Below are 57232 nucleotides of genomic sequence, written 5' to 3' on the forward strand. Positions count from 1 at the left end.
GTTCCCGAAGAACTTCGGCGCCCACCGGTTCAGCGCGGGATTCTCGTCGTTGATGAAGAAGCCGCGGTATTTCACCGCGGGCGTGCCTTGCGTGTGCCGGCCCGGCTTGATGTACAGCGCGCGCCGGTGCTCGGACGGGACGTCGTCCCAGAAGTACCAGGGCGAGACGCCGATGTTCTTCGAGACGTCGTACGCGCCGTAGATCGTTCCGCGCTGGTCGCTGCCGGCGATCACGAACGCGCGGCGGACGCCCGGCAGCGGGTGGTCCACCACCTGCTCGAGCGTCGTCTCCCACTTGCCCGCGATGCCCGTGACGTCGAGCTTGCCGGACGAGACGAGGCGGTTGATCAGCGGGCTCCTGCCGATCGTGCCGACGATGACGACGTCCCGTCCGGACGGCGTCTCGTCCTGGGTGACCTCGGGTCTCACGCCGGTCACCCGCTCGACGTCGGACCGCAGGTCGCCGACGACGCGCACGACGCCGGGGAAGTCGGCGCCGCTGACCACCAGCGGCGCGGCCGTGCCGTGCGCGACGAGGGGGAAGTACCCGCGCCCGTCGTGGAACGAGATGTAGGACTCCGGATCGGCGTGCCCGTGCCCTCCGCGGCCTGCGGGTCCGGCGGCCCTCGCGGCGGAGGGCACGGCGGTGAAGGCGAGGACGGTCGGGACCAGGGCCAGCAGGACTTTCCACGTCCGCGGGGAACTGCCCATCGGCGGTCTCCTCAGAGGGGGGAGCTGTCTCGAAACTTTTCGATAACTTTTCGAGAGCAAACAGGAAAATAGTCCCAAGCGCCCCTAGCGTCAACCACTTTCACGGGCTTTCAAAGGTCAGCCCGGTCGCGGGAGTCGCACCGACCATGATCATCTCTTCGAAATCTTTCGATGAAGTGATCATCATGGCCGGCCGCGGGCGCCTGCCCCGCCGCGGCCCCGGGGCGCCGCTCCTCGCGCACCGCGCAAGGCCCGCTCCGCCGCGGCCTTTGTAGGCCATTTCCGCTGCACATCGCAGGAAGCGGAAATACGATCCCTGCATCGGCCGCGAACTCTTCGCGGTGATGGTCGGCGTACGCGCGGAAGAGAGAGGCCGAAAACAGGTGACGAGTGATGAAAGAGCTCCCGTCGACCTCAAGGTGGAAGTAGCGCATCCGGCCCGGATGTACGACTACTACCTGGGCGGCAAGGACAATTACGAGGCCGACCGGATCGCCGCCGAGGCGGCGCTCGCCGCGGCCCCCGAGCTGAGAGCCATCGCCCGCGAGAACCGCGCCTTCCTGCGCCGCGTCGTCCGGCACCTAGTGGACTCCGGCATCCGGCAGTTCCTCGACATCGGCGCCGGGCTGCCGACCCAGCGGAACGTGCACGAGGTCGCGCAGGAGATCGCGCCCGAGACCCGCGTCGTCTACGTCGACAACGACCCGATCGTCCTGGTGCACGCGCGGGCCCTGCTCACCACCCACCCGCTCGGCCGCACCGCCGTCGTGCAGGCCGACGTCCGCGACCCGGAGCGCATCCTCGGCGACGAGCAGGTCCGCGATCTGCTCGACTTCGAGCAGCCGCTCGCGGTCATGCTCGTGTCGGTGCTCCAGTTCGTCCCCGACCGGGAGCCGCGGGACATCGTCGCCCCGCTGCGCGACGCCATGCCGCGCGGCGGATACCTGGCCGTCTCCCACCCCACGCAGGACTTCCGCTCCAGCCAGGTCGGCCAGGTCGCCAACACCTACAACCGCGCCAAGGCCCCCGCCGTGGCGCGCCGCAAAGAAGAGATCGAGCGCGTCTTCGACGGCTTCGAGCTGCTGGAGCCCGGAATCGTCCAGACGCCGCTGTGGCGCCCGGACGGCCGGGTCACCAGGGACCTCGAGCGCATCTGGATGTACGGCGCCGTCGGCCGCAAGGTCTGACCCATCCACTCCCCCCGGAAGGTGACATGGACGTCATCGAGGCCATGAAGACAACGGGCACCTGCCGCTACTTCCGCGACGACCCGGTACCGGACGAGGTGCTGCTGCCGGCGTTCGAGGCCGCCCGGTTCGCCCCCCAGGGCGGCAACCGGCAGCCCGTCCGCTGGGTGGTCGTCCGCGACAAGGACCGCAAGCGGCAGCTCGCCGAGTGGTACCTCGGGCCGTGGAAGGCGTACCTGGCGGGCATCGGGGCCGGGGAGATCGGCGTGGGCGCCCTGCCGAAGGCCGTCACCGACGCCGACCACTTCGCCGAGCACCTGCACGAGGTGCCGGCCGTCGTCGTCCTGTGCGCCGAACTCGACGGCCTGCACCCGACCGACCTGGAACTCGACCGCCTCAGCGTCGTCGGCGGCGGCTCGATCTACCCGACCGCGCAGAACTTCTGCCTCGCGCTGCGCGACCAGGGCGTCGCCACCGCCCTGACCACCCTGCTCGTCCACTCCGAGCCGCGGGTCAAGGAGCTCCTCGGCATCCCGGACGGCGTCATCACCGCCGCCCACATCGCCGTCGGCTACCCCGAGCGCGGTTTCCCCGCCAAGCTGAGCCGCATCCCGGTCGACGAGATCGTCTTCGACGAGACCTACGGGAATCCCCTGGCCTCCGGCTGACCGGCGCCAGCCGGCCGCACAGGCGAGATCTCACGGCAAGGCCCCTGGAACACGGTTCCGGGGGCCTTCCTCGTTCCGCGGCCCTCGGTTTGACGTATTTACGTAATTACGTAGTATCGGAGGCGTGGCTGAGGAGAACCTGTCGGAGCGGGTCGCGCGCCTGGAGGAGCGGGTGGCCCGGTTGGAGGAGCCGTCCGCGGCCGTGCGCCGTCCCGACGCGGACGACGCCTTCTGGGCCCTGCACGGCCTGAAGGACCGCGCCGACGACCCCGGCGCGGTGCTGTTCACCGGCTCGGTGACGCTGCCGGCCGGGGAGCACTACGAATGGCAGCAGGGCCACACGGTGGACGACCTGCTGGCGGACGACTGGTCGCAGGCCGCCGAGACGCTGAGCGCGCTGGCGCACCCGGTGCGGCTGCTGCTGCTCCGCGAGATCCTCCAGGGCTCCCGCACCACCGCCGAGCTGGCCGCGCACGAGCGCCTCGGCACGACCGGCCAGCTCTACCACCACCTGCGCCAGCTGGTCGCCGCCGGCTGGCTGCGCACCACCGCGCGCGGGCAGTACAGCGTCCCGGGCGAACGGGTGGTGCCCGTACTGACCGTGCTCGCCGCGGCCCGCCGCTGAGCGGCCGCCCCGGCGGACCGATCGGAGGAGAGATGCTCAGAACGACAGCCCGCTTCAGGACGGTGTTCCTCCTGCTCGGAATACTGCTGTCCCTCACCGAACGCCTGCACGGGGTCGATGCGGTCTGGTGGGCCGGCCTGGTCCTGATCGCCGCCGGGATCGTGCTGTTCTTCGTGCCCGGCGGCGGCTCGGAGCGCGACCCGGTCACGGTGCGCGGCCCGGTGCGGGGGCGCTGGGTGCCGGTCAACAGCCCCGCCGACAAGGTCCCCAGCCACGGGACCCACGAGCTGGGGCAGACGTACGCGATCGACCTCGTCCACGTCCCCGACGGGACCGGCCCGTGGCGCCCGCTCCGCCGGTGGCCGCTCGCGGCGCCACCCGGCTCGTTCCCGGCGTTCGGGCAGGACGTCCTCGCGCCCGCCGACGGAGTCGTGGTGCAGGCGAGCGGATGGCAGCGCGACCACTGGAGCCGCAACTCCTGGCCCGCCCTCGTCTACCTGCTGGTCGAGGGCATGGTGTTCCGCCAGGTGCTGTCGCTGCTGACCCTGTCCGCGGGACGGTTCGTCGTCGGGAACTCCGTCACCCTCGACCTGGGCGACGGCGTGTACGCGGTCTTCGCGCACCTGCGCCGCGGTTCCCTGCGCGTGGCGAAGGGCGACCGCGTCCGCGCGGGCGACGTGCTCGGCGAGGTCGGCAACTCCGGGAACACGTCCGAGCCGCACCTGCACTTCCACCTGATGGACCGCCCCCGCCCGCTGGCCGCCGCCGGCGTCCCGTTCGCCTTCCCCTACGAATCCGGCGGCCGGACCGAGACCGGCGTCCCCGGCGCCCGCGCCCCGTTCACCGTCCCGGCCCCGGAGGTGCTCGCGCCCCGCGCCGCTGTTGACTAACCGGTCGGTCAATAAGAGCATGGGGCAGTGCGGACCAGGGACCCGGCGGGCAAGAAGGCGGCGCTGATCGACGCGGGCCTGGCGCTCGCCGAGGAGGCGGGGCTCGGCCGGCTGAGCGTCGACAAGATCGTATCCGCGGCCGGGGTGGCGAAGGGGAGCTTCTTCCACCACTTCGGCACCCGGGCGGGGTTCCTGACCGAACTGCACCGAGCCTTCCACGACCGCATCGCCGAGCGCATCGACGACGCGATCGCCGGTCTTCCCCCGGGACGCGACCGGCTGCTCACCGCCACCCGGGCCTATCTGGACGGGTGCCGCGCCGACCGCGCCGTCCGCGCCCTCCTGGTCGAGGCGCGCGCCGAGCGGGAGATCCTCGCCGAGGTCACCCGGCGCAGCGACCAGTTCGCGCGGCTGGCCGCCCCCGACTTCGCGGCCCTGGGCCGGGCGCGGCCGGCGGCGGCCGCGAGGCTGTGGATCACGATGGCCCGCGACGTGGCGGTCGCCGAATCCGGAGCGGACGCCGTCCTTCCGGAACTGCGCACCGCACTCGCGGAGTACCTGGACGGCCCCGGGTGACCGCCGCGGCGGCACCGGCCGCCGGCCCGCACGTGGACGGGGCCGTGCTCGCCGAGCCGGCCGCACGACCTGATCAAGAGGAAGCCTGAGCCGTGGCGTCCGCACCCTCCCGAAAGCGGCACTGGGCGGTGTTCGCCGTGGCTGCGGCGCTCTCCCTCCTCCTTTCACCCATCACGGCGATCTACGCCGGGGTGATCGGTGCCCTCGGGTTCATGACCAGCCTGGCCGCCGGACGGGTCATCGCCGGACGGGCCATGACCCGTCCGGCGATGGCGTTCGCCGGCATCACCGCCGGCGGCCTTCCCTACATCATCGCCGGGCTCGCCATCTGAGGCCGTCCGGTACGCGGGCTGAACGCGGGCTGATCGCCGACCTCGCCGGCACCTGACGTGTGCCGCCGGCCGGCGCGGCACCATCTCCTGGCCGCGGACGAGGTCCGCGGGCAACCGCCTGGCCAGTTCGCCGGCACCCCGAGCGTAGAGCGGGTCCACGGCCGCGACCCGGGCGCCGCCCGCACCCGCCACGGCGGCGAAACCGGACGCCCCGCCCGCGCAGTCGAGCGTGACGCCGGCCAGGTCGCGGTCGGTGAGAGCGAACATCGCCCGGTATTCGGCATGGGAACGGGACGTGACGAGCATGCGCCCTATGCCTCGGCCTTCTGTGCGCCGTGCAGGCCGAGGACGCCCTCCACCGCGCGGACGGTCAGCTCCTGATCGTGCGGTGCGTGCCCGGCGAGCGCGATGGCGACGCCCTCCAGGACGCCCATGTACGCCAGCGCGACCTTCCTCGCGGGAGGGCCGGGCGGGATCGTCCCGTCCCTGCGTCCCGCTCTCACCAGCCGGGTGACGCGTTCGACGCCCGTCTCCCAGGTCCGCTCGATCTCCCGGCCGACCGGGTGGTCCTGCTCGCTGAACTCGATCCGGAGCGCCATGATCACGCGGGCGATGTCCCGCCGGCAGAAGACGGCGTGCCCGCGCGCCAGCGCGAGCAGCTCCGCCACCGGTGCGGTTTCCCGCCTGGCCGGCTCGCCGACTTCGCTGAGCCAGTTCTCGTGGACCCACTCCACCACCGCGAGGGCCAGGTCCTGCTTGTCCTTGAACTGGTGGTAGAGGGCACCGCGGGTGTATCCGGCGTCCCGGGCGACGTCGGCGAGCACGATGTTCCCGTAGCCGTAGCGGGACAGCCCCCTGGCCGCCGATTCGAGCAGGGCGGACCGGCTGCGGGCGCTCCGCTCCGCCTGCGTCGCGCGCCGGGCCGTCCCCGGGGCATCCGAGCTACGTACGTTCATGTTCGTACGTTACTTGCTGAGCCGGGTCTCCCCGTGGTCATCCGTACCGGCGAAGCCGTTCGGGCAGGTCCACGGCGCCCGCGCCGGCGACGGCGACATAGGTCGCGTGCCCGATCACGACGGTGCCGCCGTCCTGTTCCCGGCGCATCGTGAACGACATCGACAGAGAGGTGCGTCCGATGCGCGTCGGCGCGACCTCCATCACCAATATGTCGTCCAGGCGTGCGCTGCCTCGGTAGTCGCATCCGTTCGCGCGGATGACCAGGTCGACGCCGTCCGCGCGCACCGCCCCGTAGCCGCCGGCGAAGCGGTCCAGCCATTCCAGGAAGCCGTCTTCGAAGAACTCGTAGTACCGGATCGCGTGCACCATTCCCTGCGCGTCGCACTGCCTGGGCTTGACCCGTACCCGGCACACCGCGACGGCCGGCTCTGCCTCCATGAGCTTCCTCCCCAACGGCACGTTCCCCGGAAGCTCTCAGGATCGCGTGTCCCGAGCCCGGGGGGATCGCCGGAACCGGTCGCGGCCCCGGTGGTGCGGCGACCCGGATCACCCGGCGCTCCGCCGGGTGATCCGCGTCGCGTTCCCGGCCCGGTTCTGGCGGGTCGCCGCCCTCCAAGTTAACATGCATGCACGCATGTATGTATATGAAGGGCGATGCGATGAGTTATCTGAGGTACGTCGCGGTGGGGGACAGCCAGACCGAAGGGCTCAACGACGGCGACGAGGAGACCGGCTACCGGGGCTGGGCGGACAGGCTGGCCCGCATGCTGGCCGAGCGCGAGCCCCGGCTGCGCTATGCCAACCTCGCCGTCCGGGGCAGGCTGGCCGGGCAGATCCGGGCCGAGCAGACCGCCGCGGCCCTCGCGCTGGAGCCGGACCTCGTGACGGTCATGGCGGGCATGAACGACCTGATGCGGCCCGGATTCGACGCGGCCGCCGTCGCGGAGGAGCTGGACGCCATGCTGGCCGCCTTCACCGGCTGCGGCGCACGCGTGGTCACGTTCACCTACCCCGACATCGCGCGGCTCGCCCCTCTCGCCCGGTACGCCCGGCCCCGGGTGCTGGACTTCAACGCGCGGATCCGGGCCTCCGCCGCACGCCACGGCGCCCTCCTGGTGGACACCTTCGGCTACCCGGTGACCACCGATCCGCGGATGTTCAGCGCCGACCGCTACCACCTCGCCCCGGCCGGGCACGCGCGCCTCGCCGCGGCCGTCGCCGAGGCGCTCGGCCTGCCCGGCAGCGACGGGTCCTGGGCCGAGCCGTTCCCGCCGGCGCCGCCCGCGCCGCTGTGGCGCCGCGCCTGCACCGAACTCGCGTGGGCCTCCGGCTTCGCCGGCCCCTGGATCGTCCGCCGGCTGCGCGGCCGCTCGTCCGGCGACGGCCGCAGCGCCAAACGCCCCCGGCTGGAGCCGGTGGTGTGACGCGCGCGGGCGGCGGCTCAGGTGCGGGGCGCCTGCGGGTGAGCGCGGGCGAGGAAGGGCAGGACCGCGGTGAGGAAGGCTTCCGGGTCCTCCGCGAAAGGGGCGTGGCCCGTCGGCAGGGGGTGCCAGGTCGCGCGGGGCATCGCGCGGCGCGCGGATCCGCCGTCCCGGCCGAGGAGCGGGTCGCGGGTGCCCCAGACCAGCAGGGTCGGGGCGGTGATCCGTGCCGCGCGCTCGCGCAGGTCGTGGTCCGCGTCGGTGAAGCTGCGCCAGATCGCCGCCTCCACCGCGACACTGGCCCCGTCGCTCCGCCGGGCGGCGTCGCGGGCGAGCATCTCCCGCACGACCGGGGTGCGCCCGCGCAGGTAGAGCCGGGAGAGTCGGCCGGCCAGCGACCGCGTCGCGGTCTCGGTTCCCTTCAGGCGGATGACCGCGCGGATGAGGGCGGTCTGGCGGGTGAAGCCGCCGCTGTTGACCAGCACCAGGGCCGAGACCGCGTCCGGATCGGTGATCGCGAGCCGGGCGGCCGCGTAGCCGCCCACGCTGTTGCCGATGAGCGCGGCCCGCCGCAGCCCCAGCCCGGCCAGGATGTCCGGCAGGATTCCCGCGAAGGCCATGGCGGTGGCGGCCGCGGGCTCCGGTGGAGCGGGGGAGCCCCCGTAACCGGGCCAGTCCACCGTGTAGGTCCGGAACCGGCCCGCCAGCGCCGGCACGACGGCGGCGTAGTCGCGCCCGTCGCCCGGGTTGGCGTGCAGCAGCACCACGGGCGCCCCCTCGCCGCGCATCGCCACCCTGACCGGCCCCAAGGCGGTCGCGATCACCGAGCACGCACCGGAAACGTCGGTCAAGATCATCACCCGCTCGCGGGGTCGGCAGGTGCGGCGGACCGCGTCCGCTCCGCACCGGCAGGCATGGGACGCACGCTACTAACAACCGACCGGTCGGTCAATAAGAGGCCGAGGGCATGGTGACCCGCCAGGTGCTGTCGCGCGGCCCTCGCCCGACCTCGGCTCAGGGGCCTTTCTGCTCTTGCGGGGGCGGGAACAGGGCCGTCTGGACGAGCCGCCTCCCGGCGCTCGGGTCGACGAGCACCCCCCGGCCCGGGGGGAGCGGCCGGGCGTCGAGGCCGAACAGGTTCCCCTCGTCCCTCCGCCCGGACATGACGAGCACGGGGGAGGCCGCGTCGTCGAGGCTCCTGATCAGCGGGTCGTACATGGCCCGGCCGGCTCCCACCATCGAGCGCGCCAGGATCAGGTGGAAGCCGATGTCCCGGGCCTGCGGCAGCAGCTCGATGATCTGCTCCAGCGGGTTGCCCGACGGCGTAGCGACCAGGTTGTAGTCGTCCACGACGAGGAACAGTTCCGCGCCCGACCACCATGACCGGTCGCGGAGCTGCTCGGGGGTCACGCCGACGGGCGGGAACCGGGCAGAGAGCGCGCTGTGCACCTCCCCCAGGACCTGCTGCGTCGCGACCTTGGAGGCCCCGTAGCCGATGTGGTGCTCGGTGTCGGCGGAGTCCAGCAGCGAGCGGCGGTAGTCCACGATGATGATGCGTGCCTGCTCCGCCGTGTACCGGCTCTCGATGCCGTGGATCAGCAACCGCAGCAGGTTCGACTTCCCGCATTCGGTGTCGCCGAAGACGGCGAAGTGCGGGTTCTTGACGAAGTCCAGGAAGACCGGCGACAGCGCCTCTTCTTCTATGCCGATGGGGATGCCGCGGTCGGAGTCCGCGGGGAGGGCGTCGAAGGGGAGCAGCGCGGGAAGCATCCGGACGGGCGGCGCCGGCGGCCCGCTCCACGCCTCCTTCACCGCCTGGACCATGGAACGCATCCCCTGTGCCAGGTCGTCCGCGGAGGCATTGCCGTCGATGCGGGGCAACGCGGAGAGGAACTGCGCTCCGTCGGGCACGATCCCCCGCCCCGGGCGCCCCTCCGGCACGAGAGCCGCCGCTTCGGGGTCGATCTGGGATTCCGAAGGGTCCGGCAGGCGCAGTTCGAGGCAGTGGCGGAAGAGCTCCCTGATCCCGGGTTTGAACTCTGACCAGGACCCGGCCGTGACGATCAGGTGGAGCCCGGCCCCGAAACCGGCGCCGGCGAGGTCGGCGACGAGGTCTTCGACCCCTTCCTCGACGTCCCGGAGCGCGCCCCAGTTGTCGATCACGAGGAACACGTCGCCGTACTCGTCGGGGGCCAGTGCGGGCGTCCTCCGCAGTTCCTGCCAGGTCGCCGCGGTCCTGACTCCCGTGTCCTCGACCTTCCGGCGGCGGTGCTCGGCGAGCGCGGTGAGTTCGGCGATGGTGCGGTGCACCAGTTCCGGCTGCCGGCGGGACGCGATGGACCCGACGTGGGGAAGCTCGCCGAGGCCGCCGACCGCACCCGGGCCCGCACCGAAGTCCAGGCAGTAGAACTGGGCCTCCGCAGGGGTGTGGGTGAGCGCGATCGACGCGACGAGGGTCGCCACCAGGGTCGACTTCCCGGTGCGCGGCCCGCCGACGATGGCGAGATGCCCGGTGGCCATGCTGACCCCCAGCCACCTGAGGCTCTGCTCGCTGGGCACGTCCACGACTCCGGCGATGGAGGTCAGATCAGATACATGCCGCCGCTCATCGGCGGCGGTGAGGCCGCTGCCGGGCGTCCGCCGGAGCGGAGGCAGCAGCTGATCCAGCGTGTGCGACTCGTTCAGCGGCGGCTGCCAGATCCGGTGAGCGGCCGGCCCCTGCCCTTCGAGCCTGCTCAGGATCAGTTCGAGCGGGGACCCGCCGCCGGGCGCGGACGAACTCTTCACGTACGCCGCCCTCCCGGCACGAGTGCCGCCTGGAAGCCGATCATCGTGTCGGCGCCGAACTTCAGATAGCCCCTGCCCGGCTGGTTCGGCAGGGTGTAGGCGTCCGGCACGCCGAGCATCATCCGCGACTCCTCGGCCGAGTAGGTGCGCATGCCGATGCGGTAGGTCATGTGGGCCCCCAGGCGCCGGGACGTCGCCTCGTCGAAGCGCTGCGAGGACAGCAGCAGATGGACGCCCAGCGACCGGCCCCTGCGGCAGATGTCCTCCAGGCCGTCGGCGAACGGCGGCCAGAGCGACGGCAGCTCGGCGAACTCGTCGATCACGATGAGCAGTGCGGGCAGCGGCTCCAGTTCGGCGCCCTGCGCCCGGGCCTCCTCGTAGGCCCGCTGCGTCCCGTGGTCGCGGGACTGCAGCAGCTTCCGCCGCCGGGCCAGCTCGGCGGCCAGCACGGCGCGCAGACGCTCGATGAGCGCGAGCTCGTCCTGCAGGCCGGTGACGACCGCCGACACATGCGGAAGACGCTCGAAGCCCCCGAACGTGCCGCTCCCCTTCCCGTCGATGAGCAGGAAATTGAGCACCTCCGACGAATGGGTGACGGCCAGGCTGAGGACGAGCGTGCGCAGCAGCTCCGACTTGCCGGACCCGGTCGCTCCGACGAGCAGCCCGTGCGGGCCCACCCCGCCCTCCGCGGGCTCCTTCAAGTCCAGTTCGACGGGCCGCCCGAGGAGGTCCACGCCGATGACGGGGCGCAGCAGCTTGTCGCGCGTGCGCCGCGACCACGCGCCGGACGTGTCGAACGTGGACGGGTCCGGCACGCCGATGAGTTCCAGCAGGCCGGGCGACCGCATGGCGGGGCCGTCCTGGCCGTCCAGCGCGGGGACCCGCGGCCCCCGCCACGCCGCCGCGATCCGGCCGACCAGCTCGTCGACCGCCGCCGAGTCGTCCTCCGGCGTCCCGTCCGGGCCCTCCGACGCCGCCGGCACCGCGATGCGCACGTAGCGGCCGCCGCGGGACAGCCCGAATCCGGGGCCGCTCGGCGGCAGCGCGCCCGCGAGCTGCGCGTCGATGCGCGACTCCTGCGGGTCGGCGAGGGCCAGCTCGATCCAGTTGCTCAGGTGGGGGAGCAGCTCGTCCGGGATGTCGCGCCAGCGGTCGGACGAGACGGCGAGGTGCATCCCGTAGTAGGCGCCGAGCTGGGCGATGCGCAGGCACAGGCGGGCGAACTCGGGGTAGCGGTCCGCGAAGTCCGGCCAGGAGTCGATGAGCAGGAAGACCTCGCCGACCTCGTCGCCCGGGATCTCGCCCCGCAGCCTCCTGGAGCGGAACAGCCGCGGCGAGCGGATCCGCAGCATGCCGCACACCTGCTCCCGGCGGCTCAGCAGGGCCGCCGCGCCCTCCACGATCTCCCGGACGGCGTCCCGCTCCGAATAGTCGGCGATCTTGCCGACGTGCGGCAGCCCGGCCAGCCGCGCCAGCCCGTCCGGCTCCCCGTGCAGCGCGTAGATCTGGGCCTCCGCGGGGGAGTGGGTGAGCGCCAGCGAGCACGCCAGCGTGCGCAGCACCGACGTCTTTCCGCTCCACATGCCGCCGACGATCCCGACGTGCGCGGCGCCGCCGGAGAGGTCGAGCGTGAGCGTCTCGCGCAGCCCGTGCTCGGGGTCGTACATGCGGCCGAGCGGCACGGCGAAGGTGCCGTTGCGCGGCCAGCCCGGGGCGCACAGGCCCCGGTCCTCGGTCGGCACCAGCGCCGGCAGCAGCTCGGTGAGCGGCAGGCTCTCCTCCCCGAACGGGTCGGCCCGCGCGTCGGCGTCCCGGTGCCAGAGCGCCGCCTTGGCGATCGGGATGTTGCCCTGCACCCCGGACGTGAACTCGGTGGGCGTCTGCGGGACGCCCGACCGGCGCACATGGTCCTGGATGTGCACGAACAGCTCGTGGGCGGTGATGACGCCGTCGTTGTCGGCGTCCGCGCGTCCCGTGCCGAGCCCGTCGATGATCGCCTCGGTGAAGACCGAGCGGAACGGGCCCGACCGGTGCTTCATGGTCTCGCCCTCGTAGGCGAACTCCAGGACGTCCGAGGCCGCCATCACGTACGTGCCCTTGCCCGCGGCCTGCGCGCTCAGCTCCCCGCCGTCCGCCGCCGCGAACGGCTCCATGCCCTGCACGAACGCGCCGCCGTAGCAGCAGTCGAGCAGCAGGATCTTCCCGGCGGCGCGGCACCGGCTCATCTGCTCCTCGACGAACCGCGCGGACACCGACGTCGACTCGGGGAGGTCCCGCCGCGTCCGGACGGTGGTGAAGAACAGCCGCCCGTGCTTGTCGCGGATGCCGTGGCACGACATGTAGAGCATGACGGTGTCCGCCGGGTCGCGCCGGCCGAACAGCTCCTCGATGTGCTCCTCGATCGCCGACTTCGGCTCGTTGGCCAGGACGAGCACCCGGTCGAAGTAGCCGATCGAGTCGTCCTCCAGCAGCGCGGCGAGGCGCCGGGCGTCCTGCGCGGGCGAGCGCAGCAGCCGCAGGCCCGGGTCGACGTACTCGGTCGTGGCGACCAGCAGGGCGATCCTGCTCATGCCGGGCTTCGGGACCCCGTCCTCATCCGTCCCCCTCGCGGCGCCGCAGCCACCGGTCGATCAGCTCGCGCTGCTCCTTGGCCGACAGCCCCTCCACCGCCAGGGAATCGTCGCCCTCGACCAGTTCGACTTTCCGCGCCTCGGTCCGCTTGCGCCATTCCGCGACGAGGCCGACCAGCGCGCGCAATGCCGCCCGGGAGAAGACGCCGCTGACGATGAGCGTCCCGATCGCGGCCACGGTGGCGCTTTTGGCGCCCTCCGGCGATTCCTCCTCGGGGCGCTCGACCTCCGTCACGGAATCGAGCAGAAGAAGCTCTTCCTCCAGACTGCGGGTCAGCTCGTCGAGTTCCTGGAGATCGTCGCCCTCGATGATCACTGAGATACGGGTCGCCCGCACGATCCTCACCCCGTCTGCTCGCCCCTCGGCCGCGCCTGCTCCGGCAGATTATCCACCCCGTTGAGAAACCTGCCACCGCTTCCGGACATGGGACGAGAGCCGCCCCCGGGCCTAGGGCGGCTCTCGCCGTTTTGGGTGTCAGGGAGCCCAGGGAGAGGTGACGGCCCAGGTGACGTCGGCCGCCCAGTTCGCGGACGCGTCGAAGTCGTGGGAGCCGCCGTTGCTCGCGATGTAGACGGTGTCGTTGTAATGCCGGATGAACCGGTCGGGGTAGTTGTAGGAGGCGAAGGACGTCCCGCTGCCGCTCTTTCCGGGCTGCGGGCAGAACGTGGCGTCGGCGCGGAAGATCGCGGACCCGTCCATCGGCTGCCGGTAGAGCTGGTAGTTGAAGTGCCGCAGGAAGTCACCCGGGTAGTTGCGGGACTCGAACGACACGCAGGAGTCGTCCGCCAGCCCACGGCGCACGATCCACGATCCGTCGTTCTTGTCGAGCGACGAACTGCCGGACGAGATCACCGAGGTCACGGCGTTGTCGTTCTGGTGGCGGATGTACCGCGTGGTGCAGCAGGCCGTCGTCGCGCGCAGCGAGATCGTCGAGCCCGGCGTCAGGCTGCCCGCCGGGACGGGACTCGGCGCCCCGTATCCGACCGACACGATGTTGGCCTGGACGGCGTTCTCCGCCGCGTCGCTGGGCAGCCCCGAGGTCATCACGCCCTCGAAGAAGTTGCCGACGGCGCTGTTGCTGTTGTCGCCGCCGATGCCGAGGATGATCGCGCCCTCCTTGTGCATCGGCGAATACCCCGGCCGCGACGTCGGCAGCGGCCCCGAATAGCGCGTGGACAGCCCGCCCGACTGGGCGTTGCCGTCCTTGATGGCGAAGAAGTTCGTCCCGTTGTTCTTCAGCGTCGCCGTCACGAACGGGTTCCGGCTGCCGGTGTTGCCGGTGTTCTCACTGCCGCCGTTGGCCGACTGGAACAGGCCGTTCTCCAGGTCGGCCATCACCCATGGACCCGAGCCGTGGCACGGCGAGAACCAGCACAGGGTGCCGAAGTAGATGGCGTCCATGTGGCCGTTGCCGTTGTCCAGGTTGTTGGTCTCGGCGTTGCCGTAGTCGAAGCAGCAGCCGCTGTTGAAATGCGTCGCGGAGGTGACCATGTACATCCCCTCCGGCTGGCTGCCGGTCGCCACGCCCGACGTCGAGTTGTCGCGGTAGCCCATGCGCCCGGAGAACGACGCGCCGTACACCGTGCGGCCGCCCGCGGTGACCGGCAGCGCGTCCGCCGGCACGGGGTCGTCCTGGCCGCCGACGCCTCCCGGAGGCGCGGGGGTCAGATCGTTGTGGCGGGACGTCTGGTCGTAGATGACCGAGATGACGCAGGTGGTGCCGGCGCAGAACGAGTCCTGCGCCCCGGCGTCGGCGTACCCGCCGGCCGAGAGGACGCCGATGTCGCGCGTCCGCCCGTCCGACGCCCGGCGCACCTGGTACAGGCGGCCGCCGTACGAGCCGAACAGCGCCCGCGTCGTACTGTGCGCCGCGACGCACGGCGTCCCGGCGGAGCCGTAGATGTCGCACGGCAGCGGCCCCGCCGCCAGCGACCGCCCCGGCATGCCGGCCACGAGGCCGAGCGCGGCGATCACCGCGGCGAACAGCGCCGTCCTTTTCCATTGCGCGAGCCGTAACCGAACCGCCATGGGAGCTGTCCTTTCTGCTGCCGACTCCTATTACGGGCGGGGGACGGCACAAGTTAGCGCTCACAAGTCGACCAAGAGCCGTCACATGCGACCCTCGCGACCTGCGATGTCTTTCCGAAGCCTAGAATGTTATCGCTAACATGAACCGGCCGAGGCAGCCCTCCCTCATAGGGTCGTGGTTTCAGGGCGGTGCTGCGAGCACATAACATTCCGCGGACGCTGTCAAGCCCCAATTGCAAGGGCCCGCGGAGGACTACCTCACCCGGGCGACCGCGCAGTACGTGTAAGCCTCCGCCGGAGTGGGCCGCGGCTGGACCTCGTCCTCGGCCCGCCATTCGGCCACCGACACGATCCCGGGCTCGACCAGCTCCATGCCCTCGAAGAACCGCGTGAACTCCGCCTCGCTGCGCCCGAAGAACGGCCCGTACCGCCCCGCGGCGATCGCGGCCGCCTCCTCCTCGGTCAGGAAGTCGTTGGTGGCGTGCGACATGACGAGATAGCTGCCCGCCGGCAGCGCATCGACCAGCCGGGCGACGATCCCGTACGGGTCGTACTCGTCCGACACGAAATGCAGCACCGCGGTGAGGACGAGCGCTATGGGCCGGGAGAAGTCGAGCGTCCGCAGGAGCTCCGGATGATCCAGTATCTTCCCGGGTTCGCGCACGTCGGCGTCGATGTAGGCGGTGACGGAGTCGGGGCCGCTGGTGAGCAGGGCACGCGCGTGCACGAGCACGATCGGGTCGTTGTCGACGTACACCACGCGCACCTCGGGCACGGCCTCCTGCGCGATCTCGTGCACGTTGGGGCTGGTGGGAATGCCCGTGCCGATGTCGAGGAACTGGTCGATCCCCACCTCATTCGCCAGGTAGGACACCGCCCGGCGCATGAACCGCCGGTTCTCGATGACCGCCGTCCGCACGGTGGGGAACGCGGCGGCGATCGCGTCCCCCGACTCCCGGTCGGCCGCGAAGTTGTCCTTCCCGCCGAGCCAGTAGTTCTGCCGCCGCGCCGGATGCGCCACCGTCGTATCGATCCGCGCCGACAGTTCAGCGCTCTCGTCCAGCTCGCTCACCAAGACACCTCCACCCTCCGACCACCCCCGAAGTGCCTACCCAATGGTAGACCTCGGCCCCTTCCCCCCGACGCCGATCGCCCCAGGACCGCGTGAGCCAGAGAATCCCCCGGGCCGGCCCAGCACGATGCGTCGCCACGACCAATGCCTGGACGCTGGATCAAAGACGGTGCAAGCCCGACCCACCGCAGCCCCGCCTTAATTAGCGGGCTTTCGTGAGCTGCCCGGACGGGCCTGGCCGAACGGTGGCGCGGCTGAACGGCGGTCGCAGTTCCAGCTAACCCACTGAGGCTGGACTCCCAAGAAGCCCCCGAGGCCCAGCAGGAAGTGGCGCCCCTTGGGGGGCCTGGGGGGAGCCCCCCAGATCGGGGGGCATGGGGGGTCGCCCCCCAAAAGAAATAAGGCCCCCGGGAAGTAACCCCGAAGGGGCTACGAACATAGGAGGCCCGAGTGCGCCGTCAGGGACTTGAACCCCGAACCCGCGGATTAAGAGTCCGCTGCTCTGCCAATTGAGCTAACGGCGCGTGTCTGGCGGGCCTTGGCCTTGGCCGGGGCCCTCGCGACAGGAAGAACAGTACCAGGGGCTGCGGAGCAGTGCGAATCGGTTTAGTCCTGGGCGGGGAGGACGCTGACCATGCCGCGCCAGAGGGCGATGGCGGTGGCGCGGGAGCTGACGCCGAGCTTTGCGTAGATGCGGTTGACGTGGTTCTTGACGGTCTTCTCGGACAGGAAGAGCTGGCGGGCGATCTCGCCGTTGGAGCGTCCGGTGGCGATGAGGTCCATGACCTCGGATTCGCGGGCGGACAGGCCGAGGGTGGTGCGGGAGGCGGCGCGGACGCCGCGGATGAGGTCGGGGGCGGTGAAGGCGCCGGGGACGAGGTGGCCGCAGGCGCCGGCGCGCAGCGCGGTCTCGACGGCGGGCTGGTCGCCGGAGTGGAGGAAGACGCGGGAGGCGGCGCTGAGGGCGGCCGCGTGGGCGGCGGAGGCCGCGTCGAGCAGGACGATGTCGGGCCGCAGGCGCTCCGCGAGGGTGCGGGCGGCTTGGGGGTCGGGGGTGTCGGCGACGACCTGGAGTTCGTCGCTGGCGTTCAGGAGGGAGATCACGTCCGCGCGGACCTGGGGGTCGGCGTCCACGACGAGGACGCGCAGCGGGGCCGTCTCATCGACACTCATCCGTTGCCCTTGGCGTGTCGTTGACATTTATAGGGACGGAGCATAACGGGACGATCTTCAAGAGTCGATGGACCGCGCCGCACACGGCGAAGGCCCCGGCTGGACGGCCGGGGCCTCGGAGCTGGGGTGAGTGAGGGGACTTGAACCCCCGACATCTTGGACCACAACCAAGTGCTCTGCCAGCTGAGCTACACCCACCGTGGCCGGGAGCGCGTCCCGGCTCCAAGTAGTGTAGCGGCTCCGGGAGGGTGGGTCAGCCGGAGGAGACCTTGGCGGCGATGGAGCGCGCCGTCTCGGAGTCGGGGCCGGGCTGCGGGACGAACACGGCGGCGCGGTAGTAGCGGAGCTCCTGGATGCTCTCGGTGATGTCGGCGAGGGCGCGGTGGCCGCCCTTCTTCTCCGGGCTGGCGAAGTACACGCGCGGGTACCAGCGGCGGGCCAGTTCCTTGATGGAGGAGACGTCCACCATGCGGTAGTGGAGGTGGGCGTCGAGGGCCGGCATGTCGCGTGCCAGGAAGGACCGGTCTGTGGCGATGGAGTTGCCGCACAGCGGCGCCTTCTTGGCGTCCTTCACATGGGAACGGACGTAGCCGAGGACGGTGTCCTCGGCCTCGGCGAGGGTGACGCCGCTCGGGAGGGCCTCCAGTAGCCCGGAGGTCGTGTGCATGTCCCGGACGACTTTGGTCATGCGGGTCACGGTCTCCGGGGGCGGCTTGATGACGACGTCCACGCCCTCGTCGAGGATGTTGAGTTCGCTGTCGGTGACCAGGGCGGCTATCTCGATCAGCGCGTCATTCCGCAGGTCGAGTCCTGTCATCTCGCAGTCGATCCAGACCAGCCGCTCGTTCATGGCATTCACCCTACGGCCATGAACGACTGCGCGGGGCGTCGAGCCCGCGGAATTAGGAGGTCACGCGCTGGGCGATATGTCCCGGAATGGGAATGCCGGGGCGGAGTTGCGGGTCGGGGGACGGCTCGCCGAACGTCTGGGCGACGGGGAGGACGCCGGCCCAGGTGTCCGTGGCGTAGTCCTCTTCCTCGTCCGACGGAGGGGCCTGGCGGATCTTGACCGACGCCTCGTCCAGGGAGAGGGCGATCACGGAGGTCGCGGCGAGTTCCTTCCGGTTGGGCTTGCGCGTCGCGTCCCACTGGCCGCGGACGAGGTGCTCGACGATGGCGCGGAGGCCGGTCTGCTTCTCGTCCGGGTCGGTGAGGAGCCGGGGCGTCCCGTAGATGACGGCGCTGCGGTAGTTGACCGAGTGGTGGAACACGGACCGGGCGAGGACGAGGCCGTCCAGGTGGGTGACGGTGACGCAGATGTCCTGGGACGGGGCCGCCATGAGGCTGCTCGCGCCGGTGGAGCCGTGCACGTAGAGGGTGTCGTCCAGGCGGCCGTAGCAGGTCGGCAGGACGCGCGGCGAGCCGTTCACGACGACGCCGAGGTGGCAGATCATGCCGGCGTCCAGGACCTCGTAGAGGGCGGCCCGGTCCGTGCCGCCGCGTTCCGGATGCCTGGTGAGCCGGGTGCGGGAGGTCGATGAGAGTGCGTTCATGTCCGTTTACGCTAGGAGGCGAGTGGCCTGGTCGGTATGGCCACTTGGCGCGCAAAGCCGGAGACCACTTTGTCGATCGATCTGCCTCTCGTCGTTGACCGGGACGCCGGGGAGCCGATGAGCGCTCAGCTCGTCGGCCAGCTCCGCGACGCGATGACGGAGGGACGCCTCGCCGCGGGAGAGCGGCTCCCCTCCAGCAGGGCGCTGGGCAAGCTGCTGGGCGTCAGCCGCACGGTGGTGACGGAGGCTTACGAGCAGCTCTACGCGGAGGGCTGGCTGGAAGGGCGCCACGGTTCCGGGACGTATGTGACCGAAGGCGTGGCCGCCGCGCCTGTGCCCAGGCCGCAAGAACCGACCACGAGACCGGCGCCGAGGGCGACCCAAAATGAGATCGACCTGAGGGCGGGTGCCGCCTGGACCGGGGCCCTCGACACACCGGCTTGGCGCCGAGCATGGCGTCTTGCCGCGGGCAGGCCGCCTCAGCAGCGCCAAGACCCGCACGGCCTGCCGGGCTTGCGCGAGGCACTCGCCGACTACCTCAGGCGTAGCCGCGGCGTGCGCTGCCCTGTGGACGGGCTGCTCGTCACACGGGGTGCGACGAACGGGCTCGATCTGCTTGCCGCGACCGTACTTCGCCCCGGCGACCGCGTCGGGGTGGAGGACCCGGGCTATGGGAAGGCGCGCATCGTCCTAGAGGGACGTGGTGCGGAGCTCGTGCCGTGCCCTGTGGACGAGCACGGCCTCATCGTCGACGGCCTGCCCGACGATCTGCGCCTCGTCTACACGACGCCGTCGCACCAGTACCCGATGGGCGGCGTGCTGCCCGTCCCGCGCCGGCGGGCCCTGCTGGCCTGGGCGAGGCGCAACGGGGCGCTCATCGCCGAGGACGACTACGACGGCGAGTTCCGGTTCGACGTCGCGCCCCTGCCCGCCCTGTACGGGCTCGACCCGGACGTGGTGGTCTACCTCGGCACCACGGCGAAGATCCTCACCACGGACATGGGCGTCGGCTGGCTGGCGGGCCGTCCCGACCTGGTGGAGAAGGTGGCGGCGCGCCGGATGGAGCTGAACGACCGCACGGCCATCGTCCCGCAGGACGCGCTGCGCATCCTCCTGGAACGGGGTGATCTCGACCGGTATGTCCGCAGGATGCGCGCCGAGTACGCGCGGCGCCGCGAGGTGGTCGTCCGCGCGCTGGACGGCCTCGCGCTGCGCGGCGACACCGCGGGGCTGCATCTGGTGGTGGACGTCCCGCAAGGCGAGGCGCGCCGCGTCGCGGCCGAAGCCGCCGAACGGGGCGTCCTGGTGGAGACCCTGGAGCGCTACTGCACGGAACCGGGGCGGGCCTCCGGGCTGTTGATCGGCTACGGCTCCGCCGCGACCGCGAGCGAGCTGCGCAAGGGATGCGAGATCATCCGGGCGCTGAGCGGCAGGCCCTGAACTCAGTTCGACATGGCGGACTGGCCGACCGGCACGGGCTCCGAGGCGGGGCGCAGCGGCGGGTCGCCCTGCGGCGGCCGGACGGGGTCGGGCGTGCGCGGCCGCGGCGGCAGCAGCCGGCTCCCGCCCGGCGCGCTGGGCGCGCGCGGCTTCGGGATGGGCGTCACCGGGGTGTCCGGCCCGGTGATCCGCCGGATGTCGATGCCGCCCGGATCGGGCCGGTCGAGCGTCGGCACCTGCGAGGCGCCGTAGTGCCCGCCGCGCGCCCACTCCTTGCGGCTGCGGCTCGCGTGGTACGACTGCGGCGACGGCAGCGGGGGGCCGGCGGGCCAGCGGCGCGCGACGCCCCACGCGTCCAGCCACTGGACGAGCGCGTCGAGGCCGGTGAGCAGCGATGCGGTGAACGGGGTCCGGGACTGGCCGACCACCATGATCTGCGCGCAGACGCGGCCCTCCCGGCCGACGCGGTCGCCGAGGAGCAGGGCCGCGCGGGTGATCGGGAGGAGCTGGACGATCTCGCCGGTGCCGGGATGCCACACCAGGTGCGCCGGCCGGCCCTCCTTGACGAGGTCGGCGGCCACCGAGCGCGCGGAGACGATGCGCGGATCGTGCTCGCCGGCGCACCAGACGGCGCGGGGAGCACCTCCCCGCAACGCTCCGCCGTCGTGTCGTGCCGGCATGCGTCCGGCTCCCGGCAGCCATGCGTCTGCCACGGTGCGTCCCCCCCAATCGGGCGGTCTAGTCCCGAATGGTCTAGTCCTCTTCTCTTAGCCCAGCGGGACTCATAAGTCCAGCCTGCCGTCTCATGGGCCGGGATGACGGCGGTCGACATCCGTACCTGGGGGAGGCCCCGCGCGCTCGGGTGTCGTCGCTGAGGCGTACCCCCGGTGTCCAAAGATTCCACCTTGAGGCACCTTTTTCTCCAGAGACTCTCGGTGAAATACCCGTCCAGGGACGGAAGCCGCACCGTTCGGCCAGGTCAGCCGGGATGCTGAAGGCCAGGTGAAGCCTTCCTGCAAGTCGGCCGGAAGTGGCCGACAACGGATCGCGCGTATACGCGTCGTCGCGCGCGTGGCGGCGCCCGGGTACCGGGGTGGGGTTCACAGTCCGGACCGAGCAGCGTTCTAATAGGTCGTCATGACCGTTGACGCAGAACTGCCGGCCGGGGTCCCCGGCATCGACGTCCCCCGCCTCGCGGCCTGGCTGTCCCGCGAGGTGCCCGGTGCGGGGCGGATCACCGCGATCGACCTGATCGCGGGCGGGCGTTCGAACCTGACGTACGGGATCACCCTGGACGGCGGCCGCCGCGTCGTGCTGCGCCGGCCCCCGCTCGGGCACGTCCTCCCGACGGCCCACGACATGGGGCGCGAGTACCGGGTGCTGTCCGCCCTCGGCGGCGGGACGGACGTGCCGGTGCCGAAGACGCTGGCGTTCTGCGACGACGAGGACGTCATCGGCGCCCGCTTCTACGTCATGGACTTCGTCGACGGCCGCGTCCTGCGCACCCGGGAGGACGCCGAGGACATGACGCCCGAGCAGGCCCGCGGCCTGTCCGCGGCGCTCGTGGAGGCGCTCGCGGCGATCCACACCGTCGACGTGGACGCCGTCGGGCTGGCGGACTTCGGGCGGCCCAACGGCTACATGGAGCGGCAGCTCAAGCGCTGGGGCAAGCAGTGGGACAGCTCGCAGGAGGCGATCCGGGCCACCGGGACGGCCCGCGACCTCCCCGAGTACGACCGGCTCGCCGCCCGGCTCGCCGAGCGCCTGCCGGCGGACGCCCCCGCCCGGCTCGTCCACGGCGACTTCCGGCTCGACAACGCCCTCGTCCGGCTGGAGCCGCGCCCCGAGATCGCGGCCGTCGTCGACTGGGAGATGTCGACGCTGGGCGACCCGTTCTCCGACCTCGGCCTGACCCTGGTGTACTGGGCCGAGGCCGCCGACGCCGAGGAACTGCCCGTCGGCGCGACGATCACCTCGGCGCCCGGCTTCTACACGCGCCGCGAGTTCACCGACCGGTACGCGTCCCTGACCGGGTTCGACCTCGCCGACCTCGACTTCTACGTCGCGTTCGCCTGCTTCAAGCTGGCGGTCATCCTGGAGGGCATCCACGCCCGCTTCCTGCAGAACGCGACCGTCGGCGAGGGCTTCGACCAGATCGGCGGCGGCGTCCCCATCCTCCTGGAGCGCGCCCACCGCACCCTGGACACCGGCTCCATCTCCTGACGCGCCGCGGCCGCGCCGGGCGGGCGCGCGCCCGCCGGGCGCAGCCGCGGCCCCGTCAGCAGTAGAAGACGCGGGCGGATCCGCCGGGCGCGACCGACACCGATCCGCTTCTGCGCCCGAAGCAGATGACGTTCGTCCGGGACACGGTCACGCGCGCCGTCTCGCCGGAGGACAGGTGGCCGTTTCCGCTCGCGCTCAGCTCGCCGGACGTCCCGGTCACGCGCCAGTTCACCGCCCCGCCGACGGCGGTGATGGTGATGGTGCACGACGCGTCGTTGCCCATGCTGCATCCCTGCACGGACAGCCTGCCCGCCTTCGGCGGCTCCGGAGCCTTCGTCGTCGGCGGGGCCGGGGCCTTGGTCGTCGGCGTCTTCGACGGGGTCTTGGACGGCGACGGCGACTTCGACGGCGACTCCGACTCGGTCGGGGACGGCGAGGTGACCGTGGGGGACGGGTCGGTCGGCGTCGCCTCGGGCGCCCCGGAGTCGCCCGGCGAGCCGCTGTCGCCGGGCACCGCCGGGCCGGTCGCCGCGGCGTCCGTCCCCCCGTTCCCGCTGTGCAGCCAGGACCAGGCGCCGACGCACAGGACCGCCATCCCGACGGCCACGGCGACGGCCGCGAGGACCGGGCCGCGCCGCCGGGGCGACCGGTCGCGGGCGCGCGGCGCGGCCGGCTGGTAGGGCAGCGGCCAGCCGTACTCGTCGAACGGCTCGGTCCACGCGGCGATGGCGCGGCGGTTCCCGGCCCGGTCCTCGGCGGTGGCGGCGGTCAGCACGTCCAGCCGCAGCTCGGCGGGGATCGCCGCGATCGGCAGGACGGACAGCAGCCGGTCCGGCGGCAGCGCCGGCGTCTCCCGCTCCTCGCACACCGGGCAGCTCGCCACGTGCCGGACGAGCGAGGCCGCGGTCTGCGGCGTCAGCGGCCACGACTCGGTCAGCGCCGCGACGCTCGGGCAGTCCTTCCAGTGGTTCTGCGCGATGAGTGCGGCGCGCAGCGCGGCGGCGAGGTCCTCGCGGGCCTTCTGGACCAGCGCGAGCGTCTCCTCCAGCGGGATCCCGAAGACCCCGCACACGTCGACCTCGTCCAGCTCGTGCCGGACCGACAGGTCGATCGCCTCCCGCTGCCGGCCGTTGAGCGCGGCGAGCGCGCTGTGCGCGAGCAGCCGGCGCTCCTCCCGGCGGGCGAGCTGCTCGGGGGTCAGGTCGTCGTCGGCCTCCGGCGCCTCCTGCCCGATGTGCCGGTTCGGGCTGTCGCGGCGCCGCATGCACTCCTTGCGGGCGATCGCGTAGAGCCAGCCGCGCAGCCGGTCCGGCTCGGTCAGCCGGTGCACGTGCTCGCGGGCCGCGATGATGACGTTGCGGAGCGCGCCGGCCGCCTCCACCCGGTCGCGGAGCAGGCCGTGGCAGTAGTCGTAGAGGAACGGCGCGTACGTGTCGTACACCTCGGTCAGGGCGATGACGTCCCCGGCTCGCAGCGAGTCCGCCAGCCTCTGGTCGTCGTTCCGCCCGGGCCCTGGCTCACCGGCCACGGGAACCCTCCCAGTCCAAGTCGGTGGTGTTGTGGATCGTGCCCCCGGCGAGCCCCGACGCCTGTCGGTCGACTCTGGGTGCCTGATCTTGCCACCAAGTTGCTGGGATTTCTCCCTTATGAACGGATTCTGTGACGGCTTCGGTACGCCATGTGGCCATCTGTCCTAGTCGAAGGCCACCCGGTCATGTAAATGTGATCTAGCTCACGTTGAGGGTCAGCCGCCGCCGTTACCGCCGTCCCCGCCGCCTCCGGGCCCGCCGTCCGTCGGGCAGGACAGCGTCACGCCGCCGGTATTGCCGGTGGAGAAGCTGACCGTCCCGGTGCCGCCGGGCGGGGTGCAGGTGCCGCTCACCCGGACGAACGCGGTCTGCCCGCTGCGGAGCGTGCCGCCGCCGGTGGCCTGGAGGCCGTCGGACGCGCCCGTCACGGACCAGGTCACCGTCCCTCCCACGGCTCGCACCAGGATGGTGCAGGAGCCCGGCCCGGCGCCCCTGATCGTGCAGGAACCCACCGACAGGGTTCCGGTGGAGGGCTTCTGCGTGGTCGGGCGGGGCTGGGAGGAGCGGGTGGACGGCTTGCGGGTCGGGGTCGGCGTGGGAGTCGCGGACGTCGTCGTGGGGGTGGGCGTCGGGGTCTCGCTCAGCGTGGGCGTGGGCGAGTCCAGCGGGTCCTCGGACTCCGGCGGCGACGACGGGTCGAGCACCGACGCCGTCGCCCCGCCCGACGGGCCCTGCGCGCTCGTCCCGCCGCTGGGCGACCCCGACATCACGTAGAAGGCCCCCGCCACGATCACGACGACCGCCGCCGCGGCGGCGAGCGCCGGCCACAGCGCGCGTGGGCTGCGCCGTTCGGAGACGTCCTGCACGGACCCCCGGTCGGCCACGACGGGCCAGCCCCACTCGTCCAGCGGCTCGGCCCGGTGCGCGATGTGCGCGAGGTCCGCGGCGAGCGCGGCGTCGGTGGCGGTGGCCATGACGTGCCCGCGCAGGTCGTTCGGCATCATCGCGACCGGCAGCACCTGCAGGAGCCGCGCCGCGGGCACCTCGCGGTCGCGCCGCGACCCGCAGGCGGGGCACGAGGCGACGTGCTGGACGAGCCTGCGCACGACCGGCGGCGGCGCCGGCCAGCCGCCCTCGTCCGCGATGGCGGCGATCTCGGGGCAGTCGCGGCGCCCGGTGCGGGCGATGTGGCAGGCCGCGATCGCCTCGTGCAGCCGGGCCTGCGCCGCGCGGGTCAGGTCGTCGGCCTCCTGCGCGCCGAGGCCGAGGACGCCGCCGACCTCGAAGGTGTCCAGGCCGTGCCGGAGCATGAGGTCGAGCGCCTCGCGCTCGCGCCCGCGCAGCGCCGACAGGCCGCTGTGCACGAGCCGGCGGGTCTCCTGCCGGCGGGCGAGCTCCGCGTCGTCCAGGAAGCCGTCCTCGACCTCGGGCGCCTCGTGCCGCTCGGCCGGCCGGTCGGGGTCGCGCAGCCGCCGCGTGCACTCGTTGCGCACGAGCGCGTACAGCCAGCCGCGGAACCGGTCGGGCTCGCGCAGGACGGGCACGTGCGCGTAGGCGGCGATCAGGGCGTCGTGCAGCGCGCCGGCCGCCTGGTCCTGGTCGCGCAGCAGCGCGTGGCAGTAGTCGTACAGGCGGGCCGCGTAGCGGTCCATGACCTGGATGAGCGCGCTCGGATCGCCTGCGGCCAGGGATCGGGCCAGGCGTTCGTCGTCGGCGCGGTCGTAACTGGGCCAACCGGACACGAGGTCCTCCCGCGGGCAGTGTTCGTCTTCCGCGTCCGCGGCACTGGGGACCGTCCGGAAGATCCAAGAGGGGAGCGGTGCACTCGTCCGCCGCCGGTTCGCCCGGCGGTCGCATCCCCGTCTCGGGCTGGGGGAAAGTTGAGTCGGAGGCCCGACGGCCCCGCTCCCCGTCGGGCCTCCACACGTTTGACGATCGGCTGCTGCGCCCGGTTGACACCGAACCGCAGGAAAAAACAAGAACTACCTGACGCGTCCGTAAGATCACCGACTGCTGATCACTGGATCCGGCGGGACAGCATCTTGAGGAAGATCTTGGAGATCTCCTGCGGGGTCTGGGCGACCTGGACGTTGCCGTTGGTGGCCGCCGCGATCTGCTCCAGCTCGTTGCGGTCCACGCCCTTGCCGAACCCGATCATGTTGACCTGGATCGGCTTGTTCGGGTCCTGCATGGCCTTGAGCTGCTTCAGCGTCTCCTTCAGCGTGGGGCCGCCGTCGTCGTCGTTCTTGCCGTCCGTGAGCAGCAGGATCGAGTTGCCGAACTCCGGCTTGTAGGTCTCGTTCATCTTCTTGTACGCGGCCAGCATCGTCCGGTACAGCCCGGTGTCGCCGTTCGGCTTCGGCTTCATCGAGTTGAGCGTGGAGAGGACGAGGCCGCGCCGGGTGTTGGACCCGATCCGCTCGCCGAGCGGGCCGATCGGCACCGTGACCTTGTAGGGCAGGTCGCCGTTCATGTTCGTGGAGAACAGCCACTGGCCGAGCTCGGTGTCGTTGGACATCATGCTCAGCCCGCCCTGCGACACCTGCGCGATGGCCTGCAGCCGGTTGGTGTTCGGGCCGACCTTCTCCAGCATCGAGCCGGACACGTCGATCAGCGTCAGCATGCGCAGGCCGAGCGTCAGCTTCGACCACGCCTGCATGATCTTCGCGACGTCCTGGCTCTTCGGCGTGGGCAGCTGCCGCGGCTTGGCCGGGCTGACCCCGGCCGCCTGGTTGAAGCCGGACGGCGCCTTGCTGTCCGGGGTGCGGAAGCCGAGCGCGAGGACGTCCTTGCGGGTCGCCTCGGTGCTCATCGCCTTCTCCAGCAGCCTGGCCGCCTTCTGCTTGGCGGCGTCCTTGCTGGTGACGGTGAACGGGTAGTCCAGCGACAGCGTGCCCTCGATCGGGTACAGCGCCACCGCGGGCTCCGCCGGCTTCGTCTGGTTGTACTGGTACAGCGCCTGCTCGGACGACAGCGAGATCGGCTTCTTGCCGCCCTTGTCCTTGCGGAACGCCGCGAACTCCGCCTCCGTCGTGGGGACGGTGCTCTCCCGGACCGTCCGGACGATGCCGGTGAAGATCGAGTCGCGGTTGGGGTCGTTCGCCAGCAGCATGCTCGTCACCATGAGCGAGCCCATGCCGGCCGCGTTCTTCATCGGGTCGGGCACGACCAGCCGCACCGAGCCCGCCGGGATCATCTGGTTCTTCGTCACCGCGCCGCCCGCGGTGCCGCCGGCGGCCTTCAGCAGGTTGTCCCACGAGGGGCTCGCGGTGATGCCCTGCTTCTTCAGCTGGACGGCGAGCGACTGCGGCAGCCCCACGACGATCGGGCTCTTCGCGAGCGTCGTCTTGGTGGAGATGACGCCGCCCTTGTCATCGCCCTTGGCGCCGGCCTGGGCCAGCGAGATCCACAGGGACGAGTCGGGGATCCACACGTCAGGGCGCTCGTTGGACCCGCTCGCCAGGGCCTGCCCGGACAGCATGGGGGTCACCGACGCCGGCTCGACCTTCTTCACCGTCGCCTTGACGCACTTGCCGTCGACCTTCTCCTTGCCGTCGTTGAAGCGCCCGGCGGCCTTCTCCACGACCGGCGCGATGTCCGGCGCCGCCGCGACCGACAGGTTCAGCGCGTCGTCGCCGGAGCAGCCGCCGCCGCTCTCGGCGAACGCGTAGACGCCGACGCCGAGCAGCAGCGCGAGGCCCACGGCCCCGGCCATCGGCCCGATCAGCGCGGTCGCGCTGCGCTTGCGCTTGCGGCGCCCGTACTCGTAGCCGCTGGAGCCGCTGTCGTAGCCGCCGGACCCGCTGTCGTAGCCGCCCGATCCGCCGCCGTAGCCGCCGGAACCGCCCGAACCTCCCGAGCCGCCGGAACCTCCCGAGCCGCCGGACCCGCCGAAGAACCCCGACGGGCCGCCGTCGGAACGGCTGATCGAGTCGTACTCGCTGTACCCGGTGCCGGCGAGCGGCGAGGACTCCGGCGGCGGGCCCTGCGGGGACGACTGGCGCGGCTCGCCCTGCGGGTACCCGCCGGACCGCCCGAGCCCGTAGCCGCCCGCGTCGGACGCACCGCCGAACCCGCCGGAGCCGTAGACCCGCTCCTCGGACGACTGCCGCGGGGTGAACCACTCCGGCGTCTCGCCGGACGCGCCGGGCGGCGCGCCCTGCGGTCCCGCCGGGGGCTGGTTGAGCGGGCGGGACTGCCCGTCCCGCGCCCCGAACCAGTCCGACGACCCGTCGTTGGCCGGACCGAAGACGGGCCTGGACGGGTCGTAGCCGCCGTCCATCCCTTCGGGGAAGTCATTGCGATGACGTCCGCTCATGGCCTGCCCTCGATTCACCAGAAACCCGCCGATGTTCCCCGGCACTGTAGTAGTACGAACCAGAGGTTACAAAGAACTCAAAACTGATAATGACGCAGGTCATCACCGTATGTCCCGACGAACCTGGCATTGCCCCTGGCCGTCACGGACTGTCGCCAACGCGGTACGGATCGGCGCGATCGCCGGTTCAAGACCGGCCGAATCCGGCCGCGGCGGGCGGCAGACTTGGGGACATGGCCCACCTCGTCCCCGTCTCGGACCCTGCCGACCCGCGCATCACAGACTACGTGCGCCTGCGGGATGTGAACCTCCGCAAGAGCCTGGAGGCCGAGCACGGCCTGTTCATCGCCGAGGGCGAGAAGGTGATCCGCCGCGCCGTCGCCGCAGGTCACCCCGTCCGCTCCCTCCTCATGGCGCGCCGCTGGGCCGACCCCCTCGCCGACGTCCTGTCCGGCGTGGAGGCGCCGGTCTACGTCGCGGACGACGCCACCATGGAGTCGATCACCGGCTTCCAGGTGCACCGCGGCGCCCTGGCGTCCCTCGAACGCCTCCCCCTGCCGGCCATCGAGGACCTCCTGGGCGGGGCCTTCCGCGCTGCGCCCGGCGCGGACGGGGCCGCGCGGCGGACGCCGCCGAGCCGCGTCCTCGTCCTGGAAGACCTGGTGGACCACGCGAACGTCGGTTCCATCTTCAGGTGCGCAGCCGCGCTGGGCATCGACGCGATCATCCTGTCCCCGCGGTGCGCCGACCCCCTCTACCGCCGCGCGGTGAAGGTCTCGATGGGCGCGGTGTTCGCGATCCCGTACGCCCGGATGGCCAACTGGCACGATGACCTGGCCGAACTGCGCTCCGCGGGCTTCACCCTCCTGGCGCTGACCCCCGACCGGAAGGCCGCGCCCCTCGACGAGGTGCCGATGGGCGCCCGCACCGCCCTCATGCTGGGCTCCGAGGGCGACGGCCTCTCGTCCCACTGGCTGGACGAGGCCGATCAGGCGGTCCGCATCCCGATGAGCGAGGACGCGATGGCCGCCGGCGTCGACTCACTCAACGTCACCGCGGCCGCCGCCATCGCCTGCCACACCCTCCTCCGGCGATAGCGGGCGGCGGCCGGAATGGCGCTGAGGACGGAGTGTTCGGAGGCGGGATGACCGGCGGGATGATGAATCGAGTCGTGCACGACTCGGCGGCGGTCGAATTGAGCCGCATCGGGCGGCTGCCGAAGATTTCGCGGCAAGACCCGGCGGCAACATATTCGGTATATGGTGTTGCGTTCCTGGGTGCAGGCGTTCATTGTCGGTGATGCCCGCCGGGATGGGGCGAGGGTGCGGATTCGAGGAATTGCCCCCGTTCTTTGGGTCTGGACATACTGGCGTCCAGGTCGTGGGGTGGCCTTCTCCTGCGGGGGACGTGGACACGGTGTTGAAAGGCTTGAAAATAGGGATTGCGAACTCTCGCTGTGCGCGTTCGAGTTCCCAGTGCGGGCTATGCCGGTGCCACGGTGTGCCGTCGGTGGTTTGTTCCTATGCGGTTGGCGCCGGGGCGTTATACAAAAGGCGCGGCGGCTGTGCCGCACAATCCGGGTGCTCGGCTTCTGACTGGCCTCTTACACGGGCGCGCAGCATTCGGAAGGGGTCGTGCCGCCGCGTACCGGTCACTTGCCGAACATGCCGCGGCGGGTGCGGCGGTGGGATCCCTTCGCGCGTTTCACGGCCCCGGCGGGCATGCGCCGCCGTCCGAGCCGCAATTGTGTGAGCAGCAGGGAGAACGCCACGAGAAGGGCGGCAAGCCACGCGATCTGCGTGCTCGCCATTCGCTCGAAAGTGACGTCCTGCGCGACGGGCGCCTTGTTCCCCTGCAGCCGGCTCTGCGGCGTCCCGGACCCGGGCACCGGGCTCGGCGCGACCGACGGGCTGGGCGCCTGGATGGGCGGCAGCGCGACCTGCGGGTCCTTGGGGTCGAACGACGAGTTCGGCGACGGCGGCACGATTCCGCCCGCGCCCGTCCCGCTGGACGACGACCCGCCGGACGAACTCGACCCGCCGGACGAACTCGACCCGCCGCCGCTCCCGCCGGAACCGCCGCCGCCGGACCCCGACGACTTCGTGGGAGTGGGCGAAGGCTTGGACGGCTTCCGCGACGGCGACTTGGACGGCGACTTCGACGGCGACTTGGACGGCGACTTCGACGGGGTCGGCGTGCTCGTCGTGGGCGTCGGCGAAGGCGAAGACTCGGGCACGACGTACGTGATGGTCATGGACGCCTTGACGGGGTCGAGGCCGGCCGCCTTGACGGTCACGGTGACCTTGTAGTCCGTAGTGCTGTCGGGACCGTCCGCCGGGATGTTCAGCGTCGACTTGACGGTGCCGCTCTTCTCGTCGGCCAGGTCTCCGACTCCGCACTCCTCGGCGGTGAACGGCGAGCCGCAGACACCGGTGACCGTCGTTCCATCGAGGGTCGCCGCGACGTCCGTGACCTTGGCGTCCGCCACCTCGCCGCCGACGGCCGTGATGGTCGTCGTGATGTCGAAGGAGTCCTTCGGGTCGACTTTCGCGGCGACCGGGGTGACGTGCACGTCCAGTTTCCCGGCGGCGGGGGCCGTGGTGCCCGGTGCGGATGGGCTCGGTGTGTCCGCGGCAAGGGCGGACGCGCCGCCGGCGGCCAGGACCGCGGCCGTGCCGAGACCGATGAACATCGGTTTGACTGCCGATCGGCAGATCACCGCCGCAGCACCTCCGTCGCGTCGCCGTTGAGCGCCCGTGCCCGTCACGCAATACCCGAGGGATCGCCTCGGGTATCAAGCGAACACGGATACCCGGGCCAAATCAACCCCGCCGGACGTCAGATCATCTCCTCCCGGACGTCCTCGATCTCGGTCGCGGGAGCCCACGCCTGCCAGACGCCCAGGTCGATGCGGTCGAGGCCCAGGTTTTCGGCGACCGGGGCCCGGCCGCCCGTGTACTCGACGCGCAGCCAGCTTTCATGCTCGCCCACGATGACGAAGCGCTCGCCGCGCCAGCGGCACGTCGTCCGGACGTAGCGGAGGTCCTCCACCTCGGACGCGGGGACGATCCGGCGGTACCGTCCGGGACGGAGCTCCTCGAACCCGTCCGTCGGGCCGGGCGCGTAGAGCCTGACCTCGCCGTCGGCGCCGGGCGCGGCCTCGAAATCGCGTCCGAGCCAGCGCGCGACGTACCCGTCCCGGATCATTGCGCCTCCCGTCCGTTCGTCTCCGGCCGGAGCCAGGCGAGCCGGTCCGGGTCGTACATCGCCACGAACCGCTCGGACCGGTCACGGCCGAGGTAGTACATCTCTGCCCCATACGGGAGCCGGACGCTGTCGACCTTGTACTCGCGGATGGACCCGGTGCTCCCCGGCGCGAACCCGCCGCCCAGGAAAGGCGGCCGCTCGACTACCCAGCCGGCGTCGCCCCAGGCGGCCATCTCCGCCTCGTCCCGTCCGCCGAAGGGAATGCGGTACAGGTCGGGGCAGTAGGCGGGCCACCGGATGACGTACACGCCCTCGTCGGCGGGCGAGAACGGGGAGCCGTCGTACAGCAGCCCCAGCGCTTCGTACAGCTGGCCGGGCGTCTGCAGGTCGGCGACGTCGCTCGTCGAGTGCACGAACCCGCCGACGCGGTCGTAGCCCTGCTCCAAGTACCAGGCGACGTGCCCGTGCGGGACGACCTTCTGCATGATCGTCGGGGAGGAGACGGGGTCGTCCAGGTCGGTCGGCAGCTGTGCCGGCACCGCCTCGGGCCGCGCCGGCACCGCCTCGGGCCGCGGCGGCGGCGGGACCTCGTGCCGCGCCGGGACGAGCCCGACCCGCACCGCCCACTCGCTGAGCGCCCGCACCTGGTCGCCCTGGAGCGACGCCCCGATCCGCGTCCCGGGGTTGACCAGCATCGCCCAGTCGTCCCGCGGCCACGCGCCGATCAGCTCCCGGAAGTCCGCGTACACGAACCGCGACTCGGGCAGCACCTCGCGCAGCCGGACCAGCGACGTGAACACCTGCACGGCCGACTCGCCCCGCAGCGCGGCGTCCCAGCGGAACTCGCGCTGCACGGGCGTCACCTCAAGCGGCGCCGCCTCCGGAATCGGCACGAGAACGTTCGCGTTGAGCAGCACCCGCAAGAACGCGTCCGAGTCCGCGCCCAACGCGGCCTCGTAAAGCTCCTGGTCGATGCGGTTCCCCGGCTCGAACTGCGGCTCCACGGCCCGCAACGCCGGCCCGGCCCCGGCTGCCCCGGGCGGCCCCGCACCAGGCCGACCGGAGACCCCTTCGCCCGCCGGGACACCCGCCGTCCCGATGCCCGGCACGTCGGACGCGCCCGTACCGCCGCCGTGCGGCGAACCGGCGTGCTCGGCCCCGAAGGCCATACCGCCTGCGTGGCCGGCGTCCTGTGCGCCGCCAGCTCCAGCCGCACCGGGGGGCGCGCCAGGCGGCATCGCACCCTCGGCTTCGACCGCGCTCGGTCGCCCGTGTCCAGCGCCCGCCCCTGCCGCGTCATGGGGGACGCCGGGCATGTTGGACGTGCTCGCGCTGCCCGGGCTGCTCTCGTATGGCGAACCGGCATGCCGACCGGGCTCGTCTGCGCCCGGTATGCCGGTCTGGCCCGTGCTCTGACCGCCGCCCAGCCCGGCCGCATCGCGGGGTGGACCAGTCATGCCGGACGTGCCTGCATCGCTTCCCAGCGGGGAGCCGGCCTGCGGACCGGCGTCGGCGCTGGACGTCGTGCCGGGCATGTCGGACGTGCCCGCGTCGCCGGGGCCGCCCTCATATGGCGAACCGACATGCCGACCGGACTCGTTCGTGCCGGGTGCGGTGCCTGCTCCGGCCGCACCGGAGGGTGCGCCAGGCGGCATCGGACCCGCGTTGCCCGGACCGCCGGTTTGACCCGCGAAGCCGACGCCCGCCCCGGCCGCGTCGTGGGGGACGCCGGGCACGTTGGACGCGCCCGCACCGCCGTCGTACGGCGGGCCAGCGTGCTCGGCCCCGCCCGCAATATTGCCTGCGTGGCGTGCGCCCTGGGGGCCGCCCGTTCCGGGCGCACCGCTCGGCGTGCCAGGCGGCATCATGGCCGCACCGGTCTCGTGTGGCGAACCGGCGTGTGGACTGGCCTCAGCACCGGGCCGTTCAGCCGTACCGGAGGCTGCGCCGGGCGGCATCGGGTCCGTGTTACTTCCCTGTGGGGAGGTGAGGTGTGGATCGGGCGCTGCGCCGGGTTGTCCGGGTGCGTGTCCGGCGGCTGTGCTTGCCGCTTCGTGTGGGATGCCGGGTGTGTTGGCTGTGCCCGGGTTGCCCAGGTCGCCTTCGTAGGGCGGTCCGGCGTGGCGGCTGGGCTCGTTCGTGCCGGGTGCGCCCGCTCCGGCCGCACTGGAGGGTGCGCCGGGCGCCAGCGGGTCCCTGTTACTTCCCTGTGGGGAGGTGAGGTGTGGATCGGGCGCTGCGCCGGGTTGTCCGGGTCCGTGTCCGATGGCTGTGCTTGCCGCTTCGTGTGGGATGCCGGGTGTGTTGGCTGTGCCCGGGTTGCCCAGGTCGCCTTCGTAGGGCGGTCCGGCGTGGCGGCTGGGCTCGTTCGTGCCGGGTGCAGTGTTCGCTCCGGCCGCACCGGAAGGTGTGCCGGGCGGCAGCGGGCCCGTGTTGCTTCCTTGCGGGGTGGTGACGTTCGGATCGGCCGCAGCGCCGGGTGCGCCTGGTTGCCCGTGTCCAGCGCTCGTCCCGATCACATCGTGGGGCGTGCCGGGCATGGCGGTCGGGCCGGTGCTCCCTGCACCGCCGTCGTACGGCGGACCCGCGTGGCGGCCGGGCGCGGTGCCCGGTTCAGCCGTACCGGAGGGTGTGCCGGGCGGCAGCGGGCCCGTGTTGCTTCCTTGCGGGGTGGTGACGTTCGGATCGGCCGCAGCGCCGGGTGCGCCCGGTTGCCCGTGTCCGGCGCCCGTCCCGGCCGCGTTGCGAGGGACGCCGGGTGTGTTGGACGTGCTCGCGCTGCCCGGGCTGCCCTCGTACGGCGAACCGGCATGCTGACCAGACTCGCCTGTGCCGGGCGGCATCGTGCCCGCATCGCTTCCCTGCGGGGAGCCGGGGTCCGCACCAGCCCCAGGCGCTCCGCCGGAGATGTCGGACGCGCGGGCATCCTGGTGAGGCGTTTCCCCAGGGTGCGCGGGTGGACCGCCCACTCCCGGCTGACCCGGCATATCGGACGTACTCGGGGTTCCTGTGTTGCCCTCGGGGGGCGAGCCGGCGGCGTGGCCGGGCTGCGCTTCCCCGGGATGCGCGGCATCACGTCCGGCTCCCGGCCTAGCGGCCGGAACTGCGGGGACGCCCGGCATGCCGGACGCGGCCTGCGGGCGGGGTTCTGTGCCGGGCGCGCCTGGCCCGGTGTCGGCCAGGTTGGATGCCCCCGCGTTGCCGGCGTGCCGTCCGGGCGCGGCCGTGTTCGCTTCGGCGGGTACGGAGGCCGGGCCGGAGCTCCCCGCGGCGCCCTCAGGTGGAGGGCCTGCGTGGCGGCCGGGTTCGGCGTTGGGGGGTTGTCCCGCGTCGCGTTCACCGGCGATCCCGGACGCGCTGTGCGGCGCCTCCTCCGGGTGCGCGGGTCCACGTCCCGGGCTCGGCCGGCCGGGTGCCCCCTCGGGTGTGGGGGCGCCGTGGGCGGTGAGGGCCTGGTCTGCGCGCGGCGCGGCGGCGCCCTCCTGCGGGTGGCTCGACTGGTCCGGCGGGACGGCCGGGCCCACGGGGACCGCGGGGTTCTCGGGGGGCGGGGGCGTGGAGGCCGACGGCGGGCTCGCCGGGCCGCGGAGGGTGCGGAGCTGCTCGGCCGTCATCGATGCGTCGATGGGCGTGCCCGGGTTGAGGACGAGCGTCCAGTCGGTGTCGGGCCAGGCGGCGACCATCTCCTGGAGGCTCGGCATGATGAAGCGGGATGAGCCGATGGCCTCGTTCATCCACTTCAGGGACGTGAACACCTGGATGGACGTCCGGCCGTGGATGGGGACGGGCCGCCACGGGAAGTCGGGGTCGCCCGGCACGATCCCCCAAGGGGTGTCCGCCTCGGCGGGGACCAGGACCTGGGCGCCGAGGAGGGTCTTGGAGAAGGCGTCGGTGTCGCCGCGGCGGGCCACGTCGAAGAGGCGCTGCTCGACGTCGTTCTGCGGTTCGAAGTGGTCCGTCATGCGCTGGGCGGCGCGCTGGTCGGCCCAGGTGGCGAGGCCGGGGAGCTGCTGGGCCAGGACGGTGCCGCCGGCCGGGGAGCCCGAGTTGATGGCGAGCGGCCAGTCGTGGTTCGGCCAGTAGCGCAGGACGACGGTGAACGGCAGCTTGATGTACTCGGTGCCGGGGGCGGACGCCTCGTGGAGGCGTTCCGGGGACGTGAAGACGGGCACGACCGTGGACCCGTCCACCTCGCGGGTCTGCCAGGGGAAGCCGGGGCGGCCGGGGCGGAGCGCGAAGTCCATGTCGCCGGGGACGGGCAGCAGGACGTCGGTGTCCGCGAGGGTCTGCAGGAACAGGTCGTGGTCGTTGTTCGCGGCGGCGCGCAGCAGTTCTCGCTCGACGTCGTTCGCCGGCTGGAACTCGGGGCGGGGCGACTGCCGGGGCAGCTCGCGGTGCTGGTCGCGGAGCTCCTCCCACGGGGCGGGAGCGCGGCCGACCTGCGGCGGGCGGCCGTCGCCCTCGGCGACCTGGCGGACGAACCAGGCCGGCATCCGCGCCTCGATGGGCAGGACGGTGCCGACGCCGTGGGCGGGCGCGTCGATGGCGAGCCACCAGCGGGAGTCAGGCCACGTCTCGGCGATGTCGCCGAACCGGACGGTCATGAAGTGCTGGTAGGACGGCCCCAGGCAGGCGCGCATCGCCGACGCGGAGGTGTAGACGAGGACGTGGACGCGGCCGTCCTCCTCCTGCGTCGGCCACGACGGCTGGGTCTCGTTGGCGAGCACGCCGTCCACCAGCTCGGGCGGGACGGGGACGACGAGTTCGCTGTCCGCGAGGAGGCGGAAGTAGCTCTCCTGGTCCCCGGCCCGTACGGTCTCCTGCAGTCGGTGCTCCAGCTCCGACGTGGGTCGCCACGCGTCGGCCACGGTCGCCACCCCCTGTTTTCCTCCGTGCTCGTCCCCGCGCGACTGCCTACGCTACATGGGCGAACAGGACCAAAGAGCATAATCATCTGACCGCGCGCGGGGACGCGCAGGTCAGCGCTCGGTCAGCCCGGCGAGGGCCGTGAGCAGCCGGTCCACGTGCTCCTCGGTCGTCCCCAGGCCGAGGCTGGCGCGGACGGCGGTGCCGCCGCCCGCCAGGTGCCGGACGAAGGGGTGCGCGCAGAACCGCCCGTCCCGGACCCCGATGCCGTGCTCCTCCGACAGCGTAAGCGCCACGTCGCGGGCGTTCCAGCCGTCCACGGTGAACGACACGATGCCGACGCGCGGCGCCTGGCCGCCCCACAGTGACAGTTCTCTCACCCGCGGCAGGGCGGAGAGCCCGGCCCGCAGCCGCCCGGTCAGGGCCTGCTCGTGGGCGGCGATCTCGTCCCAGCGGGAGGACAGGGCCGTGCAGGCGGCGGCCAGCGCGATCGCGCCGAGGACGTTCGGCGAGCCCGCCTCGTGGCGCTGCTCCGCGGCAGGCGCCCACCGGGTCGTGGCGCCGACCGACGCGCTCGCCCCGCCGCCCTTCAGGTACGGGTCGGCGGCGCGCAGCCAGTCGGCGCGGCCGGCGAGGACGCCGGCGCCGAACGGCGCGTACAGCTTGTGGCCGGAGAACGCGGCGTAGTCCAGGCCGAGCGCGGTCATGTCGAGCGGGCGGTGCGGGACGAGCTGCGCCGCGTCCACCGCGATGCGGGCGCCGTTGCGGTGCGCCGCCCGCGCGAGTTCCGCGACGGGCCACAGCTCGCCGGTGACGTTGGACGCGGCGGTGACGACGAGCAGCCGCGGCCCGACCGGGCAGGAGCGGAGCGCGCGGTCGGCGGCGGACACCGCCTCGGCCGGGGTGGCGGGCGCGGGGAGCCGCACGGCGCGCCGCCACGGCAGGAGCGAGGCGTGGTGCTCGGTCTCGAAGACGACGACGCTCGTCCCGGCGGGGACGGCGTGCGCCAGCAGGTTCATCGAGTCGGTCGTGTTGCGGGTGAACACGACCGCCGAACGCCGCCACGCCCCGAGGAACGCGCGGACGGTCTCGCGGGCCTCCTCGTACGCGGCCGTCGTGACCTGCGAGGCGTAGCCCGCGCCGCGATGGACGCTGCTGTAGTACGGCAGCGCGCGGGCGACGGCCTCGTGCACCGCCTCCAGGCAGGGCGCGCTCGCGGCGTAGTCGAGGTTGGCGTAGGGGATGCGGCCGCCGTCCCGCAGCGGCACCGGGGCGTCCGCCCCCACGACGCGCGGAATCCGGCGAACCCGGACCCCCTCGGGGCGCGTCACAGCAGGCGTGATGGGGGAGAGAAGCGTGGGCATACCGGGACCTTCCGGGTCAGGGACCCCGGACGTCGGCTCGGGATCCGCGCTTGCCGGAACGCGGTGCCGCGTCCGGCCAGGTCCTCACCCGGGGCACCCCATCGCGGACGAAGGGTTGCCGGCCAGCAAGCCGGGGCTTGACGCTGGCGCTCATGACCTAGTGCGGAATTATATGCGGGTCCGGTCGGGGATCAAGGGGACTGAGCAGGAGGAAGCGATGCGGTACGGGGTGGTTCGGGCGCTGGCCGGGGGCGTGGTGGCGCTCGGCGCCCTGAACGGGTGCGGGGTGCTCGGCGGCAACACCGGCCAGGTGTGCGCCGACACGAAAGAGGCGTTCCAGCAGTACGTCACCAAGATCAAGAGCATTCCGGCGGGGGAGCCCGCGCAGTGGCGGGCCCCGACCGAGCAGCTCGCGGGGCGCCTGGACGGGCTCGCGAAGAAGGCCGACGACGGCGACCTGAAGAAGGCGCTGAAGGCGGAGGCGGACAAGCTGCGCGCCGCCGCCCCCGCCGTCGGCACCGGCGACGTCTCCCAGCTCAACGCCGTGATGAAGGAGACGCCCGCCAGGATCGGCAAAGCCTGCGACTAACAGAGCCTGCGACTAACAGAGCCTGCGGCTGGCAGGGCCTGCGACTGGCAGGGCCTGCGACTGGGCGGTTGCCGAGCCCGGGGCGCGAGGTCAGCCGCTCGAGCCCGAGCGGCCGCCGCCGTCGCCGCCTCCGCCGCCGGTGCCCCCGCCGCCGCCTCCGCCATCGCCTCCGCCGCCGGTGTCACCGCCGCCGCTTCCGCCGCCTCCGCCGTCCGGCGGCCGGACGGTGGTGGGCGGGCCGGCCGGCGGCGTCGGGATCTCCGGCTCCTCCGTGGTCGGCGGAGGCCCGGACGGCTCGATGGTGCGCGGCGGCTCCGTCCGCCCCGGCGTGCTCGGGCCCGTCGGCCGGTCGTAGCCGCCGCCCGGCCGCATCGACGGCGACCCGAACGACTTGGGCGGGTAGTCCTTGATGGCGACGGCGTCCGTCATGTAGGCGCGCCAGATCTGCGCGGGAAGCTGCCCGCCGTACGCGCCGTACCCGGGGATGTTCAGCGGCTTGTTGTCGCCGCGGAACATCGCGACGGACGTCGCCATCTGCGGGATGAACCCGTTGAACCAGATCGCCTTGCCCTCGTCGGTCGTGCCGGTCTTGCCCGCGACGTCGCGCCCGTCGGGAAGCTGGGCGTTCGTCCCGGTGCCGCCCTGCACGACCTTCTGCATCGCGTACGTCGCGTCCCGCGCGTTCTGCGCGCTGAGCGCCCGGTTCCCCTTCTCGGTGAACGTCCGCTTGTGGTTCTCGTTGTCGGTGACGGACTTCACCACGAACGGCGTCCGGTGCACGCCCTCCGAGGCGAACGTCGCGTACACGCCCGCCTGCTGGACGGGGTGCAGCGACACGATGCCGAGCGGGAACGTGGCGGCGTTCCGCTGCTCCTCGGTCATCTGCGACGCGGGGATGCCCATCTTCTCCGCCATCTCGGCGATCTTCTCGTTGCCGATGTCCCGGCCGAGGTTGACGTAGGCGGTGTTGATGGAGTGCTGGGTGGCGGTGACGAGGTTCACCGTCCCGAAGCTCTCGTTGCTGTCGTTGTGGATGGCATGCCCGGCGAACGTCTGCGGGGAGCTGCCGTCGTAGGTGGTGCCGAGCGACCGCCCGTCCTGCAGCGCGGCGGCGAGCGCGATCGGCTTGAACCCGGACCCGGCCTGCGCCCAGTCGCCGAAGGCGCTGCTCAGCGCCTCCTCCAGGTAGCCGCGGCCGCCGTAGAAGGCGAGCACCTGCCCGGTGGCCGGGTCGACCGACACGGCCCCGGTGCGGATCTTCTTGCTCATCCCGTCCGGGGTGTTGCGCACCACGGCCTGCTTCATCGCGTCCATCAGCCGCTTGTCGAACGTCGTGGTGATCTTCAGCCCGCTGCGGTTGATCTCGTCCTCGCTGTAGCCGCGGCGCTCGGTGAGCTCCTTCTTGGCCACGTTGACCATGTAGCCCTTCTGGCCCTTGAGGACGTCGGTGATCTTCTGCTTGACCGGTACCGGGAACTCCATCGCGGCCGCGTCGGCGGACGTCAGGTAGCCGTCCTGCACCATGTTGCCGACCACGGAGCGCCACCGCTGCTCGGCGGCGGCGCGCTGGTGGCCGGTCGGGTCGGCGAAGTTGCTCGGCTGCTGGATCGCCGCCGCGAGGTAGGCGCCCTCGGCCGGGGTCAGGTCGGAGACGTCCTTGTCGTAGTAGGCGTGCGCGGCGGCCTGCACCCCGTAGGCGTTGCGCCCGAAGTAGATCGTGTTGAGGTACTGCTCCAGGATCCAGTCCTTGGACTTCTCCCGGTCGACCTTCAGCGCGACCATGATCTCCTTGAGCTTGCGGGTGACCGACCGCTCCTTGCCGATGCCGCCGTAGTAGTTGCGGACCATCTGCTGCGTGATCGTGGACCCGCCCTGCAGTTGCTTGCCGGTCACCGTGGACCAGAACGCCCGGGTGGTGCCCTCCACGGACACGCCGGGGTCGTCGTAGAAGCTGTCGTTCTCCGCCGCGATGACCGCGTTGCGGGTGCTCTCGGGGACGCGGTCGAGGTCGACGGCGTCCCGGTTGATGCCGGTCTTCGCGATCTGCGTCTTGCCGTCGGAGTAGTAGAACGTCGGCCCCTGCGCGATCGCCTTCTCCTGCGGGGACGGCACCGGGGTGAACAGGTAGGCGACGGCGAACGCCGCGATGCAGAACCCGATGAACCCGAGCAGCAGGAACAGCGTCCGGCGCAGCAGCCGCGATCTGCGGCTCCGCGGCTTCCCGGGGCCCTTGCCCCCGCCGCCTCCGCCGCCGCGGCCGCCGGGCGGCGGCCCGCCGCGCCGGGGCCGGCCGTGGCCGGACGAGCCGGGCTGTGGCGAGCCGGGCTGTGACGAGGCGGGCATGGTCTTGGTATCACCGGTGACCGGTGCCTCAACACCATCGGACGCCGGTTCCCCGGAGTCCGCACGGGACTCACCTGCCGCCTTGCCGGGTTCCTCCGCCTCGCCCGCATCATCCGATTCGGCGGCGGCCGTTCCGGTAGCAGGCGATTCGACGGCATCGGCGGCGGAGTCGGGTGCTTCGCCGTTCTTATCGCCGTTCTGTGATTTGTTTTGCACGTCCGAGAATTCGGTGTCTTCGATGGATTCTTCGGTGTCCGCGGTCAGCGTGCCGGTCGCCGGTCCGTCCGTGCCGGCCGGTGCCGCTGCCTCGGTGTCCTGCCGGTCCACCTCGGCCGGCCCGGTGGGCGCCTCGCCCTCCGGGGCCTTTTCGCTGTCGCTCACAAGCCCCCCGTGATTAATGCGTTACCGACGATACCTGAGGGGACGCGTGCGCCGGCCGCCCAATGCGCAACCCATGGCCTCCCGATAAGAGGACGGGCAATCCGGTCCGCCGGTTGTCGTGACGCACGCCGCAATGACGACTTTCCGCGAACGCCGAGCGGCGGGGCACCGATCGGTGCCCCGCCGCTCGCACATCGTTTCCGGGCGGCGCCCTCAGGCGCTCCCGCCCGCGCGCGGCCCCGCCGCGCCCGTCCTCACTTCTGGATCTTCGCGAGGACGTCCACGACGAACACCAGGGTGTCGTCGCCCTTGATCTTGGGCGGGTTGCCGTCCTTGCCGTAGCCCTCCTCGGGCGGCAGCACGAGCAGGACGCGGCTGCCGACCTTCGCGCCGGTCAGGCCCTTGTCGAAGCCCGGGATCGTCGCGCCGGTGCCGATCGGGAAGCTCACCGGCTGCTTGTTGTCCCAGCTCGAGTCGAACTTGTCGCCGCTCTTCCAGATCTTGCCGACGTAGTTCACGACGGCGTCGTCGCCCTTGGCCAGCGCCGGGCCGGTGCCCTCGACGAGGGTCTTGACCTGCAGCTTGTCCGGCGCGTCCGCGTCCGGGATCGTGATCTTGGGCTCCTTGGCGCCCTTGTCCTCGACCTTCGGCAGGTTCTTGTCGTCCAGCTTCTTCGCGGTGCCCTCGGGCTTCGGGTCCTTCGGGACGGCGGCCTGGATGTCCATGACGAACACCACCGCGTCCTTGTCGGTGATCTGCTGCGGGCTCAGCTGGCTGAGGTCCTTGGACGGCGGGAGCTGCAGCACGACGCGGCTGCCGACGGTCTTGCCGACCAGGTTCTTGTCGATCTCCTTCAGCCCGCTCTTGCCGAGGACGAGGGGCCGGGGGCCGCCCGGCTGCTGGCCCTGCTGCTCCCACGTGGAGCTGACCTTCTCGCTCTTGCTCTTGACGCGCGAGTTCTCGTCGTCCTTGTCCTTCGACCACTTGTAGGTGGCGAACGAGACGTAGGCGGTGTCGCCGTCGGCGAGGGCGCGGCCGGTCCCCTTGATCGGGGTGGTGATCTTCAGCGTCGTGGTCGGCGCGAGCTTGGTGGGGATCTCGACCTCGGGCTCGGCCGCGAACTTGCCGGTCACCTCGATCACCGGATCGGGGCGGTTGACCCACCAGTACACGCCGCCGGAGATCGCCAGTGCGGCCACCACGATCCCGGCGATCATCATCATCCGCCGCTTGCGCGCCTGCTTGGCGGTGAGCGCGGACGGGGCGGACGGCCGGTTCAGCCCGCTGCCCCGCCCGGCGCTGATGCCGTGCGGGGTGAACTCGGGGCTGCGGATGCTCTGGGCGTTCGGAATCTTCGCCTTCGCCTTGACCGTCGGCTTGCCCCGGGGCTTGTCATCCTCGGACATGGTTCCTCACTTGCTCCGGGTTAGACGACATCGCGAACGTGACCACCCTTCCAGGGCCGGGCTAAGCACAGCGTGAAAACCGTGTAAAGGAGGCCGACCCGCAATCTACCGGTCACGCGGGGACCGCGGTGCCGTCCGGCAGGGGACTGGAGAAGCCGCCAGGATATCTCTGCGGGGGGAATGATCCACCCCTCCCGGGTGGCAGGCTGGGGGGATGCGCCTCGCGACGTGGAACGTCAACTCGGTGAAGGCCCGCCTCCCGCGCCTTCTCGCCTGGCTGGACGGGACGGAACCCGACGTCGTCTGCCTGCAGGAGACCAAGTGCGCGGCCCGCGACTTCCCGGCCGGCGACGTCGCGGAACTCGGCTACGCCGCCGCCGCGCACGGCGACGGCCGGTGGAACGGAGTCGCGATTCTTTCACGGGTCGGCATTGAGGACGTCTCAAAAGGCTTCCCCGGCGAGCCCGTATACGAGGGCGAGGCCGAGGCGCAGGCGAAGCTGACCGAGCCCGCCCTCCTCGTCCCGGAGGCCCGCGCGATCGGCGCCACCTGCGGCGGGATCCGGGTCTGGTCGCTCTACGCGCCGAACGGCCGCACCCCGGAATCGGCCCACTACCGCTACAAACTCGCCTGGTTCGCCGCCCTGCGCGACGCCTTGGCCGACGAGCTGTCCGCGGGGACGCCGTTGATGGCGGCGGGCGACTACAACGTGGCCCCCACGGACGACGACGTCTGGGATCCGTCCGTCTTCGCCGACTCCACCCACGTCACCCCGGCCGAGCGCCAGGCCCTCGCCGAACTGCTCGGCCTCGGCCTCCACGACATCGTCCCGACCCCGATGAAGGGCCCGCACCCTTATACCTACTGGGATTACCGGGCGGGGATGTTCCACAAGAACTTCGGCATGCGCATCGACCTCGTCTACGGGAACGACGCCTTCGCCGAGCGGGTCGACTCCGCCTACGTGGACCGCGAAGCCCGCAAGGGCAAAGGCCCGTCCGACCACGCCCCGGTGGTCGTCGACCTCGGCTAGCCGCCGCGCCGGGCCAGGAGGCGGCGTTTCCCCGCCGAGGGGTCGTCGGCCTGGTCCAGGACGGTGTAGCCGTCCGGGAGCAGCGAGGCGGGCTCGCCGGGGGCCAGGCACCATTCGGCGGGCATCCGCGGCCGGTCGCGGCGGGCCGCCTCGGTGAACGCCTCCCAGGCCAGCAGGCCGCCGGGCAGGACGGCGCCGGCGGCGCGCCCGAACACGGCGCGGTCCCAGAACCCCGTGCACAGGACGAGCGCGTAGCCGGGCGGCTCGGGCCGCCACCGCCCCAGATCGGCCTGGACGAGCGTGATCAGCGGGCCGAGGCCGCGCCGCCGGGCCTCCGCGCCGAGCCGGCCGAGGGCGGTCTCGGAGATGTCCACGGCGGTCACGCGGCGCCCGGCGCCGGCGGCCAGCAGGGCGCTGCCGGACGGCCCCGAGGCCAGGTCGAGCACGGGGCCGTCGGGGAACCCCAGCGCGAGCGCCCGCTCCGCCAGCGGATGGACGGGCGACAGCGCGGGAGCGTCCCCGTACTTGGCGTTCCACCGGAGCCTGTCCGGATGCTCCGCCAGCTCGGGGTCCATGCGGCGACCCTAGCGCCGCTCCGCGATCAGCAGGAGGAACATGGCGGTGGGGAAGCCCTTCCGCCACCACGGGTCGTCGCGCAGCTGCTCCGCCGTAGGGTGCGGCTCGCGCAGGTCGGCGATGACGAATCCCGCGTCTCGGAGCGTTCCAGCGTAGTACTCCAGCGGCCGGAGCCAGCTCGTGATCACCGAAGGGGACTCCAGGCCGTCCACCAGGAACCTCTGGTCGATGCCGCGCGAGGCGAAGTACTCCTCCGCCGGGACGCTGTTCATCGCGCCCTGCTCGGAGTTCTTCACGTAGAAGCAGGGGTGCAGGGTCAGCAGGATCAGCCGGCCGCCGCCGCGCAGCACGCGCGCGAACTCGCCGATGGCGCGGGTCGGGTCCTGCAGGTGGCTGAAAAGGTGGTTGCAGAGGACGAGGTCGAACTCGCCGTCCTTGAGGGGGAGGTCCTCGACGCCGGCGCGGATGAACCTGGCGCCGGGCGAAGGGTGGGACGAGGCGGCGTCGATGAGGCCCTGCGCGGCGTCCACGCCGGTCACGTCCGCGCCCATGGAGGCGAGCTTGCGGGACAGGTAGCCCTCGCCGCACCCGGCGTCCAGCACGCGGAGCCCGGCGCATTCGCCTACGGCGTCGAGGACGGCGGCGTCGGTCAGTTCGGTGCGGTATCGGTCGCGGCCCTCCCTGATGACCTTGACCCAGTACTGCGCGTTGGCCTCCCACCTCTCGCGCGTCAGATTCGCCATGGCTTGCGCCGTGTCCTCCACCGGCTCCCCATTCCTCAGGTGTGCCACGCGGTTCAGGCGGCGCCCTTGAGCCGCCGCACCAGCGTGTTGCAGGTCTGTCTGGTCGTTCTGTTCCGGCAGTCGGCCCCGCGCAGTTCCAGCGCCTGGATCAGCTCGGTGATCTTGCCGCCGAACGCGGGGTCGCGTTTCAGTGCCAGCGGAATGTACGTCGACACCAGGTAGTACAGGTAGGCGTCGTTGTAGACCGCTATCTCGCGCAGCACCTCGGTTGCCGTGTTGCGCAGCGACAGGGAGCTCGGCAAAGTGAAGTCGCTGCTGATCCGGCCGTCTCTGGTGTAGGTCGGGAACGCCCATTCCTCAAGGGCGGCGTACACGGGTGTCGCGTCCAGTTCCCTGCGGTAGCGCTCGGCGAGGTCGAAGTCGTCCGAGCTGATCAGGGACCCCATCACGACGCCGCGCATCATGAACGCGCTCTGCCGCCCGGGGACTTCGAAGCTGAGGTCGGCCTCCAGCTTCCCCGTCACCTTGCTGACCTGGTGCGTCAGGATGTTGAGCGCCAGGATCGAGTGGAACGAGTAGGTCTTGCGGTTCAGCCGGGGCGCCAGGTCGAGGGAGGCGTCGAAGAGCTTCTGCGGGTCCGTCAGCAGCCCGTCGGGCTCGGGCGAGTAGATCGATTCGAGCGCGCGGTCCTGCTCGCGCCCCCAGAAGCGGGCGATGAACGACGACGTCTTCTGCGTGGCCTCCCCGCGCATGATGTGCAGGGCCGCCTCCAGCGCGTTCAGCAGGTGCTGCTGCGCGACGGTGGAGTTCTCCAGGGCCTTCAGGTCGACCGTGAGCCCTTCGCCGTGCAGGTCGCCGATCAGCCCGTCGCGCCTTTTCCGGACGGCGTGCGCCATCGAGTACTCGGCGATTCCCGGAACGGACGACATGAGGCTCTGCAGGGACCGTCCGCTGACCCGGTCGAGCCATTCGGCGTTGTCCCACAGCCGGAAGATCGTGCTCTCGTCGAGGCCGGAGAACGCCGCGACATCGGACATGTTCAGGCCCATGTCCCTGGTGATGTCGGAGAGAGACTTCGGCGCACCGTCCGCTGTCATCACTCGCCCTCGAGGTGGCAATTGTCGACGCTTCGATCCTAGCGAAGCGCCGGCTGCCCGGAACGGGCGATGCGCAGATGTGTCCGTCCCGCCACCGGCGAGCGCGGCCGGCGTCACGGGGCGGCCGGTCACCCGGCGGCGGGGCCGTCCAGGCAGCCCCCGCGCGCCTGGACGGCCGGCGGCCCGCCCGTCATGGCAGCCGCCACTCGTCCCGGACGCCCAGCCCGAACCAGAACGTGGACGTCCCGTTCCTGCCCCGGTGGGTGCCGAAGTCGGCGGCGAGCGCCTTCATCAGCATGAGGCCGCGTCCGTGCACGGACGGCTGCTCCTCCGCCGGACGGGGCTGCCCGGGCGCGGGGCCGCCGTCGGTCACCTCGACCCGCACGTACCGGTCGAGGTGCAGGACGGCGAGCAGGATCGTCCCGTCCCGGCGCGGCCGCGCGTGCAGCACCGAGTTGGTCATCGCCTCGCTGGTCAGCAGCTCCAGGTCGCCGAGCTCGGAGCGGTCGGCGCCGAAGTGCTGGCCGACCAGCTCCCGGACGTAGGACCGGGCGAGCCGCACGGCCGGCGGCGTGGCGGCGAGGTCGATCTCCCCGATGAGCCGGCCGGACGACTTGCCGTTGTTCCAGGCGGACGGGATTCCGAGTTCCAGGGAGGGCGCGGGAACCAGCGCAGGCCCCCCGGACCACGCGTCTGATGGGTTCATGGCGGGGTTGGTTTCACGTCTCCGTGTCGGGCTGTATGCGAACATGTGTTCTCAGGCCAAGTCGAAGTCGGACGTGGAGTGAAACAACACACACTCTTACGCAGCTTGTAGAGGCCAGTCACCGCCCCTTGCGCGCATGCAAGCCCCCTACCGCACCCTGTGTTCATCACCTAGGGCACGCGACCCGTCACCGAGCGGCTACTCCGCGGGGACGCGGCCCCACGCCGAGATCAGCGGGGCAAGGGTGAGATCAAGACCGCCTTCGGCGATGACGGCCAGAAGGTGGTCGATCTCCTCGCTCGTAGCATGCCCGCCCGCGATCAGGCGGTCGCGGACCTGCATGATGGTCGCGGCCTCCAGCACCCCGCACGCGGGCGCCGCGATCGGGGAGTAGGCGTCCGCGCGCACGCCGGTCAGGCCCGCCTCCCGCAGCAGCCGGGGGAGCCTGCGGCCGTAGGCGAGGTCGGCGCCGCGCTCGGCGAGCAGCTTCCGGAACCCCCGCCGGACGCTGTTGGCCAGGCGCTCGTCGGGCCCGCGCTCGTCGGGGCAGGCCAGCGGCTGCAGCGCGGGGTCGGCGTCCTCGACGAGCAGGACCCCGCCGGGGCGCAGGCTCTCCACCATCGTCCGCAGCGCCGCGTCCCGGTCGGCGAGGTGCACCAGGACCAGCCGCGCGTGGACGAGGTCGAACGGCCCCTCGGGCGGCTCGTCCCGGACGATGTCGTGCCGCCGGACCTCGACCGGCGCGTCCCCGAGCCACGACACGTCGATGTCGGTCGCCAGCACGCGCCCGCTGTTCCCGACGCGCCCGGCCAGCCAGGCGGGCACGGACGGCCCGCCCGCCCCGACCTCCCAGCACCGCCAGCCCTCCGCGACCCCGATGTCGTCCATGTGCCGGAACGTCCACGCGTCGAAAAGCTCCGAAATGGCCGCGAACCGCGCCCCCGCCTCGACCTGCCGGTTGCTCAACAGATACTCCACCCCCCGATGATGCCGGTGCTCGCGGCGCGGCGTCACGGGATGAGCTGGGGGAGGAGGGTGTCGCGGAGGGCGGCCAGGGTCCTGGTCTCGGCGGCGGCGGCTTGGACGCGGGCGGCCAGGGCGGCGGTGAACTCGGTGAACCTCCGGGCGGCCGCGTCGCCGGGCCAGGGGATCTCGAAGGCGGCGATGTCGGGCCAGCGGGCGCGCGGCATGCGGGTGCCGTCGCCGACGGCGGACGCGTGGGCGATCACCGCGTCGCTGGACAGGGCCGCGAGGAGCCAGCCCCGGTGGGCGGGGTCCTTCGGGCGGATCACGAGGATGTCCGTCGAGGCGACGCCGTCCACGAAAGCCAGCCCTGCCTTGTGGAAGTAGGGGCGGAGCTTGCCGAAGAGGATGTCGCCTGAGGCGAAGCGCCTCTTCGCGCTGGTGATGCTGGACGCGTCGGTCCAGGTCGAGAGCCACATGTGCCGTTTCGGCATGTGTTCCAGGGCGATGTAGTTCTCGGTGCCGGCCAGGTCCGCGGCCGGGACGGTCGACCGGACGAGCTCGCCGAGGTCGCCGATGCGCGTCGAGGCGCGGGGGGCGGACGCGTCGTAGCGGGCGCGGACGAGGGCGTCGGCGCAGGCGGCGATGCGGCCGTTCACGGCGATCTTGTCGTCGAGGGCGCCGAGGGCGGAGGCCGCCGAGTCCTGCTCCGCCCTGGTGAGGCGGGCCGTGGTGAGCCGGTTCAGGATCCCGTGCGTGAGGAGGGGCTGGCCGGAGCCGATGCGGTACCGGTTCAGGCCGAGCCTTCTCAGGAGGTAGTAGACGTAGCGGGGGTTCACTCCTTGTTTCGGGGCGGCGATGATGGCGTTGTCGGTGACCCAGCACGGTTCCGGGCTGTAATGGACGGCGCCGCAGTAGGTGCCCACGCGGCCGACGATGGTGCTGTGGGCGGCGGCGTTGAATTCGCCGGAGGCGCCGATGACGCCGTTGGCCCCATAGGTCCGGTAGGCGGTGCCCGGGGCGGGGCGCGGCCTTCCGTTCGCGAACGTGACGATCTCGCCGAGTGCCACGTCAGCCATTCAGGCGCCCCAGCTCCGCCCGGACGACGCGGTCCAGCCGCGCCGACTCCTCGAAATGCGCGAAGAGTTCTTCGGTGAGGCGCTCCACCCTGGCCGCCGGGGGCTCGCCGCCGGTTTCGGCGCGGGCGGTGCCGACGTAGCGGCCGGGGGTGAGGACGTGGTCGTGGGATCTGATCTCGTCCAGATCGGCTGAACGGCAGAAGCCGGGGACGTCCGAGTAGCCGGCGCCGCGCCAGGAGCGGTACGCGCCCGCTATCCGGGCGATGTCGCCGGTGGTGAGGACCCGCTCGGTGCGATCGGCCATCGTGCCCATGTCGCGGGCGTCGACGAAGAGGACCCGGCCGTCCGCGGTGCGGTCGAAGAACCAGAGGCACGCGGGGATCGGGGTGCTGCGGAAGAGCCGGTCCGGCAGCGCGACCACGCACGACACCAGGCCCGCCTCCAGCAGCGCGGCGCGGATCGCGCCCTCGCTCGACTGCCGGGACGACAGCGAGCCGTTCGCCATGACGACGCCCGCGCGTCCGGCCGGGCCGAGCTTGGAGACGATGTGCTGGATCCAGGCGAAGTTGGCGTTGCCGGCGGGCGGGACGCCATAGCGCCATCGCGGGTCTCCGGGGTCGCGGTACCAGTCGGACATGTTGAACGGAGGGTTGGCCAGTACGCAGTCGGCCTGCAGGCCGGGGTGGGCGTCCGAATGGAAGGTGTCCGCGCGGCGCAGGTCGCCGGAGATCCCGTGCACGGCGAGGTTCATCTTGGCCAGCCGCCACGTCCGCTCGTTCGCCTCCTGCCCGTAGACGGCGATGTCGGCCGGCCGCCCGCGATGGCTCAGGACGAACTTCTCCGCCTGGACGAACATGCCGCCGGAACCGCAGCACGGGTCGTAGACCCGCCCCTTGTACGGCTCCAGGATCTCGACCAGCAGCCTCACGACCGAGGGCGGCGTGTAGAACTCGCCGCCGCGCCTGCCCTCCGCGCGGGCGAACTTCTCCAGGAAGTACTCGTAGACCTCGCCCAGCACGTCCCGCGCGGTCTTCCCGCCGAAACTGACCTCTCCGATGAGCGCGACGAGGTCGCCGAGCCGCCGCTGGTCGACCCCGGCGAAGATCTTCGGCAGCGCGCCGCCGAGCGGCGGGTTGGCCCGCATGACCGCGTCCATGGCGGCGTCGATCCGCTCGCCGAGGCCGCCGGAGGCCGCGGCGAGGTCGGCCCAGCGCGCCCCGTCCGGTACGACGAAGCCCCCGTCGCCGGACGAGTCGGACACGTACTTGAGGAACACCAGCCCGAGGACGAAGTCCTTGTACTGCGCCGCGTCGACCGCTCCCCGCAGCTTGTCGGCGGCCTTCCAGAGGACATCGTCCACCCGCGTGACTCTAGCGTCCCGGCCGCCGGCACCGATCTTCGCAAATCCACGAACGGTGTGTAATGCACCGGTTACGATCGGCTCCCATGGGAGAGCGGGCACACTACGTGATCAAGGAGGGCGGCTCCTGGGAGCTGTACTACTCCCAGCGGGGCGGGCGCTCCATCGAACTGGACCTCATGCCGGGCCCGGACTACGCGACGCGGTTCGCGAGAGGGCAGCGGCCCGAGGACGGGTGGATGAACGAGTGCGAGTGCGCCGCCGCCGCCCTCGTCGACCTCGGCGAGCGGCGGCTGCTCTGGTACTCGCACCGCATCGGCGACCCCGCCTACCGGGCGGCGGCGCTGGCCGCCATGCGGCGGACCTGGCCGGACGGCTGGCGGCTCGGCTGGGCCTACGACGGGCTCCGCGAGATCGCCGGCGCGGTCGGGCAGGACGAGCGGGGCGTGCGCCGCTGGAGCGGCGTCCCGGTGCCGGACGGCGTCCGCACGCCGGAGCAGTTCATGGCCGCGATGCCGCGGATCCGGCTCGACCCCCGCACCTATCCGCCGGGGTGCGAGCTGCCCCGGGAACTGCCGTTCGGCCCGCCGCCGGTGCGGCCCTCAGTGGGAGAGGACCCGCCGACGCTGATCACGGTCGTGCGGGACGGCGTGACGCGGGCGCACCTGACCGGCGCCGCCGCGTCCATGGTCATCGAGAACGGCGCCGCCTCCCTCGACGCCTACCGCGACTGGCCGCCGGTCACCTCGTGGCCCGTCTTCCCCGACGAGGGGGTCCACCTCGACGCCGACACCCGGACGGCCGGCGTCTGGACGCTCCGCACCCTCGACCGCGCCCTGGACGAGGCCGGCGGCCGCTGGCCCGGCTGGCGGTGGGCGCACTGGCGGGACCGCTACCGGGAGCACCTCGCGCGGGCCGCCGGAGCGATCGCCCTTCCCGAGCCCGACCCGGCGGCCGGCCTCCGGAGGCTCGCCCGGGAGTTCGAGCGGCACCGGAGAGCCGACGCCGGGGCGCGGAGCGCCGCGAGCGTCCGCAGAGCGGTGGGCGTGCTCGCCTCCGCCGCCGAGGCCGCCGACGCCGCCGAGGCCGCCGCGGCCGCCGCGGCGCGAGCGCGGGCCGCGGCCGGCGGCGCGCCCCGCCCGGCGGCCCGGGAGGGCGCCCGGTTGCGCGCCGCGTCCGGCGTCCCGCGCTGACGCGCCCGCCGCCCGGGCGCGGTGGACGCGCGGCCGGGGCCGGTGCGAGGCTGCGGACCGTGGTGATCGTGGACGTTCTGGCGGCGGCGGCACTGATCGGTTGGCTGTACCTGGCGTTCGGCCACGGCGCGTTCTGGCGGACCGGCCCCGGCCTGCCCGACCGGGACGATCCACCCGAATGGCCCGCGGTGACGGCCGTCATCCCGGCCCGCGACGAGGCCGCCGTCCTTCCCGAGACCCTGCCGACGCTGGTCGCCCAGGACTACCCGGGCGCCTTCCGCATCGTCGTGGTGGACGACGGCAGCAGTGACGGCACCGCCGAAACGGCCGCCCGCCTCACGGACGAGGTCGTGTCCGCGAGAGACCGGCCCGAGGGGTGGGCGGGCAAGGTGTGGGCGATGTCGGAAGGCGTCCGCGCCGCGGGCGAGCCCGACTTCTACCTCTTCACCGACGCCGACATCGCCTACGGGCCCGGCACGGTGAAACGGCTCGTCCGCGAGGCCGTCAACGCCCGGCGCGACCTCGTCTCGCAGATGGCGACGCTGAGCGTCCGCACCCGCTGGGAAAAGGTGATCGTCCCGGCGTTCGTGTACTTCTTCGCGAAGCTGTACCCGTTCCGCCGCGTCACCCGGGACGGGGCGCGCACCGCCGCCGCGGCCGGCGGGTGCATGCTCGTCCGCCGCGCCGCGCTGGACGGGGCCGGGGGCATCGCCGCGATCCGCGGCGCGCTCATCGACGACGTGGCGATGGGCCGCCTGATCAAGCGCGCGGGCGGGCGCTGCCGCCTCGACCTGAGCCGGGACGTCGTCAGCCGCCGCCCCTACCCCCGCCTCGCCGACCTGTGGATGATGATCGCCCGCAGCGCCTACCACCAGCTGCGCTACTCGCCGGCCCTGCTGGCGGGCACCGTCCTCGGCCTGCTCCTGCTCTACGCGGTGCCGCCCGCCGCGACGCTCACCGGAGCCCTCACCGGCCGCCCGGCGGCACTCGCGGCGGGAGGCGCCGCCTGGGCGATCATGACGCTCACCTACGTCCCGATGCTCCGTTTCTACGGACTTTCGCCCCTGCGCGCCCTCGGTCTGCCCGCGGTCGCGCTGATGTACGCCGCGATGACGGTCGATTCGGCCCGCCGCCACCGCGCCGGGAAGGGCGGCACCTGGAAGGGCCGCACGGCGGTGGTCCAATGACACGGGATCACCTTCGCGGAGCGGAAGCTGAGGAGGGACGATGACCGCTCGGGACGGCCTGCCGGAGATCGCGCTTCCGAACGGCGTGACCATGCGCGGCGCGCGCCGGTTCGACGACGTCCGGCAGGTGCTGACCGACCCGCGGTTCGGCCGCGACCTGAGCCGCGCGACCGGCGGCCGGATGGCGCGCGGCCGCGACATCAGCGACGACCCCGGCTCGGTGATCAACATGGATCCGCCGGAGCACACCCGCATCCGCCGCATCGTGGCCGGCGCGTTCGCCCCGCGCCGGATCGCCCGCTGGCGGCCGCGGGTCGCGCAGATCACCCGGGAGCTGGCCGCCGAGCTGGCCGCGCACGGGCCGCCGGCCGACCTGGTCGCCGGGTTCGCGTTCCCGCTGCCGGTGCGGGTGATCTGCGAGGTGCTCGGCATCCCCGAGTCCGACCGCGCGGACTACCGGCGCTGGGCGGACGCGGCGCTCTCGCTGTCCGAGCTCGGCGCCGGCGAGCGCGCGACGGCGGCCCGCGAGTTCCGCCGCCACGTCCGCGGCCTGCTCGCCGAGCGCCGCGCGCGGCCCGGCGAGGCGCTCCTCGACGACCTGATCGCCGCCCGGGACGGCGCCGACGCGCTCACCGAGGGGGAGCTGGTCAGCCTGGTCACCGCGCTGATCACCGGGGGCCACGAGACGACGGCGAACCTCATCGCCATGGGCGTGTTCACCCTGCTCAAGGAGGGCCTCTACGGGGAGGTCGCGCCCACCGGGGCGCTGGTCGAGGAGCTGCTGCGGCACGACACCCCCGCGCTCTACGCGATGCCGCGCGTGGCGACGCGGGACGTCGACCTGCCGTCCGGCAGGGTCGCCGAGGGGGAGATGGTGCTGCCGCTCCTCGCCGAGGCCAACCGCGACCCCGCCGTGTTCGCCGAGCCCGACCGGTTCGACGCGACCCGCGACGGCCCCGCCCACATCGCGTTCGGCCAGGGCGCGCACTTCTGCATCGGCGCGGGCCTCGCCCGCATGGAGGCCGAGGCCGCCCTGACCGTCCTGCTCGAGGAGTTCCCCGGGCTGGCCCTGGCGGTTCCGCCGGAGGACGTCCCCTGGCGCGCGGACAGCCTGGTCAGGGGTCCGACGCGGCTGCCCGTGCGGTGGTGAATGCCCGTTTTGTCGTGCCGGCACAAAACCGGCGGCCCGGATGTGTCCCGCGCCTCATTGGAGTAAGTGTCTAATTACGTTACGGTCGGGTGGCCGTCACGCCGACGGCAGGCGAAGACGAAGGGTTACCCGCCATGTCCATCACCGTCCGCCGGGTGCTGCGCGCCGTGGCCGCGTCCTGCATCGGGCTCGCCATGGCGGCGTCCGCCCTGCAGGGCACCGCCGCCGCCGCACCCCGGGACCCCGTACCCCCGGGCCGGGATCCGTTCTACACGCCGCCGTCCCCGCTCCCGGCCGGCAGGCCCGGCGACGTCATCCGGTCCCGCCCGGCCGTGTTCACCATGGACCCGTTCGGCCGCTCCCCGTACGAGGGCGTCACATCGTGGCAGGTCCTGTACCGGTCGGAGACGGCGGAGGGCGAGCCGACCGCCGTGTCCGGCATGGTGCTCGTCCCGGCCAAGGCGTGGACGGGCGAGGGCAAGCGCCCGCTCGTCTCCTACGCCGTCGGGACGCGGGGCCTCGGCGACGCCTGCGCGCCGTCCTACACCCTCACCCAGGGCACGGACTACGAGATGTTCTTCATCGCCGACGCGCTCAGCCGCGGCTGGGCCGTCGCCGTCACCGACATGGAGGGCCTCGGAACGCCCGGCCAGCACACCTACGAGGTCGGCCGCTCCCAGGGCAAGGCCGTGCTGAACATGGCACGGGCCGCGCAGCGCCTCCCGGCCGCCGGCCTGGCCGGCTCGCCGGTCGGCCTGTGGGGCTACTCGCAGGGCGGGACGTCCTCGGGCTGGGCCGCCGAGCTGGCGCGGTCCTACGCCCCCGAACTCGACATCAAGGGCGCCTTCGCCGGGGGCGTCCCGGCGGACCTGGTGGCGGTCGCCAGGGGCTTGGACGGCTCCCCGTTCGTCGGCCTGATGTTCATGGCGGCGGTCGGCTACGACGCCGCCTACCCCGAACTGGACCTGCAGAAGTACCTCAACGCCAACGGCCGCGAGCTGCTGGACAAGGCCAAGGACCTGTGCCTGGTCAGCGTGGACGGCATCGGCACCCTCGCGGGGACGCTCTTCAAGAAGATCAGCGACTACACCACCAGCGACCCGCTGGAGACCCCGCAGTGGCAGCGGCGGCTGGCGGCCAACAAGCTCGGCTCCACCGCGCCGTCCGTCCCGGTGCTGCAGACCCAGGCCGTCTACGACGAGATCATCCCGTTCGCGCAGGCCGACACGCTGCACAAGGCGTGGTGCGCCAAGGGCGCGAACCTGACCTGGAAGACCTACACGTTCGCCGAGCACGCCACCGGCATGCTCTGGAGCGAGCCCGACGCGATGGCGTTCCTCGCCGACCGGTTCGCCGGGAAGCCGGTCGCCGGCGACTGCGCCGCCTGATCCGGTGCCCGGTTCCGGCCGCCGGATTCCGGCCGCCTGATTCCGGCCGCCTGATTCCGGCCGCCTGATTCCGGCCGCCGGGGCCTTCATGGGGCCATCCCGCTCCCGCAGAGGGCAGGATGGCCCCATGGACCTGGTGGAGTTCCTCCGCGCCCGGCTGGCCCGCGACGAGCAGATCGCCCGGGACAGCTCGTCCGCCCCCTGGAAGGCCACGCCCTCCGGGACGATCAACATCGACTCCGACGCGGCCGGCTTCGTCGCGAAGGCCGAGAACGACGCCTACGCCGAGCACATCGCCCGCCACCACCCGGCCCGCACCCTCGCCGAGGTGGCCGCCCGCCGCCAGATCGTGGACGACTACGAGAAGACCGCCTGGATCCTCGAACAGGGCCACCGCACTCCCGAGCTGGAGGCCGCGCAGGCCGTCCGCGAATCGGTGCTGCGCCTCCTCGCGCTCCCCTACGCCACCCACCCCGCCTACCGGGAGGAGTGGCGGCCCTAGACCTCGGTGATGATCGCCGGGTGGCCGGGGTCGTCCATCTTCAGGACGATGTCCGCGCTGCGGAGCGGGGCCGCCTCGGTCTCGTAGCGCGCATAGGCGGGCAGCGTCCAGCGCTGGTCGTCCGGCGTGCGGCGGGCGAGCGCCCGGCGGGACAGCGTCAGATGGACGGTCAGGTCGAACGGCAGGCCGCGGCCGAGCAGCAGCGATCCGTCCAGCAGGCAGACCCCGCCGGGCTGGAGGGGCACGTAGCGCGCCCGCGTCGCCCGGTCGAGCTCCGCGTCCCACAGGCTCGGCAGGACCTTCCCCGTCCCGGACGGCTCCAGCGGAGCCAGCACCTCCCGGACGAGGCCGTTCACGTCGAGCCATTCGTCGTAGTAGACGTCGGGGTCGTCCCGCCCGAACTCGAAGCGCAGCGACGCCGGGCGCAGGAAATCGCGCGCCGACACCCGGACGACGTCCCGCCCCAGGGCGCGCAGGGGCGAGACGAGCGCGTCCGCGAGGTCCCAGGGGGCGGCGGGGGGCGCGCCGTCGATCGCGACCCGCAGCCACGAGCCGCGGCCGGAACCGGCGATCCGGTCGGACAGCTCCGTGACCACGAGCGATGGCGAGATCGGTCGTACCCGCATCACTTCATCCTGCCCGCATCGTGGGACGCGACTGACACATCGGATCCCGGGAAGGTAACCTCTCGTACGGGTCCGAGAGGCGCTGCAACGGGCGAGAGCCCGCCACGCTCGGGCCCGAGACACCGACTTCCGCAAGGGCGCCTCCCATACGAACTTGGGAGGTGCTCGAAGAAATATGACCCACACCAATCTGCGCGAGCTTCTGGACGAGCGGATCGCGGTGCTCGACGGCGCCTGGGGCACGATGCTGCAGGGCGCGGGGCTCACCCCCGCCGACTACCGCGGCGACCGCGTCACCGATGACCACCCGAAGGACGTCACCGGCGACCCCGACCTGCTGAACCTGACCCGGCCGGACGTGATCCTGGACGTCCACCGGCAGTACCTCGCCGCCGGCGCCGACATCACCACGACCAACACGTTCACCGCCACCGGCATCGCCCAGGCCGACTACGGCCTCGAAGGCGACCTGGTCCGCGAGATGAACGTGCAGGGCGCCCGGCTGGCCCGGCAGGCGGCCTCCGAGTTCGAGGGCCGGTTCGTCGCCGGCTCGGTCGGCCCGCTGAACGTGACGCTGTCGCTGTCCCCGCGGGTCGAGGACCCGGCCTACCGGACCGTCACGTTCGACCAGGTCAAGGCCACCTACGCGGAGCAGATCGCGGGGCTCGCCGAGGGCGGCGTCGACCTGCTGCTGATCGAGACGATCTTCGACACGCTGAACGCGAAGGCCGCGATCGCCGCGGCCCGCGAGGTCGCCCCCGAGCTGCCGCTGTGGATCTCGGTGACGATCGTCGACCTGTCCGGGCGGACGCTGTCCGGGCAGACCGTCGAGGCGTTCTGGCGGTCGGTCGAGCACGCCGAGCCGCTCGCCGTCGGGGTGAACTGCTCGCTGGGCGCCGCGGAGATGCGCCCGCACGTGGAGGAGCTGGCGCGGATCGCCGGCACCTACGTCGCCTCGCACCCGAACGCGGGCCTGCCGAACGCGTTCGGCGGCTACGACCAGACCCCGGAGGAGACCGGCGCCCTGCTGCGCGACTTCGCCGAGTCGGGCCTGGTCAACGTGGTCGGCGGCTGCTGCGGGACGGGCCCCGCGCACATCGCGAAGATCGCCGAGGCGGTGCGCGGCGTCGCGCCGCGCCGGGTGGCGCGGCCCGCGAGGGCCAGCCGGTTCAGCGGGCTGGAGCCGTTCGAGATCGGCGCCGACACCGGCTTCATCATGGTCGGCGAGCGGACGAACGTCACCGGCTCCAAGCGGTTCCGCAAGCTCATCGAGGCGGGCGACCACCAGGGCGCGGTGGACGTGGCGCTGGAGCAGGTGCGCGGCGGCGCGAACCTCCTCGACGTCAACATGG

At 72.4% G+C, this 57232-nt stretch carries 48 protein-coding genes, 2 tRNA genes and 1 riboswitch (2 of these 51 running past the window's edge); of the genes, 18 read left to right on the forward strand and 32 right to left on the reverse strand.

The features are described 5' to 3' along the window. Positions 1-711, reverse strand: the beginning of a protein-coding gene (locus ABTW95_RS02365; RefSeq protein WP_500223770.1) for a glycosyl hydrolase 115 family protein. The gene continues 2454 nt to the left of window position 1, outside the view; only the first 711 of its 3165 coding nucleotides appear in the window; it begins with the start codon at positions 709-711; the stop codon falls past the left edge of the window. 383 nt (positions 712-1094) lie between these two features. On the opposite strand from ABTW95_RS02365, the gene ABTW95_RS02370 reads away from it, so the two are divergent. The 6 genes from ABTW95_RS02370 to ABTW95_RS02395 all read left to right on the forward strand — a co-directional run bounded on the left by ABTW95_RS02370 (position 1095) and on the right by ABTW95_RS02395 (position 4989). Beyond that, a complete protein-coding gene (locus tag ABTW95_RS02370) occupies positions 1095-1898 on the forward strand; it encodes an SAM-dependent methyltransferase (protein ID WP_500223772.1) in 804 nt (267 codons plus the stop codon). 26 nt (positions 1899-1924) lie between these two features. Then, a complete protein-coding gene (locus tag ABTW95_RS02375) occupies positions 1925-2566 on the forward strand; it encodes a nitroreductase family protein (protein ID WP_500223774.1) in 642 nt (213 codons plus the stop codon). 124 nt (positions 2567-2690) lie between these two features. Continuing rightward, positions 2691-3191 (forward strand): ArsR/SmtB family transcription factor, encoded by a 501-nt coding sequence (locus ABTW95_RS02380; protein ID WP_396450219.1) that lies wholly within the window; start codon positions 2691-2693, stop codon positions 3189-3191. A 32-nt stretch (positions 3192-3223) separates the two neighbouring features. Beyond that, positions 3224-4081, forward strand: a complete 858-nt coding sequence (locus ABTW95_RS02385; RefSeq protein WP_500223779.1) for a M23 family metallopeptidase — start codon at positions 3224-3226, stop codon at positions 4079-4081. Between the two features lie 27 nt (positions 4082-4108). After that, positions 4109-4657 carry a TetR/AcrR family transcriptional regulator gene (locus tag ABTW95_RS02390; RefSeq protein WP_396450215.1) on the forward strand — a complete coding sequence of 183 codons (549 nt, stop codon included), beginning with the start codon at positions 4109-4111 and terminating at the stop codon, positions 4655-4657. Positions 4658-4749: 92 nt separating this feature from the next. Continuing rightward, positions 4750-4989, forward strand: a complete 240-nt coding sequence (locus ABTW95_RS02395) for a hypothetical protein (RefSeq protein ID WP_396450213.1) — start codon at positions 4750-4752, stop codon at positions 4987-4989. Positions 4990-5300: 311 nt separating this feature from the next. Here ABTW95_RS02395 and ABTW95_RS02400 read toward each other — a convergent pair whose 3' ends face one another. Both ABTW95_RS02400 and ABTW95_RS02405 read right to left on the reverse strand, forming a co-directional pair. Next, positions 5301-5945, reverse strand: a complete 645-nt coding sequence (locus ABTW95_RS02400; RefSeq protein ID WP_396450212.1) for a TetR/AcrR family transcriptional regulator — start codon at positions 5943-5945, stop codon at positions 5301-5303. Positions 5946-5982: 37 nt separating this feature from the next. Then, positions 5983-6384, reverse strand: a complete 402-nt coding sequence (locus tag ABTW95_RS02405) for an acyl-CoA thioesterase (protein WP_396450210.1) — start codon at positions 6382-6384, stop codon at positions 5983-5985. 221 nt (positions 6385-6605) lie between these two features. Between ABTW95_RS02405 and ABTW95_RS02410 the strand changes: the two genes are divergently transcribed. Continuing rightward, positions 6606-7370, forward strand: a complete 765-nt coding sequence (locus tag ABTW95_RS02410) for an SGNH/GDSL hydrolase family protein (RefSeq protein ID WP_500223787.1) — start codon at positions 6606-6608, stop codon at positions 7368-7370. A 17-nt stretch (positions 7371-7387) separates the two neighbouring features. On the opposite strand, the gene ABTW95_RS02415 is transcribed toward ABTW95_RS02410, so the two are convergent. The 11 genes from ABTW95_RS02415 to ABTW95_RS02465 form a co-directional block, all read right to left on the reverse strand. Continuing rightward, complete coding sequence (locus tag ABTW95_RS02415; RefSeq protein WP_500223789.1) at positions 7388-8218, reverse strand: alpha/beta fold hydrolase; 831 nt, start codon at positions 8216-8218, stop codon at positions 7388-7390. Positions 8219-8381: 163 nt separating this feature from the next. Further along, on the reverse strand, positions 8382-10154 hold the full coding sequence (gene eccCb / locus ABTW95_RS02420) for a type VII secretion protein EccCb (protein ID WP_500223791.1): 1773 nt from the start codon (positions 10152-10154) through the stop codon (positions 8382-8384). After that, positions 10151-12724 (reverse strand): caspase, EACC1-associated type, encoded by a 2574-nt coding sequence (locus ABTW95_RS02425; protein ID WP_500223793.1) that lies wholly within the window; start codon positions 12722-12724, stop codon positions 10151-10153. Before ABTW95_RS02425 ends, eccCb begins: the two co-directional genes overlap by 4 nt. A 22-nt stretch (positions 12725-12746) precedes the next feature. Then, positions 12747-13130, reverse strand: a complete 384-nt coding sequence (locus ABTW95_RS02430) for a hypothetical protein (RefSeq protein WP_500223796.1) — start codon at positions 13128-13130, stop codon at positions 12747-12749. Positions 13131-13259: 129 nt separating this feature from the next. Then, positions 13260-14813 carry an alpha-L-arabinofuranosidase B gene (locus ABTW95_RS02435; protein WP_500223799.1) on the reverse strand — a complete coding sequence of 518 codons (1554 nt, stop codon included), beginning with the start codon at positions 14811-14813 and terminating at the stop codon, positions 13260-13262. Between the two features lie 253 nt (positions 14814-15066). Then, positions 15067-15885, reverse strand: coding sequence for an SAM-dependent methyltransferase (locus ABTW95_RS02440; protein ID WP_396450197.1), 819 nt, complete (start codon positions 15883-15885; stop codon positions 15067-15069). Between the two features lie 451 nt (positions 15886-16336). After that, positions 16337-16409, reverse strand: a tRNA-Lys gene (locus ABTW95_RS02445). An 82-nt stretch (positions 16410-16491) separates the two neighbouring features. Continuing rightward, positions 16492-17058, reverse strand: a complete 567-nt coding sequence (locus ABTW95_RS02450) for a response regulator transcription factor (RefSeq protein ID WP_396450195.1) — start codon at positions 17056-17058, stop codon at positions 16492-16494. A gap of 122 nt (positions 17059-17180) precedes the next feature. Continuing rightward, a tRNA-His gene (locus ABTW95_RS02455) sits at positions 17181-17256 on the reverse strand. Between the two features lie 55 nt (positions 17257-17311). Then, positions 17312-17908 carry an oligoribonuclease gene (gene orn, locus ABTW95_RS02460; RefSeq protein ID WP_396450193.1) on the reverse strand — a complete coding sequence of 199 codons (597 nt, stop codon included), beginning with the start codon at positions 17906-17908 and terminating at the stop codon, positions 17312-17314. A gap of 52 nt (positions 17909-17960) precedes the next feature. Next, the gene (locus ABTW95_RS02465; protein WP_500223803.1) at positions 17961-18611 is read right to left on the reverse strand and encodes a pyridoxamine 5'-phosphate oxidase family protein; all 651 of its coding nucleotides are present in this window, start codon (positions 18609-18611) and stop codon (positions 17961-17963) included. A 117-nt stretch (positions 18612-18728) separates the two neighbouring features. Here ABTW95_RS02465 and pdxR point away from each other — a divergent pair, with 117 nt between their 5' ends. Further along, positions 18729-20051, forward strand: coding sequence for a MocR-like pyridoxine biosynthesis transcription factor PdxR (gene pdxR, locus ABTW95_RS02470; RefSeq protein ID WP_500223806.1), 1323 nt, complete (start codon positions 18729-18731; stop codon positions 20049-20051). Between the two features lie 2 nt (positions 20052-20053). Here the strand turns inward: pdxR and ABTW95_RS02475 are convergent, their stop codons facing one another. After that, a complete protein-coding gene (locus ABTW95_RS02475) occupies positions 20054-20731 on the reverse strand; it encodes a hypothetical protein (protein ID WP_396450188.1) in 678 nt (225 codons plus the stop codon). A 457-nt stretch (positions 20732-21188) separates the two neighbouring features. Between ABTW95_RS02475 and ABTW95_RS02480 the strand changes: the two genes are divergently transcribed. Next, complete coding sequence (locus ABTW95_RS02480) at positions 21189-22274, forward strand: phosphotransferase family protein (RefSeq protein WP_396450186.1); 1086 nt, start codon at positions 21189-21191, stop codon at positions 22272-22274. A gap of 55 nt (positions 22275-22329) precedes the next feature. Here the strand turns inward: ABTW95_RS02480 and ABTW95_RS02485 are convergent, their stop codons facing one another. From ABTW95_RS02485 to ABTW95_RS02495, 3 genes are all read right to left on the reverse strand, one after another. Next, a complete protein-coding gene (locus ABTW95_RS02485) occupies positions 22330-23802 on the reverse strand; it encodes an RNA polymerase sigma factor (RefSeq protein WP_396450185.1) in 1473 nt (490 codons plus the stop codon). 216 nt (positions 23803-24018) lie between these two features. Beyond that, on the reverse strand, positions 24019-25545 hold the full coding sequence (locus ABTW95_RS02490) for an RNA polymerase sigma factor (protein WP_396450183.1): 1527 nt from the start codon (positions 25543-25545) through the stop codon (positions 24019-24021). A 275-nt stretch (positions 25546-25820) separates the two neighbouring features. Further along, positions 25821-28121 carry a substrate-binding domain-containing protein gene (locus tag ABTW95_RS02495; protein ID WP_500223814.1) on the reverse strand — a complete coding sequence of 767 codons (2301 nt, stop codon included), beginning with the start codon at positions 28119-28121 and terminating at the stop codon, positions 25821-25823. Between the two features lie 233 nt (positions 28122-28354). On the opposite strand from ABTW95_RS02495, the gene ABTW95_RS02500 reads away from it, so the two are divergent. Continuing rightward, on the forward strand, positions 28355-29218 hold the full coding sequence (locus ABTW95_RS02500) for a TrmH family RNA methyltransferase (RefSeq protein WP_500223818.1): 864 nt from the start codon (positions 28355-28357) through the stop codon (positions 29216-29218). 554 nt (positions 29219-29772) lie between these two features. Here ABTW95_RS02500 and ABTW95_RS02505 read toward each other — a convergent pair. From ABTW95_RS02505 to ABTW95_RS02520, 4 genes are all read right to left on the reverse strand, one after another. Then, positions 29773-30813 carry a hypothetical protein gene (locus ABTW95_RS02505; protein WP_500223820.1) on the reverse strand — a complete coding sequence of 347 codons (1041 nt, stop codon included), beginning with the start codon at positions 30811-30813 and terminating at the stop codon, positions 29773-29775. Positions 30814-30959: 146 nt separating this feature from the next. Then, the gene (locus tag ABTW95_RS02510; protein WP_396450177.1) at positions 30960-31328 is read right to left on the reverse strand and encodes a UCP033725 family protein; all 369 of its coding nucleotides are present in this window, start codon (positions 31326-31328) and stop codon (positions 30960-30962) included. Beyond that, positions 31325-36205, reverse strand: a complete 4881-nt coding sequence (locus ABTW95_RS02515) for an SseB family protein (protein WP_500223827.1) — start codon at positions 36203-36205, stop codon at positions 31325-31327. The genes ABTW95_RS02510 and ABTW95_RS02515 overlap by 4 nt, the downstream gene beginning before the upstream one ends. A 102-nt stretch (positions 36206-36307) precedes the next feature. Continuing rightward, on the reverse strand, positions 36308-37558 hold the full coding sequence (locus ABTW95_RS02520; RefSeq protein ID WP_500223831.1) for an aminotransferase class V-fold PLP-dependent enzyme: 1251 nt from the start codon (positions 37556-37558) through the stop codon (positions 36308-36310). 41 nt (positions 37559-37599) lie between these two features. Next, positions 37600-37716, reverse strand: a riboswitch (SAM riboswitch). Between the two features lie 59 nt (positions 37717-37775). Here ABTW95_RS02520 and ABTW95_RS02525 point away from each other — a divergent pair. Beyond that, positions 37776-38147 carry a DUF8711 family protein gene (locus ABTW95_RS02525; protein ID WP_500223834.1) on the forward strand — a complete coding sequence of 124 codons (372 nt, stop codon included), beginning with the start codon at positions 37776-37778 and terminating at the stop codon, positions 38145-38147. Positions 38148-38237: 90 nt separating this feature from the next. Here the strand turns inward: ABTW95_RS02525 and ABTW95_RS02530 are convergent, their stop codons facing one another. After that, positions 38238-40490, reverse strand: a complete 2253-nt coding sequence (locus tag ABTW95_RS02530) for a transglycosylase domain-containing protein (protein WP_500223837.1) — start codon at positions 40488-40490, stop codon at positions 38238-38240. Positions 40491-41125: 635 nt separating this feature from the next. Beyond that, entirely contained in the window at positions 41126-42277 is a 1152-nt protein-coding gene (locus ABTW95_RS02535; RefSeq protein ID WP_500223841.1) for an FKBP-type peptidyl-prolyl cis-trans isomerase, read from the reverse strand. 214 nt (positions 42278-42491) lie between these two features. Between ABTW95_RS02535 and ABTW95_RS02540 the strand changes: the two genes are divergently transcribed. Next, entirely contained in the window at positions 42492-43310 is an 819-nt protein-coding gene (locus ABTW95_RS02540; protein WP_396454908.1) for an exodeoxyribonuclease III, read from the forward strand. On the opposite strand, the gene ABTW95_RS02545 is transcribed toward ABTW95_RS02540, so the two are convergent. The 7 genes from ABTW95_RS02545 to ABTW95_RS02575 all read right to left on the reverse strand — a co-directional run bounded on the left by ABTW95_RS02545 (position 43307) and on the right by ABTW95_RS02575 (position 49834). After that, positions 43307-43885 carry a methyltransferase domain-containing protein gene (locus ABTW95_RS02545; RefSeq protein ID WP_500223845.1) on the reverse strand — a complete coding sequence of 193 codons (579 nt, stop codon included), beginning with the start codon at positions 43883-43885 and terminating at the stop codon, positions 43307-43309. The genes ABTW95_RS02540 and ABTW95_RS02545 overlap by 4 nt on opposite strands. A gap of 9 nt (positions 43886-43894) precedes the next feature. After that, a complete protein-coding gene (locus ABTW95_RS02550; RefSeq protein WP_396451917.1) occupies positions 43895-44629 on the reverse strand; it encodes a class I SAM-dependent methyltransferase in 735 nt (244 codons plus the stop codon). A 53-nt stretch (positions 44630-44682) separates the two neighbouring features. Continuing rightward, positions 44683-45726, reverse strand: coding sequence for a hypothetical protein (locus ABTW95_RS02555; RefSeq protein ID WP_396451918.1), 1044 nt, complete (start codon positions 45724-45726; stop codon positions 44683-44685). A 190-nt stretch (positions 45727-45916) separates the two neighbouring features. Then, positions 45917-46432, reverse strand: a complete 516-nt coding sequence (locus ABTW95_RS02560; protein WP_396451920.1) for an ATP-binding protein — start codon at positions 46430-46432, stop codon at positions 45917-45919. A 198-nt stretch (positions 46433-46630) separates the two neighbouring features. Continuing rightward, positions 46631-47410, reverse strand: coding sequence for a methyltransferase domain-containing protein (locus ABTW95_RS02565; RefSeq protein WP_396451922.1), 780 nt, complete (start codon positions 47408-47410; stop codon positions 46631-46633). 32 nt (positions 47411-47442) lie between these two features. After that, entirely contained in the window at positions 47443-48474 is a 1032-nt protein-coding gene (locus tag ABTW95_RS02570; protein WP_500223850.1) for a restriction endonuclease subunit S, read from the reverse strand. Further along, positions 48467-49834 (reverse strand): class I SAM-dependent DNA methyltransferase, encoded by a 1368-nt coding sequence (locus tag ABTW95_RS02575; RefSeq protein WP_396451925.1) that lies wholly within the window; start codon positions 49832-49834, stop codon positions 48467-48469. Before ABTW95_RS02575 ends, ABTW95_RS02570 begins: the two co-directional genes overlap by 8 nt. An 86-nt stretch (positions 49835-49920) precedes the next feature. Here ABTW95_RS02575 and ABTW95_RS02580 point away from each other — a divergent pair, with 86 nt between their 5' ends. The 5 genes from ABTW95_RS02580 to ABTW95_RS02600 all read left to right on the forward strand — a co-directional run bounded on the left by ABTW95_RS02580 (position 49921) and on the right by ABTW95_RS02600 (position 55254). Continuing rightward, positions 49921-51027 (forward strand): hypothetical protein, encoded by a 1107-nt coding sequence (locus ABTW95_RS02580; RefSeq protein WP_500223854.1) that lies wholly within the window; start codon positions 49921-49923, stop codon positions 51025-51027. 68 nt (positions 51028-51095) lie between these two features. Continuing rightward, positions 51096-52214, forward strand: coding sequence for a glycosyltransferase (locus ABTW95_RS02585; RefSeq protein WP_500223856.1), 1119 nt, complete (start codon positions 51096-51098; stop codon positions 52212-52214). A gap of 40 nt (positions 52215-52254) precedes the next feature. Continuing rightward, the gene (locus tag ABTW95_RS02590) at positions 52255-53364 is read left to right on the forward strand and encodes a cytochrome P450 (protein WP_500223859.1); all 1110 of its coding nucleotides are present in this window, start codon (positions 52255-52257) and stop codon (positions 53362-53364) included. 134 nt (positions 53365-53498) lie between these two features. Then, complete coding sequence (locus ABTW95_RS02595) at positions 53499-54752, forward strand: lipase family protein (protein ID WP_500223861.1); 1254 nt, start codon at positions 53499-53501, stop codon at positions 54750-54752. 127 nt (positions 54753-54879) lie between these two features. Further along, positions 54880-55254 (forward strand): DUF6221 family protein, encoded by a 375-nt coding sequence (locus ABTW95_RS02600; RefSeq protein WP_500223863.1) that lies wholly within the window; start codon positions 54880-54882, stop codon positions 55252-55254. Here the strand turns inward: ABTW95_RS02600 and ABTW95_RS02605 are convergent. Next, entirely contained in the window at positions 55251-55880 is a 630-nt protein-coding gene (locus ABTW95_RS02605) for a nucleoside/nucleotide kinase family protein (RefSeq protein ID WP_500223865.1), read from the reverse strand. The two genes, ABTW95_RS02600 and ABTW95_RS02605, sit on opposite strands and share 4 nt — an antisense overlap. 175 nt (positions 55881-56055) lie before the next feature. Here ABTW95_RS02605 and metH point away from each other — a divergent pair, with 175 nt between their 5' ends. Beyond that, a protein-coding gene (gene metH, locus ABTW95_RS02610; RefSeq protein WP_500223868.1) for a methionine synthase crosses the window boundary here: on the forward strand, positions 56056-57232 show its 5' portion. 2429 nt of this gene lie beyond the right edge of the window; only the first 1177 of its 3606 coding nucleotides appear in the window; the start codon lies at positions 56056-56058; its stop codon lies beyond the right edge, outside the window.

It is taken from the genome of Spirillospora sp. NPDC127506, from assembly GCF_040302145.1.
Classification (GTDB): domain Bacteria; phylum Actinomycetota; class Actinomycetes; order Streptosporangiales; family Streptosporangiaceae; genus Spirillospora.

Excerpts from the sequence above, each read along its gene's own strand:
- ABTW95_RS02375 (WP_500223774.1), top strand. The coding sequence starts at position 1,925 with ATGGACGTCATCGAGGCCATGAAGACAACGGGCACCTGCCGCTACTTC.
- ABTW95_RS02385 (WP_500223779.1), top strand. The coding sequence starts at position 3,224 with ATGCTCAGAACGACAGCCCGCTTCAGGACGGTGTTCCTCCTGCTCGGA.
- ABTW95_RS02400 (WP_396450212.1), bottom strand. The coding sequence starts at position 5,945 with ATGAACGTACGTAGCTCGGATGCCCCGGGGACGGCCCGGCGCGCGACG.
- ABTW95_RS02405 (WP_396450210.1), bottom strand. The coding sequence starts at position 6,384 with ATGGAGGCAGAGCCGGCCGTCGCGGTGTGCCGGGTACGGGTCAAGCCC.
- ABTW95_RS02410 (WP_500223787.1), top strand. The coding sequence starts at position 6,606 with ATGAGTTATCTGAGGTACGTCGCGGTGGGGGACAGCCAGACCGAAGGG.
- ABTW95_RS02425 (WP_500223793.1), bottom strand. The coding sequence starts at position 12,724 with ATGAGCAGGATCGCCCTGCTGGTCGCCACGACCGAGTACGTCGACCCG.
- ABTW95_RS02435 (WP_500223799.1), bottom strand. The coding sequence starts at position 14,813 with ATGGCGGTTCGGTTACGGCTCGCGCAATGGAAAAGGACGGCGCTGTTC.
- ABTW95_RS02450 (WP_396450195.1), bottom strand. The coding sequence starts at position 17,058 with ATGAGTGTCGATGAGACGGCCCCGCTGCGCGTCCTCGTCGTGGACGCC.
- orn (WP_396450193.1), bottom strand. The coding sequence starts at position 17,908 with ATGAACGAGCGGCTGGTCTGGATCGACTGCGAGATGACAGGACTCGAC.
- ABTW95_RS02465 (WP_500223803.1), bottom strand. The coding sequence starts at position 18,611 with ATGAACGCACTCTCATCGACCTCCCGCACCCGGCTCACCAGGCATCCG.
- pdxR (WP_500223806.1), top strand. The coding sequence starts at position 18,729 with ATGAGCGCTCAGCTCGTCGGCCAGCTCCGCGACGCGATGACGGAGGGA.
- ABTW95_RS02475 (WP_396450188.1), bottom strand. The coding sequence starts at position 20,731 with ATGCCGGCACGACACGACGGCGGAGCGTTGCGGGGAGGTGCTCCCCGC.
- ABTW95_RS02480 (WP_396450186.1), top strand. The coding sequence starts at position 21,189 with ATGACCGTTGACGCAGAACTGCCGGCCGGGGTCCCCGGCATCGACGTC.
- ABTW95_RS02495 (WP_500223814.1), bottom strand. The coding sequence starts at position 28,121 with ATGAGCGGACGTCATCGCAATGACTTCCCCGAAGGGATGGACGGCGGC.
- ABTW95_RS02500 (WP_500223818.1), top strand. The coding sequence starts at position 28,355 with ATGGCCCACCTCGTCCCCGTCTCGGACCCTGCCGACCCGCGCATCACA.
- ABTW95_RS02505 (WP_500223820.1), bottom strand. The coding sequence starts at position 30,813 with ATGTTCATCGGTCTCGGCACGGCCGCGGTCCTGGCCGCCGGCGGCGCG.
- ABTW95_RS02510 (WP_396450177.1), bottom strand. The coding sequence starts at position 31,328 with ATGATCCGGGACGGGTACGTCGCGCGCTGGCTCGGACGCGATTTCGAG.
- ABTW95_RS02520 (WP_500223831.1), bottom strand. The coding sequence starts at position 37,558 with ATGCCCACGCTTCTCTCCCCCATCACGCCTGCTGTGACGCGCCCCGAG.
- ABTW95_RS02525 (WP_500223834.1), top strand. The coding sequence starts at position 37,776 with ATGCGGTACGGGGTGGTTCGGGCGCTGGCCGGGGGCGTGGTGGCGCTC.
- ABTW95_RS02530 (WP_500223837.1), bottom strand. The coding sequence starts at position 40,490 with ATGCCCGCCTCGTCACAGCCCGGCTCGCCACAGCCCGGCTCGTCCGGC.
- ABTW95_RS02535 (WP_500223841.1), bottom strand. The coding sequence starts at position 42,277 with ATGTCCGAGGATGACAAGCCCCGGGGCAAGCCGACGGTCAAGGCGAAG.
- ABTW95_RS02540 (WP_396454908.1), top strand. The coding sequence starts at position 42,492 with ATGCGCCTCGCGACGTGGAACGTCAACTCGGTGAAGGCCCGCCTCCCG.
- ABTW95_RS02545 (WP_500223845.1), bottom strand. The coding sequence starts at position 43,885 with ATGGACCCCGAGCTGGCGGAGCATCCGGACAGGCTCCGGTGGAACGCC.
- ABTW95_RS02550 (WP_396451917.1), bottom strand. The coding sequence starts at position 44,629 with ATGGCGAATCTGACGCGCGAGAGGTGGGAGGCCAACGCGCAGTACTGG.
- ABTW95_RS02555 (WP_396451918.1), bottom strand. The coding sequence starts at position 45,726 with ATGACAGCGGACGGTGCGCCGAAGTCTCTCTCCGACATCACCAGGGAC.
- ABTW95_RS02560 (WP_396451920.1), bottom strand. The coding sequence starts at position 46,432 with ATGAACCCATCAGACGCGTGGTCCGGGGGGCCTGCGCTGGTTCCCGCG.
- ABTW95_RS02570 (WP_500223850.1), bottom strand. The coding sequence starts at position 48,474 with ATGGCTGACGTGGCACTCGGCGAGATCGTCACGTTCGCGAACGGAAGG.
- ABTW95_RS02580 (WP_500223854.1), top strand. The coding sequence starts at position 49,921 with ATGGGAGAGCGGGCACACTACGTGATCAAGGAGGGCGGCTCCTGGGAG.
- ABTW95_RS02590 (WP_500223859.1), top strand. The coding sequence starts at position 52,255 with ATGACCGCTCGGGACGGCCTGCCGGAGATCGCGCTTCCGAACGGCGTG.
- ABTW95_RS02595 (WP_500223861.1), top strand. The coding sequence starts at position 53,499 with ATGTCCATCACCGTCCGCCGGGTGCTGCGCGCCGTGGCCGCGTCCTGC.
- ABTW95_RS02600 (WP_500223863.1), top strand. The coding sequence starts at position 54,880 with ATGGACCTGGTGGAGTTCCTCCGCGCCCGGCTGGCCCGCGACGAGCAG.
- ABTW95_RS02605 (WP_500223865.1), bottom strand. The coding sequence starts at position 55,880 with ATGCGGGTACGACCGATCTCGCCATCGCTCGTGGTCACGGAGCTGTCC.